The organism is Guptibacillus sedimenti, from assembly GCF_028610665.1.
In the GTDB taxonomy this organism is placed as follows: domain Bacteria; phylum Bacillota; class Bacilli; order Bacillales; family Guptibacillaceae; genus Guptibacillus; species Guptibacillus sedimenti.
The window spans coordinates 1-57,671 of record NZ_JAQQWV010000007.1; the positions used below are offsets into that span (position 1 = coordinate 1).

General features: G+C 39.4%; 50 protein-coding genes. 44 read left to right on the forward strand and 6 right to left on the reverse strand.

Translation table 11 applies throughout. The features are described from left to right. Positions 1 to 380: 380 nt before the first annotated feature. The 14 genes from PQ578_RS19470 (at position 381) to PQ578_RS19535 (ending at position 15,520) form a co-directional block, all read left to right on the forward strand. Positions 381 to 1,940, forward strand: coding sequence for a primase C-terminal domain-containing protein (locus tag PQ578_RS19470; RefSeq protein ID WP_273836189.1), 1,560 nt, complete (start codon positions 381 to 383; stop codon positions 1,938 to 1,940). A 729-nt stretch (positions 1,941 to 2,669) separates the two neighbouring features. Further along, positions 2,670 to 2,864, forward strand: a complete 195-nt coding sequence (locus tag PQ578_RS19475; RefSeq protein ID WP_273836192.1) for a hypothetical protein — start codon at positions 2,670 to 2,672, stop codon at positions 2,862 to 2,864. Positions 2,865 to 2,880: 16 nt separating this feature from the next. Further along, positions 2,881 to 3,663 carry a hypothetical protein gene (locus tag PQ578_RS19480; RefSeq protein WP_273836194.1) on the forward strand — a complete coding sequence of 261 codons (783 nt, stop codon included), beginning with the start codon at positions 2,881 to 2,883 and terminating at the stop codon, positions 3,661 to 3,663. After that, positions 3,638 to 5,599, forward strand: a complete 1,962-nt coding sequence (locus PQ578_RS19485; protein ID WP_273836196.1) for a type IV secretion system DNA-binding domain-containing protein — start codon at positions 3,638 to 3,640, stop codon at positions 5,597 to 5,599. The genes PQ578_RS19480 and PQ578_RS19485 overlap by 26 nt, the downstream gene beginning before the upstream one ends. Further along, the gene (locus PQ578_RS19490; protein ID WP_273836198.1) at positions 5,596 to 6,672 is read left to right on the forward strand and encodes a conjugal transfer protein; all 1,077 of its coding nucleotides are present in this window, start codon (positions 5,596 to 5,598) and stop codon (positions 6,670 to 6,672) included. Before PQ578_RS19485 ends, PQ578_RS19490 begins: the two co-directional genes overlap by 4 nt. Positions 6,673 to 6,676: 4 nt before the next feature. After that, positions 6,677 to 6,907 carry a TcpD family membrane protein gene (locus tag PQ578_RS19495; protein ID WP_224592262.1) on the forward strand — a complete coding sequence of 77 codons (231 nt, stop codon included), beginning with the start codon at positions 6,677 to 6,679 and terminating at the stop codon, positions 6,905 to 6,907. After that, the gene (locus PQ578_RS19500) at positions 6,904 to 7,293 is read left to right on the forward strand and encodes a TcpE family conjugal transfer membrane protein (protein WP_273836201.1); all 390 of its coding nucleotides are present in this window, start codon (positions 6,904 to 6,906) and stop codon (positions 7,291 to 7,293) included. Before PQ578_RS19495 ends, PQ578_RS19500 begins: the two co-directional genes overlap by 4 nt. Before the next feature lie 14 nt (positions 7,294 to 7,307). Beyond that, positions 7,308 to 9,758: an ATP-binding protein gene (locus tag PQ578_RS19505; RefSeq protein ID WP_273836324.1), complete on the forward strand. Its 2,451-nt coding sequence runs from the start codon at positions 7,308 to 7,310 to the stop codon at positions 9,756 to 9,758. Further along, positions 9,758 to 10,189, forward strand: coding sequence for a hypothetical protein (locus PQ578_RS19510; RefSeq protein ID WP_273836203.1), 432 nt, complete (start codon positions 9,758 to 9,760; stop codon positions 10,187 to 10,189). Before PQ578_RS19505 ends, PQ578_RS19510 begins: the two co-directional genes overlap by 1 nt. Before the next feature lie 10 nt (positions 10,190 to 10,199). Continuing rightward, positions 10,200 to 12,338, forward strand: coding sequence for a CD3337/EF1877 family mobilome membrane protein (locus PQ578_RS19515; RefSeq protein ID WP_273836206.1), 2,139 nt, complete (start codon positions 10,200 to 10,202; stop codon positions 12,336 to 12,338). Between the two features lie 55 nt (positions 12,339 to 12,393). Beyond that, positions 12,394 to 13,431, forward strand: a complete 1,038-nt coding sequence (locus tag PQ578_RS19520) for a bifunctional lytic transglycosylase/C40 family peptidase (protein WP_273836208.1) — start codon at positions 12,394 to 12,396, stop codon at positions 13,429 to 13,431. Positions 13,432 to 13,445: 14 nt separating this feature from the next. After that, the gene (locus PQ578_RS19525; protein WP_273836210.1) at positions 13,446 to 13,973 is read left to right on the forward strand and encodes a hypothetical protein; all 528 of its coding nucleotides are present in this window, start codon (positions 13,446 to 13,448) and stop codon (positions 13,971 to 13,973) included. A 503-nt stretch (positions 13,974 to 14,476) separates the two neighbouring features. Next, entirely contained in the window at positions 14,477 to 14,794 is a 318-nt protein-coding gene (locus PQ578_RS19530) for a hypothetical protein (RefSeq protein ID WP_273836212.1), read from the forward strand. A gap of 144 nt (positions 14,795 to 14,938) precedes the next feature. Beyond that, positions 14,939 to 15,520, forward strand: a complete 582-nt coding sequence (locus PQ578_RS19535; RefSeq protein ID WP_273836213.1) for a hypothetical protein — start codon at positions 14,939 to 14,941, stop codon at positions 15,518 to 15,520. Between the two features lie 245 nt (positions 15,521 to 15,765). Here the strand turns inward: PQ578_RS19535 and PQ578_RS19540 are convergent, their stop codons facing one another. Continuing rightward, positions 15,766 to 16,740, reverse strand: coding sequence for a protein rep (locus tag PQ578_RS19540; RefSeq protein WP_273836215.1), 975 nt, complete (start codon positions 16,738 to 16,740; stop codon positions 15,766 to 15,768). Positions 16,741 to 16,879: 139 nt separating this feature from the next. On the opposite strand from PQ578_RS19540, the gene PQ578_RS19545 reads away from it, so the two are divergent. Continuing rightward, the gene (locus PQ578_RS19545; RefSeq protein ID WP_273836216.1) at positions 16,880 to 17,296 is read left to right on the forward strand and encodes a hypothetical protein; all 417 of its coding nucleotides are present in this window, start codon (positions 16,880 to 16,882) and stop codon (positions 17,294 to 17,296) included. A 243-nt stretch (positions 17,297 to 17,539) separates the two neighbouring features. Next, positions 17,540 to 18,544: a serine hydrolase domain-containing protein gene (locus tag PQ578_RS19550; protein WP_273836218.1), complete on the forward strand. Its 1,005-nt coding sequence runs from the start codon at positions 17,540 to 17,542 to the stop codon at positions 18,542 to 18,544. An 89-nt stretch (positions 18,545 to 18,633) separates the two neighbouring features. Here PQ578_RS19550 and PQ578_RS19555 read toward each other — a convergent pair whose 3' ends face one another. Beyond that, the gene (locus PQ578_RS19555) at positions 18,634 to 19,251 is read right to left on the reverse strand and encodes a YesL family protein (RefSeq protein ID WP_273836219.1); all 618 of its coding nucleotides are present in this window, start codon (positions 19,249 to 19,251) and stop codon (positions 18,634 to 18,636) included. 339 nt (positions 19,252 to 19,590) lie between these two features. Between PQ578_RS19555 and PQ578_RS19560 the strand changes: the two genes are divergently transcribed. From PQ578_RS19560 to PQ578_RS19575, 4 genes are all read left to right on the forward strand, one after another. Further along, positions 19,591 to 20,838: a sugar ABC transporter substrate-binding protein gene (locus PQ578_RS19560; RefSeq protein ID WP_273836220.1), complete on the forward strand. Its 1,248-nt coding sequence runs from the start codon at positions 19,591 to 19,593 to the stop codon at positions 20,836 to 20,838. A gap of 104 nt (positions 20,839 to 20,942) precedes the next feature. After that, on the forward strand, positions 20,943 to 21,863 hold the full coding sequence (locus PQ578_RS19565) for a carbohydrate ABC transporter permease (RefSeq protein WP_273836221.1): 921 nt from the start codon (positions 20,943 to 20,945) through the stop codon (positions 21,861 to 21,863). Between the two features lie 88 nt (positions 21,864 to 21,951). Beyond that, positions 21,952 to 22,701 carry a carbohydrate ABC transporter permease gene (locus tag PQ578_RS19570; RefSeq protein ID WP_273836325.1) on the forward strand — a complete coding sequence of 250 codons (750 nt, stop codon included), beginning with the start codon at positions 21,952 to 21,954 and terminating at the stop codon, positions 22,699 to 22,701. 22 nt (positions 22,702 to 22,723) lie between these two features. Next, positions 22,724 to 23,623, forward strand: a complete 900-nt coding sequence (locus tag PQ578_RS19575; RefSeq protein ID WP_273836223.1) for a Gfo/Idh/MocA family protein — start codon at positions 22,724 to 22,726, stop codon at positions 23,621 to 23,623. Between the two features lie 7 nt (positions 23,624 to 23,630). Here the strand turns inward: PQ578_RS19575 and PQ578_RS19580 are convergent, their stop codons facing one another. Further along, complete coding sequence (locus PQ578_RS19580; protein ID WP_273836224.1) at positions 23,631 to 24,992, reverse strand: GGDEF domain-containing protein; 1,362 nt, start codon at positions 24,990 to 24,992, stop codon at positions 23,631 to 23,633. A gap of 239 nt (positions 24,993 to 25,231) precedes the next feature. Here PQ578_RS19580 and PQ578_RS19585 point away from each other — a divergent pair, with 239 nt between their 5' ends. The 18 genes from PQ578_RS19585 to PQ578_RS19670 all read left to right on the forward strand — a co-directional run bounded on the left by PQ578_RS19585 (position 25,232) and on the right by PQ578_RS19670 (position 46,629). Further along, entirely contained in the window at positions 25,232 to 26,248 is a 1,017-nt protein-coding gene (locus tag PQ578_RS19585; protein WP_273836225.1) for an NAD-dependent epimerase/dehydratase family protein, read from the forward strand. A gap of 1 nt (position 26,249) precedes the next feature. Continuing rightward, complete coding sequence (locus tag PQ578_RS19590) at positions 26,250 to 27,317, forward strand: dihydrodipicolinate synthase family protein (protein WP_273836227.1); 1,068 nt, start codon at positions 26,250 to 26,252, stop codon at positions 27,315 to 27,317. A gap of 7 nt (positions 27,318 to 27,324) precedes the next feature. Then, entirely contained in the window at positions 27,325 to 28,323 is a 999-nt protein-coding gene (locus PQ578_RS19595; protein ID WP_273836229.1) for a zinc-dependent alcohol dehydrogenase, read from the forward strand. 17 nt (positions 28,324 to 28,340) lie between these two features. After that, on the forward strand, positions 28,341 to 29,396 hold the full coding sequence (locus PQ578_RS19600; protein WP_273836231.1) for a Gfo/Idh/MocA family protein: 1,056 nt from the start codon (positions 28,341 to 28,343) through the stop codon (positions 29,394 to 29,396). 21 nt (positions 29,397 to 29,417) lie between these two features. Next, a complete protein-coding gene (locus PQ578_RS19605) occupies positions 29,418 to 30,470 on the forward strand; it encodes a Gfo/Idh/MocA family protein (protein ID WP_273836233.1) in 1,053 nt (350 codons plus the stop codon). After that, positions 30,470 to 32,014 (forward strand): FAD-dependent oxidoreductase, encoded by a 1,545-nt coding sequence (locus tag PQ578_RS19610; protein ID WP_273836234.1) that lies wholly within the window; start codon positions 30,470 to 30,472, stop codon positions 32,012 to 32,014. Before PQ578_RS19605 ends, PQ578_RS19610 begins: the two co-directional genes overlap by 1 nt. Before the next feature lie 50 nt (positions 32,015 to 32,064). After that, entirely contained in the window at positions 32,065 to 32,907 is an 843-nt protein-coding gene (locus PQ578_RS19615; protein WP_273836236.1) for a sugar phosphate isomerase/epimerase family protein, read from the forward strand. 12 nt (positions 32,908 to 32,919) lie between these two features. Beyond that, the gene (locus tag PQ578_RS19620; protein ID WP_273836240.1) at positions 32,920 to 33,633 is read left to right on the forward strand and encodes a hypothetical protein; all 714 of its coding nucleotides are present in this window, start codon (positions 32,920 to 32,922) and stop codon (positions 33,631 to 33,633) included. After that, positions 33,633 to 34,607 (forward strand): Gfo/Idh/MocA family protein, encoded by a 975-nt coding sequence (locus PQ578_RS19625; protein WP_273836242.1) that lies wholly within the window; start codon positions 33,633 to 33,635, stop codon positions 34,605 to 34,607. The genes PQ578_RS19620 and PQ578_RS19625 overlap by 1 nt, the downstream gene beginning before the upstream one ends. Before the next feature lie 52 nt (positions 34,608 to 34,659). Next, positions 34,660 to 35,532 carry an ROK family protein gene (locus tag PQ578_RS19630; RefSeq protein WP_273836244.1) on the forward strand — a complete coding sequence of 291 codons (873 nt, stop codon included), beginning with the start codon at positions 34,660 to 34,662 and terminating at the stop codon, positions 35,530 to 35,532. A 16-nt stretch (positions 35,533 to 35,548) separates the two neighbouring features. After that, positions 35,549 to 36,697: an N-acetylglucosamine-6-phosphate deacetylase gene (gene nagA / locus PQ578_RS19635; RefSeq protein ID WP_273836247.1), complete on the forward strand. Its 1,149-nt coding sequence runs from the start codon at positions 35,549 to 35,551 to the stop codon at positions 36,695 to 36,697. A 186-nt stretch (positions 36,698 to 36,883) separates the two neighbouring features. Beyond that, positions 36,884 to 39,124 carry an FIMAH domain-containing protein gene (locus PQ578_RS19640; RefSeq protein ID WP_273836249.1) on the forward strand — a complete coding sequence of 747 codons (2,241 nt, stop codon included), beginning with the start codon at positions 36,884 to 36,886 and terminating at the stop codon, positions 39,122 to 39,124. A 52-nt stretch (positions 39,125 to 39,176) separates the two neighbouring features. After that, a complete protein-coding gene (locus PQ578_RS19645; RefSeq protein WP_273836250.1) occupies positions 39,177 to 42,242 on the forward strand; it encodes an FIMAH domain-containing protein in 3,066 nt (1,021 codons plus the stop codon). A 100-nt stretch (positions 42,243 to 42,342) separates the two neighbouring features. After that, positions 42,343 to 43,068 (forward strand): glycerophosphodiester phosphodiesterase, encoded by a 726-nt coding sequence (locus PQ578_RS19650; RefSeq protein WP_273836252.1) that lies wholly within the window; start codon positions 42,343 to 42,345, stop codon positions 43,066 to 43,068. Between the two features lie 498 nt (positions 43,069 to 43,566). Then, positions 43,567 to 44,103 carry a JAB domain-containing protein gene (locus PQ578_RS19655; protein WP_273836253.1) on the forward strand — a complete coding sequence of 179 codons (537 nt, stop codon included), beginning with the start codon at positions 43,567 to 43,569 and terminating at the stop codon, positions 44,101 to 44,103. Between the two features lie 845 nt (positions 44,104 to 44,948). Then, on the forward strand, positions 44,949 to 45,776 hold the full coding sequence (locus PQ578_RS19660) for an ArdC family protein (protein ID WP_273836255.1): 828 nt from the start codon (positions 44,949 to 44,951) through the stop codon (positions 45,774 to 45,776). A 56-nt stretch (positions 45,777 to 45,832) separates the two neighbouring features. After that, positions 45,833 to 46,099: a hypothetical protein gene (locus PQ578_RS19665; RefSeq protein WP_273836256.1), complete on the forward strand. Its 267-nt coding sequence runs from the start codon at positions 45,833 to 45,835 to the stop codon at positions 46,097 to 46,099. Positions 46,100 to 46,158: 59 nt separating this feature from the next. Then, on the forward strand, positions 46,159 to 46,629 hold the full coding sequence (locus PQ578_RS19670) for a hypothetical protein (RefSeq protein ID WP_273836259.1): 471 nt from the start codon (positions 46,159 to 46,161) through the stop codon (positions 46,627 to 46,629). Between the two features lie 21 nt (positions 46,630 to 46,650). Here PQ578_RS19670 and PQ578_RS19675 read toward each other — a convergent pair whose 3' ends face one another. Then, positions 46,651 to 47,130, reverse strand: a complete 480-nt coding sequence (locus PQ578_RS19675) for a MarR family winged helix-turn-helix transcriptional regulator (protein WP_273836261.1) — start codon at positions 47,128 to 47,130, stop codon at positions 46,651 to 46,653. Between the two features lie 287 nt (positions 47,131 to 47,417). On the opposite strand from PQ578_RS19675, the gene PQ578_RS19680 reads away from it, so the two are divergent. From PQ578_RS19680 to PQ578_RS19690, 3 genes are all read left to right on the forward strand, one after another. Then, a complete protein-coding gene (locus PQ578_RS19680) occupies positions 47,418 to 47,696 on the forward strand; it encodes an AbrB/MazE/SpoVT family DNA-binding domain-containing protein (RefSeq protein ID WP_273836263.1) in 279 nt (92 codons plus the stop codon). A gap of 420 nt (positions 47,697 to 48,116) precedes the next feature. After that, positions 48,117 to 48,581, forward strand: coding sequence for a hypothetical protein (locus PQ578_RS19685; protein ID WP_273836265.1), 465 nt, complete (start codon positions 48,117 to 48,119; stop codon positions 48,579 to 48,581). 27 nt (positions 48,582 to 48,608) lie between these two features. Then, entirely contained in the window at positions 48,609 to 49,559 is a 951-nt protein-coding gene (locus PQ578_RS19690; protein WP_273836267.1) for a DNA/RNA non-specific endonuclease, read from the forward strand. Between the two features lie 191 nt (positions 49,560 to 49,750). On the opposite strand, the gene PQ578_RS19695 is transcribed toward PQ578_RS19690, so the two are convergent. Both PQ578_RS19695 and PQ578_RS19700 read right to left on the reverse strand, forming a co-directional pair. Next, entirely contained in the window at positions 49,751 to 52,294 is a 2,544-nt protein-coding gene (locus tag PQ578_RS19695; protein WP_273836269.1) for a HesA/MoeB/ThiF family protein, read from the reverse strand. Positions 52,295 to 53,421: 1,127 nt separating this feature from the next. Then, the gene (locus PQ578_RS19700) at positions 53,422 to 54,645 is read right to left on the reverse strand and encodes a helix-turn-helix domain-containing protein (protein WP_273836272.1); all 1,224 of its coding nucleotides are present in this window, start codon (positions 54,643 to 54,645) and stop codon (positions 53,422 to 53,424) included. Between the two features lie 119 nt (positions 54,646 to 54,764). On the opposite strand from PQ578_RS19700, the gene PQ578_RS19705 reads away from it, so the two are divergent. From PQ578_RS19705 to PQ578_RS19715, 3 genes are all read left to right on the forward strand, one after another. Then, a complete protein-coding gene (locus tag PQ578_RS19705; RefSeq protein WP_273836273.1) occupies positions 54,765 to 56,030 on the forward strand; it encodes an MFS transporter in 1,266 nt (421 codons plus the stop codon). 302 nt (positions 56,031 to 56,332) lie between these two features. Then, positions 56,333 to 56,899: a recombinase family protein gene (locus tag PQ578_RS19710; RefSeq protein ID WP_273836274.1), complete on the forward strand. Its 567-nt coding sequence runs from the start codon at positions 56,333 to 56,335 to the stop codon at positions 56,897 to 56,899. A 75-nt stretch (positions 56,900 to 56,974) separates the two neighbouring features. After that, positions 56,975 to 57,661, forward strand: a complete 687-nt coding sequence (locus PQ578_RS19715; protein WP_273836276.1) for a hypothetical protein — start codon at positions 56,975 to 56,977, stop codon at positions 57,659 to 57,661. The last annotated feature ends 10 nt before the right edge of the window (positions 57,662 to 57,671 follow it).

Sequence of the window (57,671 nt, forward strand, 5' to 3'; positions counted from 1 at the left end):
ATCTGACAACAAAAAAAGACCAAATAAAAAAGACCGTGCTACCAACACGATCTTTTGGGTATCCAAGCTCAGCCGACCTCTCCAAGTTACGCTAAGCTTGAGAACGAAGTTCACTCCACCTACCAAGTTTTGTGAGCTTTGTTATTAATATAGCCTTATATGGCTAAATAATAACATATATTTGTATAACTGTGCAACGTTATAACCGTACTTTTGTCTGTTAATCTATGTTTTTTTACTAGATTTGTACCTTTTCAGACAGGGGGAGGGAGAGGCACACTCAGTACAAATACGTTCTCAAGAATATAGTGCGTAACAGGATCGGTGTAAGCTTTGCTTGCAATCGGTCCTTTTTTGTTTGTCCCAGAAGGGAGAAACAAATGAATATTGCCTATCAAGACAGGGTGGAACAAGAGGTTAGACGAGACGTCCAGCCCGTAGAGATCATGCAATTCATAACACATAACAGCTTGCATCTATATAAGAAAAAGGGGTCAAGTGCGCCTTTACAAAAGAGAGTAGAGTATGAGAAGAGCGAAAACCAATCAACGTATAAAAAGGGGACCGTATTTGTCTCTTGTTCTAAGGCTGATCTAAGTCAAGGGAAGGGATTTCTCATTAATTCTTACGAAAGCTTACATGAGAAGCACTCGGAATTAACGCACTGGACGCCAAACACATATCGTGGTGGTACATACTATGATTTTGGTAAACGCGTTATAAAGGGACATACCCGAGATAACTTAAAACAAATTAACGTGATCGGCTTTGATATTGATACAAAAGATATCGATTTATACAGTCTTTTCCTTGGGTGTGAAGAGCTCGGCTTACCATGGCCAAACGTCTTGTTAGAAACGCCTAAAGGCTTTCAAGGATTTTTCGTACTTGAGACACCTTTTTATATTCATAAACAGAAAGATTTTAAGGCGCTACGGGTAGCTGAGCGACTGTCTGAGAATATGTTAAAAGCTTTAAAGAAGTATGTACCAGTAGATGTTAACTGTGCACCTTTTGGATTTTATCGCATTCCGAAACAAGGTAACGTCGTTTACTTTGGTGATCAGCCCGCCAATACTAGTAAGCTCTTAACCTGGTCCAAAAAGTTTGAAGAAGAAGAGAAGAGAGTCTCCTTTCAAGTGATTTATTCAAAGGGTTCTGCTACATCAAATCAAACTTCGGCGGCATGGTATCAAGCTCTTATTCAAGCCACTCAAATTGAAAGTGGTCACTATAGTTCGAGTCGCAACAACGCTGTATTGACGCTTGCGATTGCCAACTTTGCAAGTGGAAGACCACTTGAAGAGGCGTATGATGAGCTTGATCAGTTTAATAGTAACCTTGCACAACCTTTAGGTAAAACTGAATTCGAGCGCATTTTAAAAAGTGCTTATTCTGGTAAGTACAAAGGCGCCAAGCGTACCTATGTGGAAGGACTTCTGGAACTCTGGACGGATGGAAAGACATCTTTTCAGGGGAGAGAAGGGTGGTACAAGTTCAAAAAGCCTAGGGAAGAGCGCGTTCGTTCTCATTATGATGAGAGAGAACAAGATATTCTACAGTATGTGGAAAAGGTAGCATGTCCAGAAAAGCCATTTTTTGAGGGAGCGCTCAAAGCTCTTGCCGAACGTTTTGGGATGGCCGTTTCAACTTTGAAAGAAGTGCTAAAGCGCTCATCTAAGCTAATCAAGCGTACAGTTGGCCGTGGAAGAAATGCCGTGACGAAGATCACGAGTCGATCCATGCTCTTTAAAAGTTTATTACTAGCAAGAAGAGAGCGTGTCCAATTAGCTCAACTATCCTTTGCCCAGCTGCTACCATCTTCACATGAAGTAATCAGTGAGGAAGATCTACCATCTATTCAGACCGAGTTACTAACCCACGAGATTGATCTGATTTACCGATCAGGTGCTAGTGATCCTGTAAAAATGACAAGTTGACTTAATGAGCCAGTCTGCCAATACATATCTAGATTACCCTTTGTTAACTCTGGCAAGTTTGTTAAGGGAATGCTCTTTGACAATTAAATAAGGTTACTAGCTTTGGTTATTTGTTACTAAATTTTAGGGCAGTACGATAGTCGTGTGTTTTTCTTTGAGTGTAGTTAAATGGAACGAATTCCCATATGATTGATTGCCAAACAAGTGTGCTTATAGTAGACTGTGGTCAAGTTCATATGACGTAAATAATACGGAAATAGATGCGCAAAAGAGATGTTAATCAATGTTCTTTTCATTTGCGGTTTTAAAGTGCCTCAGCCCCTTTTGTTGCAAGGGCTGAATGCCTCCTGTTTATATTCGTAACCTGTAGAAGACCTCGCCTATACTACGTGAACATAGCCGAGGTCTTCTACTACTCTATAAAGGCGGAGGCATTCAGAGTGTTGGTGGGGGCTGAGGCGAGAGGTTTTAGAGATTGATTTAGATTTTAGGTTTAAGATGGATTAGGTCATGAGTAATAGGGAGGGGAGACTAGGAGGTAGATTATAAGATTTGTTGTTTGGGTTGATCATGAGGGTAAGTGTGAGTTCAAGAGATTAGTAGTTTAAGTCATTTGTGAGTGAGTGCAGGTGGGGAAAGAGAGTTTTAGGTTTGTTCAGTGGATGTAGAATTCTATTTCAAGTTCAAGTGATTTAGTGCTTCCAGGTGTGTGCTATACAGGAGGTGTTGGTGGAGGTTCCAAGGTGGCTAACTGCTTATGTGAGTCTTCTAGCTTTCTTGTATGGGGTAGTGTTCTGGTTAGGTGTTCAAGTGATTAAGGTCGTTTGGTTTTTGGTGATGGTTCTTTTTTTCTTTTTGGTTTATGGTATCGGCTTCTGTTTTGGTAAACTTTTAAGAAGGAGAGTGGTTCCGATATCAGAGTGAAAAGGATGATTGGTTTATGTTGAAGTATACTTCGCTAAAAGAAAAGGATCTAGCGTATCTTACGTTTATTCTGAGAAACGGTATGGTGACGGCGAGGCAGATTATGCTGGAGTTTTGTGAGCCAAATATTCATCGTGTTTATCGTCGGTTACGAAAATTAGAAGATAAGAAGTTTGTTAGACATGAACGGATTGCTCATAAAGTTGGTGTTTACCTGGGGACATTGGAGGCAAGGAAACTCACTAATGTGAGTGTGACGGTGCCAACAAAAGCATCCATTTATACGATGCAGCATGATTTGTTGATTACGGATTTGATTCTCTATTATCAGTTTCAAGCTCAAAAAAATGGGTTGGAATTTAAGTATCGGACAGAGCGAGAGATTCGTTATGCGATGATTGGAACCGGTGATAATCAAAGTAAGTTAAAAGCGTACAATGCGAAACGAGATCGTATCCCGGACGCGGTATTCTTTTTTAAGTCAGCTGAAGGGAACGTGACGACGACGTGGGTGGAGCTAGAGCTAAATAAAAAAGAGCGTAAGCGTTATGACGAAAAGTTTTCGTTATTTGAGGAGCTGCTTTCAAGTAAAAAAGCTAGTGACCAGCCTTACGCGTATGATCAGGTAATCTATTTCGCAGATGACGTTAAAATACATAATGCAGTAAACGAAGCAAAGGATCGACTAGTGAACGCCAATAAAATCTCTGTTAAAAAAATCCCCCATGTGATTCTCGAAGATCGCTGGGAAGAGGTGTTGCCAGGTGGATCCGATGGCAAAGAGAGAGGGTCAGGTTAAGCAAACGGAAACGGACCGAATGATTGGCGACGTTGTGATGTACGGGGTACTTGGAGTTTTGATTGTGAGTTTTCTTCTCCCAGTTTTGTTAGGGATGTTCCTTTTTGCGATTTTTTATTCTCTCAAGCGAGATTGGCTGTCCTATCTTGCGCTCTTAACGGGGGGACTTCTACTTTTCTGGCAGTTTCAAGCAGGGGATCTTCTCACTTATTTTGCTTTTCTATCAGAAATGAAGGTCCCGTATTTTTCAGAAGTGCTCGAGCGATTTATCAATAACGGAGAAGCGATTCCGATTACGTCTCACTCGTATATCACGTTAACCGGTCTATCCTTGTTATTTTCGTTTGGTTTCTTTATCTTTGCGAAGTTTTTTTGGAAAAAGCGTGTGACAACTAAGTCAGGGAAAGTGCAAAAGCAAAAGGCTGAGCAAGCCTATAAAGCATTTCGCAAGCGTCGGGTTCTATTTTTGAATCGGAAACAAAAACAGTATCGACGAAAACCCACAAAAGAAGTGTTTATTGGCTATACGGATTTTAAAGAGCGCGTATCACTGAAGTCGAAAGAGCTAAACTATCATATGCTTGCGACTGGGGGAACCGGTACGGGGAAAACGACCCTGATTGCGTCTTTGCTTGAATCGGCTCTTCAGCAGAATAAGCCCGTGATTTTTATGGATGGCAAAGGCGAACGGAAATCAATGCTTGAATTTATAGCCCTTTGTGAGGCGTATGGAAAAAGGGTTTATCTTTTTTCAGAAATGGATTCTCTCACGTACAATCCGATTAAAAACGGGACGCCGACAGAAACGCGAGATAAGCTCATGGCGCTCTTTCAATTTTCGAGTGAAGGAGATGGCGCCTACTATACGGATATTGCTTCGCGATATCTGCAGCTAATCGTGAAACTGATTGATGAAGCCGGCGTAACGAGAGATATCTCAACCATCGCCAGCTTGACGAATTCCAAAGCGATGAATCAATTTTTTAGGGATCACAGCACCCAAGAAGAAATTGAAGAAGAGATCGAAGTGGAAGTAGAGGAAGAAGTAGCCACACAAAACTCTCAGGACGACGATTTAAGCGATTTTTTCACATCCTCCGATCCAAAGGATCAAAATGTGGTGAAAACCGTCACAGAGAAGCGTACAAGGACTGTCACGAAGTTGCGTGAGGGTTTGAGTACGATTAAACGAATTTTAGACGAAGAATTCCCAGAAGAAATTGTCGTAGGTTGCCTCACGCGCTTAAAAATGCAGCTAGGTGAGCTACTGGAATCAGATCTCGGCCATTTGTTTGTGGAACGAGAAGATGGCATTGATCTTCAAACGATTACAGATCAGAATAACGTAGTGATTTTCAGTATTTCAGGGAGCCGGTATGCCGATTATATTAAGAAAATTGGCAAAATGATTATTTTAGACGTGAACAGTCTCGTTGCCTATCGCCAGGCGAAGGGGAGAAAGGCGATCTTTGGGGTTTATGATGAGTTTTCTGCCTATGGGGACCGTCGTATCGTGGACATCGTTAATAAATCACGGTCTGCCGGTTTTGAATGCATCATTTCAACACAAACGCTTTCCGATATTGATGCTGTTGATCCGATCATGACAGAACAAATTATTTCGAACTGTAACGTGATCGCAACGGGGCGTGTGAACTCGTCAAAGGATGCGGAGCGTATCGCGCAGGTTTTTGGCACTTTTTCCGATCGTGAAGTGACACAGCAAATTCAAAAGAAGTATCCTCATACTCGTTATGAAGCCGAGATGGGAACCGTTCGTGATGTGGAACGATTTAAAGCGAATCCAAGTGAGATCAAGAACCTTCAAATAGGAGAAATCTTTCTTAATCGTAAAATGGTTGAAGAAGCAGAGAGCGATACTTATTTCCGTCGTGTCTATGTTCGTAATGCGCTCGGACTAGGAGGGATTAAATGAGATTGTTCAGCAAGCTGAAGGAGGGACTTCATCGGAATCTTATGAGAGGAAGGAAAAAGGTGATGAAAGATGACCGTCGTCTTCCGTCATCACGGTTTAATGGACGCCTCGCGTTCTCAATAACGTTTTGGGTGGTAGTGGCAGGCGTTGTTTTCTTCGCTTTTCAATCCTGGGCACGAACTGGATTTTTAAACGAAAAGGTGAATGGATACCAGGAACAGGCTTCTGCCGAAATCGCCACGCTTAATGATGTAGGATTTTCGAATTCACCAGAAGGAGAGCACTATGCGAGTCGTTTCCTTCAAACCTATTTGAATGTTCCGAGTGAAGAGGAAGAGCGAGAGGCGCGAGAAGAATCACTGCAAACCTTTCTTGCGGAAGGATTGAAGGTAGGCGAACTAGAAAATCTGAGCTCGTTTCAGGGGAAACGCGTGTTGCGTGACGTGAGCTTATACGAGGTGCAGGACGTAAAGGAAGATGCCGCGAGCTACGTTTATCGGGTTGATTATGAGCTCTTTAGCGTCAGTGAAAAGAAAGAGGAGGTAGAAGTGAAAAAGAAAGACTCAGACGGGGAAGAGAAGACGATAAAAGAAGAAAAAGTCACGATGGAAGATGAGTCTCTAGGGGTTAAACAACAGATGATCGTAGTTCGGCTTGGAACGGACGGAAACTCGTTTAATGTGATTGAGCAACCTTACTATCAATCACTTCCCAGTGAAACACGCTTAACGGCAGTGGCCAATGAAACTGATCAGGCAGAGAAAAACGTTAGTATGGAGGATGAGCTGAAGCAATTTGCCACGCAGTTTTTTACGTCGTACACAACAAACTCTGTGGAAGAGATGTCTTATTACATGGAGGATCCTGAATCGCTTCAAGGCCTTTATCAGTATCAGGGAGTTGAAGACTTTACGGTGTACGACGGGGAAGACGGGCAATATGTGTTAAAAACGCTGGTATTTTTAGAGGAAGAAGGGACTGATTTACAAACAAAACATCCCTTTACCCTTGTGGTGAGCAAAGAGAACGATAAGTATTATGTTCAAAAACTCAAACACACGATAGGAGGATAAAGACATGCCGGATATTACGGGTTTGACTGATTATGCGTCCGCACAGGTGGCAGCTGCTTTGTTCATTTTAATGATCGTGATGATTGTACGTGCTTTTGTTTCCCAGCGATGGGGGATGTTTTTCTCAAGCTTTCTCTTTGCGGTGATTTGTTATGTGATTGTTGCAAATCCCGGTGAATTTGAGAGCCTAGCCAATGCGATTTGGAGTTCTGTTAAAAGTGGTGGTTTAAGTTGAGAGGAGAGTCCTATAGCTATCGGAAGTTCTTTCACTATCCGTTGAAAATTTGGAAAATTGGGAAAGGTGAGAAATCGATTGTTTTTTCGAAAGGAATTGAAATCCGACAAATCATACTTGCCTTCCTACTCTTTGGGGTACTCTTTCTCTTTCGAGATCAGATAAACGCGGTTTTACCAACGGCTTTGCAGCTTGCCTTCTATGCGATTTTACCCTGGATGGTGGCAGGTACTGTTTGTCGAAGTCGCTTGGATGGCAAGCGACTCGATCGCTTCTTTACGGGTTACCTTCGCTATCTTTATACCAAGCGCTATTCTTACAGCAGTCATAAGCCCGTGTATCAGCCTCAAATGAAAAAGGCTCAGTCTTACGAGCGATTTCAATAAGGTGGTGAAGTGTGATGTTGCAGTTCCCGATTCAATCGTATCAAGATAATGTAATCTATACACACGATTCGGAAGCCTGGTCTTACTATCGGTTACAGGAGAGCACCGTTGGCATCAATGAACAGGAAGCCGAAAACAATTTGGTGAATCGTTTAAAGCGACTCGCTACTCAGCTTACGGTCTTTGAAGAAGTGGATTATAAGATCGTACCCGTCCCCGTGAACGTCGATCAGCGCATGCGTCATCTTCAAAGCAAGTATCAAGGGCAGTATGCTGAAGCTGGGAGCTACTATGCGGAACGGGCGAGAGAGATCCTTCGAGAAGAGGCACAAAATATCGTGGAGTACCGATTTTTTATCGGGGTGAAGTTAAAGCGTCGAGAGATTGACGGGAAATTAATCACCTCTTTCTCTTCATCTTTTAAAAGTATGAATCGGTATCTTCAAAAGCTTGCTGGTTTTGAAGGCCAAGGCGTGGACGAATTAACTGCGAGTCTCTTTCGTGAATCAGAAGAAGATGCTTATACTACGCTGAATCACTTTTTACACGCTTATCGCCTGAAAGAAAAGGAACTTCGCTACCTTATTCGTACTCAGTTTGTTCGTGGCCAGTCGCAACCGGATGGAGAAGGAAGTGTTTACAGTTTAACGGAAGGAATGCTTGATCCGGGGAAGGCCGGTTACCTTCATATCAAGCAGCTCGACGAAGAGTCCTGGTGTGCGTTTCTTCCCGTATCTGAATTTCCAATTGAACTGTCCTACACCGACTGGGCTTATTTCTTTCAATCCTATTCGTTTCCTGTGGAAGTGCATATGCGCACTATCTATAAGCAGAAAAAACAGGATGAGAACCAAACAAATAAGATTAAAAAACGGTTTCGTGATCAGGATGCTCAGCTGATTGAAGCCAATGAAGATGACGATAGTTTGATCAATACTGGGCGCGAGCTTCTACACGACTTAGAAAATCAAATCAAAAATCAGGGAAAACCTCTGTTACGTACGCACATTCACTTCGTCGTGTATGGTTCAACACGTGAAGACGTTCGAAAGCGAGCCAGAAGGCTGAAAATGGATTTTAACGACCATCACATCGAACTCGTACAACCACTTGCCGACCAACTTCTATTATTCCACCAATCGCTACCAGCCTCTAAGATTGTTGCGCATGACTGGGAACAGGTGCTAACAGCCGAGTCATTTGCCGAGTCTCTCTTTTCTCTTACCCGAAAAATTGGCAACACCGTTGGTTTCTACTTAGGGAAAAACATTTCTCATGAAGGAGAGAGCCTTGAAAATTCGCAGTCTCTTGTTTTCTATCATCCTTTTTTAGCCCATCAGGGTTTACCAGGATCCAAGTACTCATCCCCTCATGTGACCATTTCAGGACCAACCGGGATGGGAAAGTCGTATCTTCTGAAGGATATCTTGATGAACGCAGTCTTTTTCGGGGCGAAAATCCTGATGACGGATCCGAAAGATGAAGTTGAGAAAAAGTTTAAACAGGCGCTTACCCCAGAAATGGCGCGTCAGGTTCCTTATTTTAGCGATATGATTGAGAGCTTTAATTATATTACGCTCTCCAGTGATATCAGCGACGCCGGCAAGCTGGATCCTCTGACTTTTCTTGAGGGAGAGGAGGCGACGGATGCAGCTGTCGGTGTTCTCGAATACTTATCTGAGCTTCAATCAAGTGAGCGAAACATTAAAACAGCGATATACAAAGGGGTTCGCCACGTGGTGCAACAGAATCGAAAACCCGGCCTATTAAATGTTGTTCGCTATTTACAAGAATCAGAGGATCAGGACGTGCGAAACGTCGGTGACCTGCTTTATGAAATTGGGCGAAATGGGATAGCGAAGCTCATGTTTTCAGAAGGTGACGTCGAAGGAATCAGCCTAGATGAACAGGTGAATATTCTACAGATCCAAAATCTCAATCTACCAGAAGAAGGAGAGAAAGCCGTCACGCGTGATGAACATGTGGCCGTTGCGCTGATGCAGCCTCTGGCCAAATTTGCGACGAAGTTTGCACGCGATGATTCGGTTGTGAAGATGACGATCTTTGAAGAAGCGTGGATGTTGATGAATACAGGAGCTGGTGATCGGCTCATCAATGAACTGGTTCGGACGGGACGATCCCTTCGTTCAGCCGTGTACATTATTACGCAATCGACGTATGAGTACAATAAGCCTCAAATTAAAGAAAATATCGGAACGAAATTTGCTTTTAAGGCGAAAACAACGGAAGAGGCAGGCAATATCATTGAATTTCTTGGGATGGAAGACAACAAAGCGAATCGAGATATGCTGAAGAATCTGACCGAAGGGCAGTGCATTATGGAAGACATGTATGGCCGAACGGCCAAGATCCAAACGGATGTCCTGTTTGATGAATGGATTCAGGCCTTTAACACGAAAGACAACGATCGCGATGCCGTTGAATCCGAGGAGGCGTTTATCTAATGAAAAAAGTATTCGCTTCGCTTTTCGTTTTAAGTTTTCTATTGATTGGGTGTGGCGAGAGTGAAGATCCAGAAGATATTGCAAAGATAACCTATGAGTGGGAAAAGGCTAAGTTTGATAGAGATTATGAACTACAGCAAGAATTTATTTATGAAGAGGGATCTTATGAAGCTTATAAGGGAGACGAAAAAATTAATTCGAATCTAGAATATAAAGATATCAGGTTTGAAATTTATCATGATGAAAAAGTAGAGAGCTACTATGTTTTTGCTGATTTTGATAATCCTAATGGTGAGAATACCGTAGAGGATAATGTTGTACTTCGCCAGAAAAATGATGAATGGAAGGTTGATACTAGTAAAAGTTTAGACGTGAATCGAGAGGAGATTCAGCAAAAATTTGACCAAACGTCCTGTATTCATTGCGAATAGGAGGGATGAAATGAGGTTCTTGATAAGAGGATTTGGGGTAGCTTTTGTATTATTGTTTCTTCTTTTGCCCACTGCTTCCTTCGCGGAAGATTCCTCTCCTATCGTTGAGAAGAAGGAGGAAACGGTTGGGCGTGTGACGCTTGAGAGTAAGGAATATCCTCTTGATCACTACCGTATGGAAGCTGATATCGGGGATGGGTTTAAAGAGATGGATGATGGAGCACTTCATGCGATCAATCAAGGGATGTGGGGATTCAATAAAACGATCGCGAGTTTTACCTTGTACTCAATCAATGAGCTCATGTCGTTTGACCTGATCAGCAGTATGGCAGGTGAAGCTGGCATTATGAGTGAACGCATCTACCAGCTAATGTCTGGTGCTTTCTTTTCACTTTTTATTATTTTCATCGGCGCTTCTGCAGCCTGGCGTTACTTCGTGAATCAACAGATCGGGCATGCGGTCAAGGCTATTCTAGGGGCTTTAATGATTACAGTGGCGACCTTCTGGTTTTTCTCAAACGCAACAGGGAACATTCAGTGGCTGAATGAACGAGGAAGCGAGCTAGAAGGTATAGCCAGCTCAGCGAACGTTTTATTGAGCACCGAGGAATTTGACGCTAATGAGGCTTATAACTCGAACGAAGGCGTCGCTGTTTTAGAAAATCAGCTTTTTAACCTGATGATCAAACGTCCTTATTTGCTTCTGAATTACGGATCCACAAAGGAATCCGAAGTAATAAGTGATAATCCCAATCGAGTGGATAATTTATTGGAAATTAAACCATTTACAGATGAAGGAGAAGAACAGAGGGGCCAGATTGTTCAAAAAGAAGTTTCGGATTATGAAAATAAACAAATGTCGCCTAAATTTAGTGGCGAACGGTTTGGATATCTTATCATAACGATTCTTTCGACCATTGCTCTAGCGATTCCGGTGTTGCTGCTGGGGGCTTTCAAATTTTTGCTTCAAGTTTGGTTTTTGGCGCTTGTTATTTTTACAGCGATTCCACTCGTTCTATCACTGATTCCGGCTTATAGTGAAAGTGCGTTAAATCACGGTAAGAAGCTCGTCGGAGTTTTAATGATGAAGGCTGGGTTGGTTCTATTGATTTCCGTTATTACAGGACTTGTAACGCTTCTCTATGAATCTGTCAAAGTGACGAATGGAGTGGAGGGATACGCGTTTGTAGTGTTTTTGATTTGTTTGACGATGTGGGGATTATTTAAGTACCGTTCTGAGATCTTTGAGGTTGCTTCTGCCGGTATGGTTCAGGGTCAGCAAGTGGTTGAGCGAGCGACGACGAAATCCATTGATAAGGTGGGCGAAGCGAGACAAAAAACCACGCGAACGGCCACACGCATGGTAGGGAAAACGTATAAAAGTTTTCGAAATCACAAGCGTTATTCTGAGATGGGCGAACGAATTTCCGATCTGAAAGCTTCTACTGGCGGAGGAGACGAAACGCGTTCGGATCAAAGGATCGCGGCAGGGATTAATGGGCCTGAAAAGCAAAAATTACCCAATCACAAAAACGTTTCTTCTTCTGGACAAGAAAGCACGCGTTCAGCTGCACGTAATGCTGGGTCCGTTGTTCACTTACGCGACTATAAAAAGGGAAAGGCGCCAGGTGCTAATAAGAATGAGAGTACTGGTTCAGTGAAAACCACATCTTCTCCTACAAAAAAACAAAGCGTGACTAGGAAAAATCAATTGGGTGATACCGTGCGTGAACCTAATCAACATGGGAAACAAGAGAGCTTAAAGGCGCCGGTTTCTGAGAAACGGAGGAGAGAAACCTCCCAAAAAGCACAGGAAGATCGAGTAGAGAAGAAGAGTTCTTACAGAAAGCTATCTAAAGACGATCGTGTCGTTTCATCTTCTGTGCGTGGTAATAAACATACAGAGAAACAAGAACTTTCTCCTGTGAAACGGAGTTCTCGAAGCATTCAACCTGTTTCTCATCAGCGAAAGCCTGAGTCTGAGAAATCATCCATGAGAAAAGAAACGGCAGCGTCTAAAGAGTCTTCTAAACCAATTACGAAATGGGAAGCACAGCAACAAATTGACCAGCGCCGTTTTAAATCTAGCAATTTAACGCGATCTCGTCGTCGGAAGCCAGGTGAGTATGTTTTGAAGAGACGCAGATAAGAGTCCGGTCTGCCAATAATCTTGCTCAATATATCACAATTGGAAAGGAGAAGCTATGGAAGGCGTTATCAGGAAAGGAGCGAAAGTTGCCGGTGCCATTGCTGTACTAAAGCATCCTTTTACCTGGATTCTTGGGGGGATTCTGCTTCTTCTGACCTTTCTTTTTGGGATAGGGTTGTTTCTCTCCATTAGTTTGGGAGGAGAGAATCAGTTTGAATCGGGTATGTCTGGTGAAGGGGCAGGAGGCACGGCTCAGGTCTCGGCTGAAGTTTTACGCTATGAGCCTCTTGTTGCGAAATATGCAGCTGAGTATGAGGTGGAAGATTATATTGGCCTTATACTCGCCTTAATTCAACAAGAGTCTGGAGGGAGGCACTTGGACGTGATGCAGTCATCGGAGTCCATCGGACTTCCTCCAGGTACGATTACGGATCCTGAATACTCCATTCAGTTAGGCGTGAAATACTTTGCAGAAGTGATGAAACAGTCAAAAGGAGATATTCATTTAGCCTTACAGTCGTACAATTTTGGGAGTGGTTTTATTGGTTACGCGCTTGAAAGAGGAGGCTACTCAAAGGAAGTGGCGATGGACTTTAGCCACATGATGGCTATCAAAATGGGTTGGGAAACGTATGGCGACGTGAACTATGTGGATCACGTGCTTCGCTATTATGATACTGAAAACGGAATGGTATTGGTTCAGGGCGATGGGACCCAAATCTTTGATGTGGAAGAGGTTCACAGCATCATGAAGCAATATCTTGGAAGACCCTATGTGTGGGGAGGAAGGACACCTGGTGCAGGAGGATTTGATTGTTCTGGCTTGCTAGAATACGCATTTGCGCAAATAGGCGTGGATCTATATGGTACTGCTCAGTCTCAGTATGATAAAACCGTACCTGTTTCGGAAGACAACATTAGGCCAGGAGATCTAGTCTTCTTTTCTACCTATAAGCCTGGTGCTTCTCACGTTGGCATGTATGTTGGGAACGATCAATTTATCAATGCGAACAGTGGCAATGGAACCTCTTATTCTTCAGTTGAGCAGTGGAAAGATCTTTATCCCTTTCTCGGGTTTAGGCGTGTTCAGTAAGGGTGGTGTGAAATATGAAGTCTAAAAAAGCGTACGTCTTTCTAATGAGTGGGTTTGTTATTGGAATGCTTGTTGTATTTTATATATTTAGTTTGCAGACTCAATTACGGGAAGTCCGGGCCAATCAACAAAACTATGAGAAGGAGATGGCTTCCTTATCATCGGTAGAAGAATCGGATGCTCTGGAAGAGAATCAGGAGTTTTTAAATCACTTTTTCACTTATGAAACTACTAGTGACCGATATAAAAATATTGAAACCTACATGACCGATCAGGGATTTCAGGCGACTCACCCATCCGGTTCGGAACTTCCGAAGTCAGTGGAGTCCGTTACCTCTACTATGTCAGGGCTTAAAGCTTATGAATTTAATTCCTCTAAAACAGAAGCAGCTTTTTTGAATGAGTTTCAGTTAAGCACGGATTTTAACGATGTAACCAATACCGAAACGGTCATTGTGAAAACCTCTTTAGTTTATGTAAAAGAGCTGGGATGGAAAGTAGACGATGTGGAGTTTGTGGGGCAACTAACGGGGGTTAATTGAAACCAACTGGTATCGTAAGGAAAATTGTAGATTTAAGAAGGCTCGTCATTCCAGTTGAACTTCAACGGTTATTAGAAGTAGAAGTCAATCAGGGCCTCGAGATTTTTGTGGAGGAAAATCTATTATTCTACAGAAATATAAACCTATGAAAGCTTGCGCCTTAACAGGTGAAATTAGTTTAGAAAATAGCGAAAACAATTTATTCTAAGGGCATCACAGATGGTTCTTAAAAGTCAAAATGAAGAGCAAATCCGAAGATTGATGCAATTATCGACTATTCCTTCCTATAGTTAAAATTTACTGCCCTTCCCACTTATAAAAGAGTTTAATAGAGCAACAAAAATCCTACTTTCTCATTTTAAATGCTGAGAAAGTAGGATTTTTAATATTTGACCTTCTTTAACAGTAAAGTATCTCCCTAATTTCAGAGGTGAACCTAACGTATCAAGTGAAGCCTAGCCCTAGCGGGCCGATAAAGGTTTTGAGTTAGGGGGAGAGAAAAAGTGAAAATTGAAGCATTTAGAAATTATGTAGCGATTAGTAGAGATTGGGGTGGAAAAGCTTATAGATGGAATTTAGCCATTACACCTGGAAATAAGGCTTGGAATCTTGTCGACCAAACCATTAATTCAGGGGACATGATTGAGGGGTATTTAATCTTGTCTATAAGTAAAATTCCGTCCCAAAGCCCTTTCAAAGGAATTTATGGGAATTTTGAACCTTCATATCCAAATTCAATTAATACTTACACTTGCGATATTTGTGGTGGAACAGTAGTTAACGACAGATGTACTGAATGTCACTTTGATTGGGATTCTTAAGTTGTCAATTACGACATAAAAAAGAGTCAACCTACATCCGTAGGATTCTTTTGGAAGGTTAGTGAAATAGTAAAGCGTTTCTCATCTATAGACATGAGAAACGCTTTTTGAAATTCGATGAAATAATAAGGAGTAGTGATTTAAATGAGTTCTGAACTTAATGGGTTAACTGGTTATATAGGTCGATATTATCCGAAAACAGGTAGGCCGAAAGATTTTTTTACCTTACATCAACTGGCAGGAAAGGTTATATACAACCAGTATGGATGGGGTGATTTCAAGGGACTACAGATGCATCAATTTATAGAAGTTGCCTTGAAAAATGTTTTTGGTCAACAACCATCACGGGAATCGATTATTTTCTACTGTGACCTAATCCGTCTCCATAAAACCAAGACTATATCTGCAGAAGAATTCCCTAATGGAAAAGAGGTTTTGAAACACTATGAAGACCTTCTTGATTCCAATTATGATTTTGAAGATATTTTGCAACACGCGTCATGGCTTCTAAAAAACATGATGGTCACCTCTCTTAATCGTTTTAGATTTAAAAACGTTATCCTCCTGGATCCAGATACATTGAATCAACCTAATAACAGGAATGCACTGGACTTTTTCAATTGTTTCTCCGAATGGGCAACCAGCAAAGGAGTAAATATATACATTCAAAAAAGAGATTTCCAATTGGATCTGAATACCTTTAAAGAAGCGAGGGGTATTCAATGATTATAACTAGTCATGCAATTGAAAGATTTAAAGAGAGAGTGACAGAAGCACCTTTTGAAACAATACGTTCTTTCATAGAATCTGATGTGCTTAACAGTGAGATTTCTTACACAATTAATAACACTCAAAAGCGAATCATCAACGGAATAACTTATATTTGTGAGTGCACTAATTCAAAGAAATTAACTGTCGTTACTCTATATTTGTGTTAAATCTATTAATCAGAGATATTTCTATATAATAAATTAAAGATGGATATAACTATTTAAACCGAAATTCCACCGATACAATTGTTCTAGTAAGTCGCTTCCGCAAGTAGGGCAATTACATTCCTTTGTCTCATCTATCACATCAGTGTTTTCTTCTCCTTTTACTTCTTTCCAAACTTCTTTTAATAAACCTCCAAATGCAAGTAATCTCCTATTCTTCAAGGCTCTGTCTAATGCTAAAACTACTTTGTCAGTAGTATCCATATCCCATGGAAATAAATAGGTTCCTGGTTTAGTTGGGTATTTAGCTGTTTCAACAATGGCGGAAATCATCGCTTCTTCACTCTCGATTAGCTCATTTACTTTTTTTCTATTCCTTTTATTAGGCTTAATTATTCGTACGTCTACGACAGGGGTATATTCCACACGAAGTGATTGTTTCCAAAGTGCACTCCATGCACTATTTGTAAGGTATTTTCCTTCACTAAAATATGTCGAATCAACAGCTAGCAAAGTATGAAAATGGGGGTGATATGTACCATTGTCTTTATTTCTTGAAACTTCCAATCCTCTGAACCAACCTTTAACTACCTGACGAAATGCTTTTCTTTGGGAAAAGCGCTGCCAGGATCGAAATAAATGATCTAAAGTAGTGGAAAGATCCTTTTCTTCTACGTTTTGTACGGTTAATGTTAAAAACAGCCATCTAACTGGTTGTCTTATATTTACTTCGTGAGCAATTTTGTGAATATATGCCGAGTACCGTAATGAGCGTCTCCAAGCACACATTGGGCATAATCTATCGCGACAAAAATTTGCCCAATTCAACTTTTTATAGTGCCCATTAGGACATTGATTAAATTGTAAAAAAGAGCCGCAATAGCTAACTCGTTCTGCTTTTTTAAAGTTACCTAACCTTTGAAATGATTGTGCTAATAAACTTGATTGGCTTTTTCTTTTGTTCCACCGTTCATCTATAGGGTTTCTGTATCTTAAGTCCGATTGTTGCAAAATCTTCTTCTCCCTTTAAGTCGACATATTTTACTTTTCTTTTATCGGATTCCAGCAATTGGTTATTAAGTAGAATCATATTTAGTTATAAATAATCACCTTTTGAATGTCGATATTTATTATGATAAAGGGGGATATCATGATAAAAGGTTGCTTCAACAAAATATTGACTTATATTTTCACATTTGTATGTTGTGCTTTGCTTTTAGGAGGCGCTTTAAAAGCATGTGATTTTATTGAGGCTCAAGAAGATGAAGAACATAGGGAGGAAAGAGAGAATAGAACCGTAATGGAAGGTTCAGACGGTTATTTAACAGATTCTTCACTTATTGCCATAGATGAAAATAGTTTTGAAGAAATGTTGAAATATTCGAATGCAAGTAATGATGATGCCTTGCGTAGAATGATCGTTAATGGTTTTCTTTTTATCGGAGATCAAGGAAGTCGAATTACAGTGGTGGATCATAAATTTGGAAAATCTTTGATTGAGGTTGTTGATACAGGCCAAAGAGGGTATGTTGAGAACGAGTTTATCGTCAAAAAACTTGAAGAGTAGGATGAAATCAATAAAATAGATTTTCTGATTAATAAAAGAAGATCCTTCATGACGATCCGATGTTTTTTCCTCTTATTCCCTCTTTCTGTCCATCTTCTATAAATTCCTCACGGGTTAATAATAATACTCCAGAAGTATCGTCTAGCGTGCAAAAAATCATTTTGGACATTTGAACGAACTGCTTTTTTATATTAAATTAAACCTAATTATTTGAAATTATTGGTATATTTGGGGGGGTCTAAAGTGGAAAGAAGGTATGAGAAATTAGTCTCTTGGGTTGAAAACATTAAAGAGTTAAATCAAAGCTCGGCAGCTTCTTTGTTAATATTGAAAGATGATAAGGTGGTTCTAGAGCATTATAGTGGAAAGCACTCCAATCATAATGCACGCCCTATCACTGAAGCTTCTAGATTTAACGTAGCATCCGTTAGAAAAAGTTATTTAGGCTTGTGTGTCGCTTACGCTATACATGATGGGGAAATAAGTGGTATTGATGATTATATTAGTCATTACTTTGATGATCTAAATCCTGAAATAATTGGCGAGACTACAATAAGACATTTGGTCACTCATACTCATGGATTAGAGGAAAAGGCAAATGGTGAGCTGATTAGAGAGTTCCAACCAGGTGAAAGCTGGGCCTACAAAGGAATAAATATTAAGCTTATGGCGCAGTTAATCAATAATTTATATGGTATGCCATTTACCGAACTGTTACGTGAAAAAGTATTCCTTCCAATGGGTTTTCATCAGACTTGGTGGGAAACAGAACATAGTGATGAACTGGTGCGAGTCATCATTAATCCAGAGGAAAATGGAGAAGACGCAACCGGGAGTACGGAAGACGGCATAGAATCTAACCTCTTTGTATCCACCCAAGAGCTTGCAAGCTGGGGAAATCTCTTTTTAAATAAAGGAAAGTTTAATGAAAAACAAATTGTTCCTCAACAAGTGATTGAACTAGCCACTGAAATACATACGCCTCCCGAAGTAAATAAAGAATTCCCTCGTCACGGGTTTTTCTGGTATGTTCATGATCTACCTAGAGAACTGAGCGAAATGGGTGATAGGGTACCAGCTGGATCTTATCAAATTATTGGAGTCACTGGTCCGACATTACTTGTAATCCCAGAATATAATGTCGTGATCGCGAAAATGTATAATAAGAAATTCAATTACGGGAACAAAAATTACCTCTATTATCTTAAAGAGTTTAGTAATATTGCTGCTGATACATTTAAAGAATAGTTAATCGTTACTTAGAGTAAAACCTTATTTTTAAAAGGAGCATAGCCTGCTATCAGGCTATGCTCCTTTTGTATATTCGTATATTAAGATTATGTTTTATGTTTTAATTGCTTTTTTTCAATGTTTTTGAATGCCCGATTACTTAGCCAAGTGGTGATAATGGCAAGAATACTTCCAGTGAATAATGGGATGATACCAGGGATCAATGTGATAATTACACCAATCAAAATGATAGAAATCACGATTAGTAGTGTCTCCATAGGAGAGGCAGCAGCTACTAGGAACGATTGTTTCAAGTATTGGAAGAATGTAAGTTTGAAATGGACATATACGCTGAAGAAGAATAACAAAGTAAATACATAGGCAATTGAAACCAAGATAAGGACTGGATAGAAGTACTTTAGATTTCCTTCATTTACGTTAAGTAACTGGAAATCATAAAATAAGAAAGAACCAATAAAAATAAAGATTAATCCAAAGGCGTTTCCTTTAATAAATTCTTTTCGGAATGTTTCCCAGAAGGTACGAAAGATTGGTGTTTCGTTGTTTTTAAACCATTCTCGTACTACCGTGAACATTGCGATTGTTGCAGGAAAGAAGCCAAAAAACCCTAACCCGACCAATGTAAAAAGGATCCACAATAAATTTATGTAAGCTGCTTTAAGCATCCAATAGACTGCTTTACTGAACTTCTCCCATCCACTCATGAAAGCCCCCTCCTTGAAAACAAACTATACTTGAGAAAGCTTTCGCTTGGCAACCCTCTCTGACATTGAGTTTATCCCCATCTTATTTAAAGACAATTAAGAGACTTGTCTATTGATAGGAAAAGAAATACCATTAGAAATAACTTATAGAAAATTTATATAATTTAGAATTTTCATTTGGGCAGCTAAGCATTTCATCTTTAAAACGATCTCTAGCAAACTATCATGAGCAATTCTCGAAACTTTCCAATGTTATCCGTTTTAATGGGGGACCAGCTGTTCATCAGTAATTCAGGTGGTAGCTTCAGGTCGATTTTAAAATTTTGAGGGGGTTTTTTAATGAGAAGATTTGGTTACTTCTTTGGCTTGATGTTATTGATGTTCGTCATGGTAGGTTGTAGTGCAGATGAAGAAACTGGTGCAGGAGAAGATGGAGAAATCTCAGGTGAAATTACCGTGTGGGCCCACCCATTTGCTAGTGAAGGTGATGAGGAAAGCAAGATGTGGGATGAGATCATTAGCTCCTATGAAGAAGAGTTTGGCGTTGAGGTTAATTTTGAACAGATTCCGTGGTCTAATCGGGACCAAAAGATACTGACAGCTCTCGCTGCAAATAACGGACCGGACGTATTCTATGCGATTCCAGACCAAATGCCACAATATGCTGATGAAGGAATGCTACTCGAATTAGATCCTTATTTAGAAGACATGGATATGGACGATTTTGTAGATACGGCTCTTGTCTCTACAACTTGGCAGGATAAAACATATGGCCTACCAATTTTACAAGAAGCATATACCCTTTATTACAATAAAGAAATTGTGGAAGCGATTGGAGAAGATCCAGAGAATTTGCCTACAACATGGGAAGAATTTGAAGAATGGTCCAACAAAGCAAAAGAGAAAGGTTATTATGCCATGACTTATCCTGGTGGCGGTTCGATGAATGGAACAATCTATCCATGGATTTGGCAGGCTGGTGGAGACATCATTACTAAAGATGACGAAGTATTGATTAACTCTCCAGAATCAGTAGAGGCATTTGAATTTATTAACGATATGTATGAAGAAGGTGAAATTCCTAAAGATTCCATTACAGCTATGGAACATAATGCTCTTTGGGATAATGGAGAAATTATGGCCACTCTTGGTTCTGGAATCACTTTAACGAACTTGTTGAGTAAAGATGTTGTTGATTTTGCTATCGGTGAGCCACTTAAAAATGAAGAAAAAGTAACTTATGGTACAACTGGAATGTTTGTTGTCCCTTCTAATAGTGACAACAAAGCAGCAGCAGCTGAATTTGTTAAAACGATTACTAATACAGAGAATCAACGTAAGTTCAATGAAGTTACCCAATATATTCCGACTAGAGAGTCTGCAAAAGATATTTTTGATGATCAAGAGTATTTAAGTCAGCTTTCAGAGTATACACAGTATGCATTACCTGGCGTTATCCATCCGGTTGGTCGTGATATCATGCCTTTAATCCAGGCAGAAGTCCAGACGATGATGGAAGGGAAGAAAACGCCTCAGGAAGCTGCTGATGCTGCTGCAGAAGCGATTAAGGCCAAGCTTAATAATTAATTTGTATTAAAAGAACAGAGAGGGTGGTTGTCTATCGGATGACCATTCCCTTTGTTCTAACTTACATATGAAATAGGGTGATTACACTGGAAGAAAAATTAACGATGAGAATATCAAAAAAGAGTAGCTTATCCTTCAAAGAGCGTCTGATGAGGGAGTGGAACCAGAATGCTATAGTTTACATTTTCTTGATCCCGGCGTTAATTCACTTTCTGATATTTCAAATTTTTCCTTTCGGTTTCAGTTTTGTTCTAACATTTTTGGACTGGAAAGTTATCGGTACTCCCGAATTTGTCGGTTTAAAGCACTGGTCAGCATTTTTAAGCGATAAGCTTGCTTGGAAAGCTATTTGGAATACGGTGTTGTTCTCTATCTACTACATTATCCCCACTATGGCAATGGGCTTGATATTAGCTTTGATTATAAATAGTGGTGTGAAATTCTCGAAGGTTTTCAAAGGGATTTTCTTTTTACCTGTTGTTACTTCCTTTGTCATTATCGCTGGCCTATGGGGATGGTTATTTAATGGGACAGAAGCAGGTATGGTCAACTATGTCTTAGGACTGTTTGGAATCGATACACAGCTCTTTTTAGCTGATTCTGGCCAGGCGCTCATGGTTCTTGCAGGATTAAGTATTTTTAAAGTCAGTGGCAGTACGATGATTTATTACTTTGCTGGTCTACAATCCATTCCAAAGCAATTATATGAAGCTGCCCGCATTGATGGTGCTTCAAAAATGAAAATTTTTTGGCTGATCACATTTCCATTATTAAAACCGATCCATTTTTATGTAGCCATTATTACGACGATCGGTTCCTTTCAAATTTTTGACTCGACGTTTTTACTTACAGGCGGAGGGCCAAATTATTCCACTACCACTATTGTTTATTACTTATATGAGCAAGGGTTTACTAGTTTAAATCTGAGCTATGCTGCAGTTCTTTCCTATGTCTTGTTTTTTATTATCTTAACGATCTCCCTGATACAAAGAAAATACTTGGGTAAAGATTCAGCAATCTATTAAAGAGTATGGTGTTTGAAAAGGAGGGGTGTTAGTGCTTAAAACGACTATCAAGTATGTAGCCTTGTTGTTGTTAACTTTTGTTTTCTTGATGCCATTTATCGTCATGGCTTTGGGATCATTCAAAGATGTTCAATATGCTCAGGTGGATCCGTTATTCTGGATACCAACTGAGCCGGTACTTAAAAACTATGTTCATATTTTCACAGATGGCATATTTTTAAGGTGGATCTTTAACTCAATTGTTATCACAATTGTGCCAGTTGGAAGCCAGATGTTGTTTTGCGCCGTATTGGGATATATTTTTGCGAAAAAGCAGTTTCCAGGACGTGAAGTTATTTTTTGGATATTCATGGCGGTCATCATGATACCACAGCAACTCTTGATCATCCCAAAATATATTATGTTTGCTGACTTTGGATGGATCAACACGTATTGGTCCTTGATCGTTCCGGAGCTATGGGGGATTATGGGTGTTTTCTTGGTAAGACAATTTTTACAGAACATCCCGGATGATTTAGAAGAAGCAGCACGTATGGATGGAGCAAGTGATATCCAAGTCTTTTTTAGAGTCATTTTACCGTTATCTATCCCGGTTGTAGCTACTGTTGGAACATTTTCCTTCATTTCCAATTGGAATGATTTATTCCAACCTCTTATTTACATGACGAAGGAAGAAATGTTCCCTGTCACGGTAGGTCTTGCTTCTTTACTTGGTAAAGAAGGGAACTTTGGAATTGAAATGGCTGGATCGACAATCTCTTTTATTCCGACATTTTTAATATTCCTGTTTTTCCAGCGCTATTTCACAGAAGGAATTCAAATGTCCGGCTTAAAATAGCATGTTAGGAAGGATGGGGGATATGACAAATTTATCTATTGGCATGATAGGGCTTGATACCTCTCATGCCATTGCTTTTACTAAGCTGTTGAATAATCCCCACGAAAAGCACCACGTTAAGGGAGGGAAAGTGGAGGTCGCGTTTCCTGGCGGTTCTTCACATTCTCTATTAAGTAAGGAGAGGGTAGATAAGTATAAAGAGGAGGTACAGGAGTATGGAGTTAAAATAGTTAACTCTATTGAAGCAGTGGCTGAAGAATCTGATGCCATTATGCTCTTATCAATGGATGGAAGCCTGCATTTAGAACAGTTACGAAAAATCATACCATTTCGAAAGCCGGTGTTTATTGATAAACCTTTTTCCTTAAATTCAATCGAAGCCTTACACATGAAAGACTTAGCCGGTTCTGATCAAGTTCCAATAATGAGTTCGTCAGCATTACGATTTGCGGATAATTTGCAAGAAGCGTTGGTACTTCAGGATAAAGGGGAAATTATTGGTGCTGATTGTTACGGTCCCTTAGAGTTCATAAGGGAACAACCAGGATATTTTTGGTACGGAATACATGCTGTGGAAATGCTTTATTCCATTTTGGGTACGGGGGCTCATGCTGTTGAGGTCCTAGCTACAGACCGTCATCATTTACTGACAGGTAAGTGGAAAGATGGACGGATAGGCACAGTGAGAGGCAACCTTAGTGGCAATTATGAGTTTGGGGCTGTTATTCATTTTGAGAAGGGAAGCGTTCATATAAACGCCTCCAATAATAAAAAGACTTATTACGCGAGTCTGCTTGAGCGCGTTATTGCATTTTTTCTGAATGGTAAACCACACGTATCGATTGAGGAGACTTTAGAAATTATTCGCTTTATTGAGTTATCTAATCAAAGCAAACCAACAGTGGTGGACGCTGCTGAATAGGGTAGTATTATTTCACTTTTTCTTCTTCTAAGATGAATGAGAGACGATAGATCCGACGAGGTCTTCCTTTATGTGTCACTTTTTCTTCTCCCACAATATCGACAAGTTCAGCATCCATCCATTTTAACAGTATCCTGTGAGCACTCCGGACGGTGATTTTAAGTGTAGAAGCCAGTTCCTGTGCTGTATAATCATATTTTTTATGACGGGAAACCCGAGCCATAAGCTTAGTCATGTAGGCTGCTGACATACCAGCTTTTTCTGCCTTATCTAAAAGTTGAGCATCGGTTACGGATAAATCATAGCGCTCATATTGTTTATGTATCGCTATGTCGACGGGGCCCAAGACACTTCTATCCTCACGCACGATATAACATACGTTGCCTCCAAGGCCTTTGGACTGGCGAAGTGCAAGGCGAGCGTGATTTCCAGCTTCTGCTGCAGTACTGCCGAACCCAACGCCGATACTTAAGGTGATTCCCATTTTGATTTTGGTATCCTGCAGCAAAGGTATGAATTTATAACCCCTTGTTTCACGCTCGAATATTCCACGAGTTGTGATAAAGGAATATTCTTCACCTCCAAGGTTAATCAAGTGGCCATCTAATTGTTTTATATAGTCCAACAGCATCTGTTGGATTTGTAGCTTTAACAGCTGTACATCATGCTCGGAAGGGTATTTCTCGGTAACTTGTTGAAAATGATCGAGGTCAATAAGACCGAAGACGATTTGGGATTCTTTGTTTTGACGAGTTCGGGTAGCGAGCAAAGCGCGTTCTAAAGAAACGATCATATCTTGGTGCGTCGGTGTCACCCATTCATGAGGAATGTTCATCTCAGTCAATTTATTAGAAACATCTTGAATACCTGTTAATACGATCGATTGATTTTTCTTATGATTTTGGACATGAAAATCGATGATGTCACTAATCATGGCAGGACTGTTATCAGACTGGAATATGTCGTATTCATACGATTGTTCGTTTAGTTCGAACAGGATTTGCTGGACATATTTTTCATCAATGGTATCTATGGATAATTGTTTACACTCAAAGTTATTTTTGATTAAAAATAATGCTCGGTAAAGACCAGTTCCCATCAACGGAATATAATGGACAGGAATCGAAAAATCCAACATCTGCTTAGCCAAATAATAGAGTTGAGATTCTGTGAACATCAAAACGTCTACATCATCCATCAATTCCTTTGCAATATCGGTCACTTTGGTCGAAGGCGTAACGGTACGATATACCGGTTTGAAATTAGGAAAAGATTTTAGCGTCTCCTTAATTTTACTGATTAAAGCATCAGGACCAATGACCCCGATGATGATATCCGAGGCTCCTTTATCAACGTTAGGAATATTCATTTCATCATCTCCCGTTAAAAGACGTATTTAAGACTTGTCTCTAAATGTTATCTGCGTCCATAATATACTCACTATTCTAAATTGTCAAAAATATTTAATTGATAAAGGTGTTCTCTCGGTAAATAAAGACACTTTTAAGACTTGTCTTTTAATAACCCAGTTTTTAGAATGATAGGTAATTATTATTCAGAAATTTCAAATATTTATGGTGGTAAATTTTAGAGAGTAGGAGTGAAGAAATGAAAACGATTGCTGAATTAGAGGATTTTATGACAAAACCTTCAATCGAGTTAAAGAAAGATCTAACAAGTCTAGACGGAGATATCATGATCTTAGGCGTTGGAGGAAAAATGGGGCCAACTCTTGCGAAAATGGTCAGAAGAGCTATTGATGAAACAGGTGTTAAAAAACGTGTAATCGGCGTTTCACGGTTTTCTACAGGAAATTTGCAAGAGGAATTGAACGACTTTGGAATTGAAACAATTGCTGCTGACTTGCTTGATGATCAGGCGCTTGATTCTCTCCCTCTAGTAAAAAACATTATTTTTATGGCCGGTAATAAATTCGGAACGGTAGGAAATGAACACTTTACGTGGGCGATGAACGCTTATTTGCCGGGCAGAGTGGCTGAGAAATTCAAAACTTCCCGTATTGTTTCCTTTTCTACTGGAAATGTTTATCCTCTGACAATGATCTCAAGTAACAACTGCTCTGAAGATACACTGGTAAACCCAATTGGAGAGTATGCTCAGTCTTGTCTTGGCAGAGAGCGTATCTTTACTTACTTTTCTCATAAAAATAGTACCCCTATGCTTATGTTTCGATTGAACTACGCGATTGATCTTCGTTACGGCATACTATTGGAAATTGCTAAACAAGTAAACGAAGAGAAGACGATTGATTTAACGATGGGGAATGTAAATGTGATCTGGCAGGGAGATGCAAATGAATACGCCGTACGTTCTTTACTTCACTGTGATTATCCACCAGAAATACTGAACGTGACGGGTCCAGAAACCTTATCCGTCCGTTGGTTGGCAGAAGAATTTGCAAAGCGTTTTAATAAAAAAGCGATCTTTGCTAATGAAGAAGAGCCGACGGCTCTCCTGAATAATGCTTCTAAAGCTCACCAATTGTTCGGCTATCCAAAAGTCTCTGTTCTGAAAATGATCAATATGATAGCAGCGTGGGTACAAGGTGAAGGTATGACATTGGACAAACCAACCCATTTCCAAGAACGTGAAGGAGCTTTTTAACATGATTAACTCAGCAATTAAAAAAAAATTGCACCAGGGAACCGTCATTCCAGCTCATCCTTTAGCCTTGACCAGTGAAAAAACACTGGATGAAGCTGGTCAGCGTGCTTTGACACGCTATTATATTGATGCCGGGACTGGGGGCGTTGCAGTTGGCGTGCATACTACCCAGTTTGAAATTCGAGATCCAGAAGTGAATTTGTTCGAAGAAGTGCTGTCCATTGCTATGGAAGAGATTAAAGCGTCTGGTAAAGAAAATTCGTTTATTAAAATAGCCGGTGTGTGTGGACCGGCCCAACAAGCGATGGAAGAAGCAACGCTTGCCAGAGACCTCGGCTATGATCTCGGATTGCTCAGTATGGGAGGGTTAGATGAATTATCGGAAGATGATCTGATTCGTAGGACGGAACAAGTAGCCGAAATACTTCCTGTCTTTGGTTTTTATTTACAGACATCAGTAGGTGGAAGGATTTTATCTTATGATTTTTGGAGGAGGTTTGCTGATATTCCTAATGTTGAAGCAATCAAAATTGCCCCTTTTGATCGCTATCTTACTCTAGATGTTGTAAGGGCAGTAGCCAACTCCAAGCGTAATGAAGAGATTGCTCTTTATACGGGAAACGATGACAATATTATCAATGATTTGCTAACCGTTTTTAAAATTAGAACTGCAGACGGTATCGTGGAAAAATCGTTTGCAGGAGGACTTCTCGGGCACTGGTCAGTTTGGACAAAACGCGTCGTTGAACTGTTTGAGGAAATTAAAACAGCGCAGGGGCAGACGACCGTATCAAGTGAACTGTTATCTCTAGCCCAAGAGGTTACCGATGCTAATGCAGCTTTCTTCGATGCGAACAACCAATTTAAAGGGTGTATCGCTGGAATAAATGAAGTACTTGCTCGTCAAGGAATACTAAAAGGAAACTGGTGCCTATATGAAAAGGAACAATTAAGTTCCGGTCAATCTGCTGAAATTGATAGGATTTACAAGCATTATCCTCATTTGCATGACGACGATTTTGTTCGAGCGAATTTGGATAAGTGGCTTAAAACGACAAAGAAAGTGTGACGATGAAATGAGAAAAGTTATCGCAGCCGACCAACGTGCTAACGTAGAAGAAGTGCCTGATCTTGAGATTAAAGCTAATCATGTGATGGTTAAGACGTTACATTCCATCATTTCCCCGGGTACAGAAGCTACTATTATCAAAAACAGTTTAAGTAAAAAAATTGGGTTAGGTTACAGTGCAATGGGAGTCGTTGAAGCATGTGGAAGTGGTATCGATGACGTGGAGAAAGGCGATCGTGTGGCCTGCTATGGCGCACCTTATGTTCAGCATGCAGACTATATGCTCGTGCCCAAAACATTGTATGCGAAGGTCCCTGATAATGTGGATTCTAAAGAAGCAGCTCTGGCAGGTATCGGAGCTATCGCCATCCATGCTCTTCGCATCGCAAAACTGGAATTTGGAGAAACCGTGGTGATAGCCGGCCTTGGACTATTGGGGCAAATGATCGCAAAAATTTCTGATGCTGCTGCTTATAATGTCATTGCCTATGATCTTCATGATGAACGAGTTGAGATGCTTCATGAAGGAACGAACATTCGTGGTTTTTCGGATAGAGATAGTTTAGAAAAGGAAATTCATAAAAGTACGTCTGGTTATGGAGCAGACGCCGTATTGCTTTGTGCAGGTGGCAAAAAGTCACCACTTACGCATGAATCCCTTCAATGGATACGTAACAAAGGGAAAGTAGTCATCGTTGGAGACATCGAACCTGACTTTCCCAGGAATCTTATGTTCAGTAAAGAAGCTCAAATCCTTATTTCCAGAGCAGGAGGACCGGGGCGCTATGACAAGGTTTATGAAGCGCAAGCCATAGATTACCCATACGGTTTTGTACGATGGACTGAAGGACGGAATGTTTCAGAATACCTTCGTCTGGTAAGTGACAGACGAATCGATGTTACACCTTTTTTATCCAGTGAGATCGATTTTGAAAATGCAGCAGACGCTTACGAAAGTTTACTTGGTAAACAAACGAGTGTTTTGACAAAAGTTATTAACTATTAATGTTAGGTGGGTAGGAAATGAAACAGGTTCATATCGGAATAATCGGACTAGGAACAATTGCGGAAACAAGCCACTTGGTACATCTCAAGGAATTAGAAGGTGTGACCATTACAGCAGTAGCAGATTTGAACAAAGAGAGAGCAAAGCAAATAGCAGAAACCTACCATATTCCCCTGCATTTTAGTGATACAAAAAAGATGTTGGACACCGCAGAATTAGACGCTGTAGTGATTTGTACACCAAATACGACACATATCCCCATTGCAAGAATGGCTGCGGAAAAGAACATCCATGTACTGATGGAAAAGCCGATTGGAACAGATCTGTCACAAGTAGAGGGTTACCTTGAATTAGCCAATCAGCATCATGTAATGACAATGGTAGGAATGACACATCGTTTTCGTAATGATGCCGCCATTTTGAAAGAGTATATTCAACGAGGCAAGTTAGGCAATATTTATTACGCTAAAGCTAAGTTGCTTCGCAGACGAGGAACCCCGAAGGGGTGGTTTACGGACAAAGGCTTGTCTGGTGGCGGTGCGATGATGGATATCGGAGTTCATGTATTGGATTTGGCGTGGTGGCTGATCGGAACACCGAATTTCCAGTCTATATCAGGCCATACTTTGAAAGCACTTGGGGCTTATAAAACCCGTTTTTCATCGAGTTGGGAATCGAGCAATAAGCAGCTGAATCCTTCCTTCATTTTTGACGTTGAAGATTTTGGATCAGCATGGATCCGTTTCAGTAATGGAGTCGTTCTCTCCCTGGAAGTAGCTTGGGCCATGAATGGGGAAGAGGATGGAAATATATCGATTGAAATATTAGGAGATGGAGGCGGTGGGAGTTTATCGCCTTTATCCATTTTCGAAGAAGAAAATGACGTTGTTGTTAAAAAGCATCCGTACGTCGAAAATATCAGCCCTTTTAGAAAAGAATTACAGCATTTCATAGACTGTATTCGGAGTGGCGACCATCCACTTCCGGACGGGGCCCAAGGATATGAAGTGTTAAAAATGCTGCATGGAGTTTATGAATCATCAGAAAAACAAAAAGAAATCTCATATTCCTAACTTAGAAGGGAGACAGTAATCATGTTAAAGGTCGGTGTTGTTGGCGTAGGCTCCATCTCTCAGTATCACATTGAACCCTACCAGTCCAACGCTAATGTAGATTTGGTAGCTTTTTGTGACGTGAATGAGGAACGTCTTAAGGAAAAAGGTGAGAAGTACAACGTGGACCAGCTGTATACCGATTATCGGGAACTGTTGCAAAACGGTGCTATTGATGCGGTTAGTATTTGTACATGGAACAATTCCCACGCCGAAATTGCCGTCGCAGCACTGGAAGCTGGCAAGCACGTACTAGTTGAAAAACCTCTTAGCATTACAGTCGAAGAGGCAGAAAGAGTTCAGGAAGCAGCAGAACGAACTGGTAAAGTCGTACAGGTTGGCTTTGTAAGACGACATGGAGATAATGCTAAATTACTGAAGACGTTCATTGACCAAGGAGAGCTTGGTGAAATTTATTATGCGAAAGCCTCCTGTTTACGCAGACTTGGCAATCCTGGCGGTTGGTTTAGCGATATGACTAAATCAGGCGGCGGACCATTAATTGATCTAGGTGTCCATATGATTGATATCAGCTGGTACCTGATGGGCCGTCCTCGTCCTATCTCGGTTAGTGGAAACACATATAACAAACTAGGGAACAGAAGTCATATAAACAATCTATCATTCTATCAAGCTGCCGATTATGATCCATCCCTGAATGATGTAGAAGATTTAACGAATGCGATGATTCGTTTTGAAAATGGGGCTTCCCTAATAGTAGATGTCAGTTTTACCTTGCAAGCCTTGAAAAACGAAGTCTCTGTTAAGCTGTTTGGTGATAAAGGGGGAGCTGAAATTGAACCTGAGCTTGCTATGGTTACAGAAAAGAATAGCACCATTTTAAATATAACCCCACAAATTGATAGTCTAATTTTTGATTTTGAAAAGGCTTTTCAAAATGAAATCAATCATTTTGTGGCTTGCTGTTTAGACGGTACAGAAAATATTGCCCCAGTCTCAGATGGGGTCGAAGTAATGAAAATGCTAAATGCTGTATACGAGTCTGCAAAGACAGGGAAGGAAGTTTATTTGTAATGAGTACCATAAGTGTAGATTTGGTAGTGATAGGCGGTGGATTAGGTGGTTGTGCTGCAACTCTTGCCGCATGTTCTCAAGGTCTTCGCGTTCTTTTAATAGAAGAAACAGAATGGTTAGGTGGGCAGGTGACTTCCCAAGGTGTTCCTCCAGATGAACATCAATGGATCGAAGAATTTGGTTCTACGAGACGATACCGAAATTATCGTGAAAATGTTCGTCAGTCCTATAAACGGATAATGCAGATAACTGACACGAAAGAACCTCTAAATCCGGGGAATGGACTGGTCAGCAACCTATGTCATGATCCACGGGTCAGCCTTCACGTATTAAATGAAATGCTCCTGCCCTTTACCATGACCAACCAACTGATTATTAAGCTTAGAACAAAGGTTGTTCAAGTGAAGCGCAATGGAAAAGCTGTTCAAGCAATCGTTTTGGATTCAGGAGAAACGATTAGGGCTCTTTATTTTATTGATGCTACCGAATCGGGCGAAATATTGCCCTTGGCCGACTTGGATTATGTAACAGGAGCCGAGTCAAAAGCAGAGACGGGAGAACCTCATGCGTTGGATTCAGCTGATCCAGACGATATTCAGGCATTCATTTATGTTTTAGCGATGGAATATCGTGAAGGAGAAAATCATCAGATTGACAGACCGGAAATGTACGACTTTTGGCGAGAATTTCATCCTGACATTTGGCCAGATAAATTACTAAGTTTTTATGCGCCGCATCCTATTACCAAAGAGAAACGTCAATACACTTTATTTCGTGAAGAACAGGGGTTTCCTTTATGGGAATACCGGCGAATGTTCCATTCTACCCTGTATGATACACCACGTGCTACCGGTGATATTACGTTAATGAACTGGCCACAAAACGATTATTTTTTAGGGAACATTTACGATGTCTCTCCACAGGAAAGAGAGAAACATTTATATCAGGCAAAGCAGCTAAGTCTTTCCTTATTATATTGGCTTCAAACAGAAGCACCGCGGTCTGATGGAGGTAAGGGGTATCCTGGATTGAAACTCCGGTATGACGTATTTGATACCAAGGATGGATTAGCTAAAAGTGCTTATATCCGAGAGTCTCGGCGTATTAAAGCAGAATATTGCATCACGGAAAAGGATGTTTCTCCTGATTTTAATGAAGGAAAAACAGGCAAATTTTACAGGGATCGTGTCGGCATCGGCTCTTACAGTATAGACTTGCATCCTAGTATGACAGGGCGCAATTATCTTGATATCAAAGCCCTCCCATTTCATATACCATTAGGAGCACTAATCCCTAAAGATATCGACAATCTGTTAGCAGGTTGCAAAAATATCGGCACTACTCATATTACCAACGGTTGTTACCGTTTGCACCCGACAGAATGGAATATAGGAGAGGCTTGTGGGGAACTGGTAGCTTTTTGTTTAGGAAAGGAAACTAGTCCCAAAGAGGTACGGGAAAATGATAAATTACTAATTCAATTTCAAAATGATCTGAGGGCGTCTGGTTTTGAGCTGGAATGGCCGGAAGAATTTTATCACTAAGTTTCAGTCAGCATTCATGTTGAGTCATATCAAAGTCGAGGAGGATATGGATGAAAATTAGCGTGAGTATGTATAGCTTAGCGTCAGCCATCCAAAAGGAAAATTGGGGCATTATGGATTTTATAGCTTATGCCAATGACATCCACTTGGATGGTGTTGAACTACTAGACATTTATTGGAAGGATAAACGAAATAATCAAAATGAAATCATACAAGTAAAAGAAGCTTTGGAGAGGCACGGTTTACAAGTCTCTGCCTATGATGTAACCAATAATTTCGTTAAGGAGACTAGTGCTGAGAGAACGGAAGAAGCTAATAAAGTGAAAGACGGCATACGTGTTGCAAAGGAATTAGGATGTAATATTGTCCGTGTGTTTTGCGGTGATTTACGCGGTGATTTGACTTACGAAGAGGGACAGGATTGGATTGTTGAAGGGTTAAAAGAGTGTGCAAGCCTTGCTGAACAAGAAAAGGTTTACTTGGCTATTGAAAATCATGGATTACTTGCCGGCCAAAGTAATCAAGTGGAAGAAATCATTCGAAAAGTGAACAGTCCGTTTGTGAAGTCAACTTTCGATACAGGAAACTTTCTTTTGGTGCATGAAAGTCCAAAAGAAGCATTTGATCGACTGAAACAGGCGATTATTCATGTTCATTTTAAAGATTTCCGTGAGAAGAAATCAGATGAAGTCACTAAGGGCTTTAAATCAATAAAAGGAGTAGAGCTGATTGGAACGGTACCAGGTGACGGTGAGGTGGATCTTTCTTATATAGTAAACGGGTTGAAAGAAGTTGCTTATGACGGATGGCTGTCAATTGAATATGAAGGCAAGGATGATGCAAAAGTTGCTAATGAAGAAGCTGTGAACCGTTTGAAGCAGTTATTGAAGTAGGGAGGTGTTTATTTGGTGAATATTGTCTACGGTAATCAGGAGAAAATCGACTTTGAATCAACGCTTACTAAGGTGAAAAAAGTGGATACGCTTAATAGGGAAATCATAGACGGGGTTCGTGATCAAGTGGTGATTGTCTTGGAATCCACAAAGACGGTTGATCTTCTGTCCGCCAGTCACACGGAGTTTGTCCCCTATAGGAATCTTCCTGAAAACTTTCAGGATCGAGATCGATCCTTTACGTATTTTGAACTAGAGATTTACCCATTTTTCGAAAAAGTGAAGGAAGTCATTGCTGAGAAGAAAAAAGGTGTCCTTCGTTTCAGAAGAAACGTCACCACAGGAAATTCGGAAGCAGTTATTATCGAAGACTTGTTTGTCATGTCTCAACTGCTTGGTGATCCAGAAAACGTTAAAGTGACAAAATCCAAACGAAACGTTGACCCCCAGCATGTCATCCTCACTATCAACTTCGGTCAGGGTACAATGGCTCATATGGAATATACATTGAATGACCGAGAGCGATTGGAGTTCGAATGGAGTGGGATCAAGAGCATTATTGAATTTAACAGTGAAGAAATGTGCCCAATCACCTCCAAGCATCTTACCCCGAAACCCCTTACTTATTCTGTCGATTCCATTTTGAAAGCTTCTCACAAAGTTGATGCTGATCTAATCTCTCAGTTGAAAAAATGGAAGGAAATCGTAAAGGGAGGCGATAAGTGATGAAAATCGGGATAATGAGTTTTGCCCATATGCATGCCTATAGCTATGCGGATGGGCTGATGAAAATGCCGGGAGTTGAACTGGCTGGCATTTTTGATGAAGATTTAGAGCGTGGAGAGAAAGCTGCCAAGAAGTATCAAACCGAGTATTTTTCTGACCAACCTACTTTTTTAAAAGAAGAAATGGATGCTGTTATTATCTGCAGCGAGAATTTTCGTCATAAAGAGATGGTGTTGGATGCAGCCCGAGCTAAGAAACACATCTTATGTGAAAAGCCGATTGCAACGAACATACATGACGCGAGAGAAATGATACAAGCATGTGAAGAGAATGAGGTTATCTTACAAATTGCTTTTCCTGTTCGATTTAGTTCGCCGATCCAACAGTTGAAGCAATTGATCGACAAGGGCGAGTTGGGGGAGATTGTTGCCTTCCGTACAACAAACCGTGGGCAGAACCCTGGTGGCTGGTTTATTGACCGGGATCAATCCGGGGGTGGTGCTGTATTAGACCATACCGTACATATGGTTGATATAATGCGCTGGTTTACGGGCAGAGAAATAACCTCTGTTCATGCCATAGTGGATTCTTATTTTCATGACATTGACATCGATGACGCCGGTATCATGACTCTCGAATTTGATGGTGGCATCGTAGCATCTCATGATGCCAGCTGGTCAAGGTTTGCAGAGTATCCGGTTTGGGGTGACGTCACCATTGAAGTCATTGGGACGAAGCAGACCGTCAGGGTTGATGCTTTTAAAGAACACTTGAGGTTATTTACAAGTGGAGAGCAATCATTGAACCATGTATTCTATGGAAATGATATGGACCTCGGTTTGGTTCGCGATTTCGTAGAATGCGTGAAGGAACAACGTGAGCCATCAATCACTGGGTATGATGGCTTGAAAGCATTAGAAGCTGCTTTAGCAGCATACCAGTCAAGTGAGGAAAAAAGAACAATAAACCTATAGGGGATGGGCACCTAAAGGAGGTGCCCCTATTTCTTCAAGTTAGAGGTGAAGCATGTACACAGTAGGAGTAGATATTGGAGGAACAAAAATAAAAATAGGGTTGTTTTCAAGAGAGCTGCTGATAAAAGAAGAAACGATCCCAACACCTCAAGCCTCAGTAGCAGAACGTCTGATCACCGCAATAAAAGGAGTAGTTCAAGACGAATCTATCCATGCCATTGGCGTAGCCTCGGCTGGTATTGTCCATTTCCAAAAGGGGATGATTATCCGTGCTGCCAACGTGCGTGGCTTAGAGGAAGTTCCACTGAAGTCCTTGTTAGAAAAAGCATTTCACGTGCCGGTCGTTATCGGCAATGATGCAAATTGTGCGGCGTGGGCAGAAGGTGAAATAGGAGCAGCACAATCCGTGGACAGCTATATATGCGTCACGCTTGGAACAGGAATCGGAGGCGGAATCGTTCATAACCATAAACTGATTCATGGAAAGAACGGTTATGGTGGAGAAATTGGCCACATGGTTATTATGCCTAATGGTGTAGCTTGTGGCTGTGGAAGGAACGGATGTTGGGAAGCTTATGCTTCCGGTATGGCTTTAGAGAAAATGATTTCAGGTCATCCCTTGTTGACGGAAAAACAGTACCGGCCAAAAGATTTATTTGAACATTACACGGACCAACCTTCGTGTAAAGAAATTGTTGATCAGTTTATCGACTATTTGTGTCTTGGTATCGCTAATCTTCAATATATTTTTGACCCAGATCGAATTGTAATTGGTGGAGGGATGATCGATTCAGGAGAGCATTGGTGGACCATTTTTTTAGAGAACCTTAGCCGTCAATCTTCTATTCCCATTGATGTCCAACGTGCCAAGCTAAAAAATAATGCTAGTATGATCGGTGCGAGTTATTTAGCCTTACAAGAATAGAAACGAGGGGAAGGCCGTGTACTACTTAAAAGGCGACATCATTACTAATGGAAACATTATTCCTAATCAGCTAATTGAAATAACGGAAGGTATGATTACGAGAATAGGAGGAGTTAGACAGGGAAACGCTCCTATTAAAGAAGTTAAGAACGGATATATCTGCCCGGGTTTCATTGATATCCATATCCATGGAGTCGACGGTATGGATTTTATGGACGAAGGGGAGGATGTTTTCAAAAATATAGCCAACCATTTGCCAAAGTATGGCGTTACTTCCTATTTGGCCACTTCCCGAACAGCCTCTTTATCTGACATTAACGACTTCCTTCACTCTGCTAAACAGCATGCTTCTTCAAGACTTCAAGGCTCCAGAATGATTGGCGTTCATCTAGAAGGGCCTTGGATCAGTCCCCAATACAACGGAGCCCAAAGCAAGATTCTCATAAGTCAATTGACCTGGGAAGAAGTTAAAACCATTATTGAACCCTATCAGACTATCATTTCAAAAATAACCCTTGCCCCAGAAGAACTAGAAGACCAATCCATTATCCGGCATCTCGTCACATTAGGTATTCAAGTTTCTGCAGGTCATACCAATGCTAACATGGACCAAATCGAAACGGCGATCGAACATGGATTAAGCCAGCTGACGCATACCTTCAATGCGATGAGCCCTGTGCATCATCGTAACCCAGGAACAGCAGCTGCTGCTTTCTATTTTGACACCCTGATATGTGAGCTGATTACAGACGGGGTTCATGTCGATTCCCGGATGATTGACCTGTTGTATAAGCTGAAGAGCAAAGAAAACATCTCCCTCATTTCCGATTGCACCGGTTACAACCTACTGACTAATGGCGAGTTTTCTTTACGCGGCAAGGAACTGGTGCGAAAAGAAAATGAAGTTAGGCTTAAAAACGGCCGGTTGGCCGGCAGTGCTATTACGTTGAATGAAGGGGTCAAACATGCAACTGATCATTGTGGTATTTCCTTGGAGGACGCTGTTTATATGGCAACCCAAGTCCCTATGAAAGCGTGCGGAAGCAATAGGAAACTCGGACAAATAAAGGCTGGATATTTTGCGGATTTTGTCATCCTAGATCAAGGGTTGGAAGTGATAGAAACCATCATTGATGGAAAAGTCCTTTACTCTAGGTCTTTATAACTGTCATGTATATCTCATAGGCTGTCTTTTAATGGAGTACTTTGTCTTTTAAGAGAGTATTAATCTGAGAGTGGAGGATGGCGGCAAACAAACAGCGAAGCGTAGAACAAGTTGCCAAATCTAAGGAAAGGAGCTTTGCACTAAATCTTTTAAAAGAGATAAAAAAACAGAAAGGAAGATGACTAAATGAAAGGGATGTTCAACGTCTTTGTTATTCTCGGTATCGCTTTTTTATTGGTGTTGAGTTCTTTTTTTACCCAGTTCGAAAGCGCTTCCGCGAATGTGGGGAAAAATTTCAGTGATCCGGAAAACCTAGGCACCCCAGTAGAAAGCGTAGCAATTTATGATTCCACTTATGGAAAAGAAAATGGTCGGGATATGATGTATACGACAGCTTCAGGTGAACCAGCTATTTTCCAGGTCGTTGACCTTGCCAGTCAGGAAGTTCTACGAACATATGAATTAGAAGGATCGGGAAGTTCGTGGACCCATATTACCGTTCCTAACGGCAATGTTTATATTGGAGGAAATGGCACACTGTATGAGTACTCTCCGGATACACAAGAAGTGAAGAACCTTGGAGGTATCGGTGAAAGCGTCGTTTATGGATTATCTTACGATGAAGAGGGTCGCGTCTATTTTGGTTCTTATCCTAATGCGAAAGCAGGTCGGTATGACCCAAGTACAGGAGAAATGACGGACTATGGAAGCGTAGCACCTGGTCAAAACTATACTCGCTCCACAGCCTATCATGACGGCTATTTATATCTTGGAGTTGGTGTAGACAATCATGTCGTGAAGCTTGATGTCGATACGGGTGACTATGAAAAAATTGATATTCCAGAAAATATAACCCCTGGAAGCAGCATTTGGCAAATGGATGCTGCTGGAAAATATATTGTAGCTGGTGTGGGGGGCGGCAGTAATGCTCTCTTATTCTATGACACTGAACTAGAGGAATGGAGCGATACTTACTATTTAAATAATAAAGGACTAAGACTTGTCAAAGGGCAAGCTGATAGCGACAAAGTGTACTTCCTGCAAGGGAGCCGTTTGAAGGAAATTGATTTAGAAACGTTGGAGGCTACCGATACGGGTGTCACATTTGGTACATTCCTTCGCAATACAGGCTGGGTAGAAGTGCCAAATGATCCTGATTTTCCAGGATTGTCTTTAGTGACTGTTCAATTTGGCGGCGGCGTCACTTATATGAATTTGGAAACGAAAAAAGTGAAAACCATCCAATATCCCATTGTAGGAAATCCTATTCCTCTTCAAACCTTAGAAAAAGGCCCTGACGATTCTCTTTATATGAGTGGGTATCCTGGTGGAAAAGCAGCTGTTTACCATACAGATACAGGAGAGTCCAAATCGTTTTCCTTAGGACAAGCTGAAGGAATGGCTGCTATTGGAGATTATATGTATTTCGGAGTTTATCCAGGTGCCTCTATATTTGAACTTGATACAACAGAAGAGACCATTAGCCCCAAAAAAATATATGAAGTACCGGATCAAGATCGTCCATTTGTTATGACCCCTGTAGATGAAAAACTTTATATCGGAACCATTCCCGATTATGGGCATTTAGGCGGCTCTTTGACTATTCTAGATCCAAAGTCAGTGGAAGATGCACGAGTATATGACAACGTGGTAGAGAACCAATCGATTACCGGACTTGCTGAAAAAGATGGCAAGTTATATGGTTCAACGACGATTTACGGTGGCCTAGGTATCGATCCGACAGAAACTGAAGCTAAAATTTTTGTTTGGGATATTGAGAAAGGTGAAAAAATAGAAGAATTTGTACCTACTCTTCCTAAGGCTACGACACAACCGAGAATGATTAGTGGTATGAGTGTCGGTCCAGATGGACTGTTATGGTCGGCTGCGGACGGAACCATTTTTGCTATGGATCCCAATACATTAGAAATCGTTAAAAGTGAAAATATCTACCCAGATGTGGAAAACAGAGGACGGTGGCGCCCCGTCCATATTCGTTGGTCAGAAGATGGAATCATGTATACAACGCTGGCTGGAAAAGTGACAGCAGTAGATCCAAAGACAATGGAATATGAAACCCTCAACACGTCCTCTACTGAGCTCATGACGCTTGGAGACGATGGAAACCTTTATTATGCGGCAGGTACGAACTTGATGAAAATTACGGTAGCTGACAAAGTGACACTAGAAACAGTATTAGATGTGATTAATGGCCATGAAGAGGAAGGAAACATGAAGCATTCTTTAAGTAAAGTTTTAAGCAATAAAGTTAAACAAGCCCTTCATCATTCTGAAAAAGATCGACTGGACCAAGCGAAAAAACATGTGCAGGATGCCCTTAAACATTTAGAAAAAGCGAAAGAAAAGGATATTACCGAGGAAGCTAATTTAGAAATGAAAGATCTACTTCAGTCTGTAGAATATTGATTATTTCGAAGGGATAGTCCGTCTTAGTGGAAAAATTACGGGAGGAATAATGATGAATAAAAGTTGTTTAAGTGTAACGGGTGCTTGCCTTGTTTTGCTATTAGGGATGTTTTCACTTTCTTTTTTAACGACTTTTAACTCTAAAGCCTTGGCTGCAGAAGGTGAGGAATGGCAAGCGTTGCCTGTGGAAAATGGAGGGTTTGAAGAGAAACCAGCGTCTTCTTCGGACCTCCCTTCCTGGGATTATTGGACTGGTGGATATAAAACGGGGATGAGTATTTCTGATGAAGAGGTATACGAAGGACAGCGCAGTTTAAAAGTAGAAAATGATGGAGTTGTGGGCCTCTTTAGCCAAGCGATCTCTGTGAAAGAGGGAAAAACCTATCAATTTTCCGGTAAAATTTACATTGAAAATTTGATATCAGGAAACCCTGGTGTTTGGTTGCGTTGGTTAGATAGTAATGGGAAAATCATCGAAAATAATGCTAAGTACTTCGAGGATCTTCCCCTTCAAGAATGGCAGGACCTATCAATTACAGGTACTGCTCCTACAGGAGCCACGGGTGTAAAAATCTTTATCTATCAAACTTCGACTTCCAAGATGCTAGGCTACTATGATGAGCTACAGTTGTTTGAAAAGACCGATGGAAAACAGCTGGAGATGCCTTATGAGTTTGGTGATGCGATCAACCTTGGTCCAGCTGCGCTGGCGGCTAAAACCCAGGGGGCTGCAATCGGTGAAGGAGAACTGTACTACGCCACAAACGGCTCACCGGCCACTTTTTTTGCAGCAGATGAAAAAACGGGTGAAATGATTTTCTCTCAAGAACTTCCTGGTAACGATGTGATATGGGGGATGACCGTTGGTTCGGATGGAAATGTGTATTTTTCCGGCACCTATAACGGGATATTATATCGCTACGTTACTGATGAAAAGCGTTTGGAGGAAGTAGGTAAAAACCCTTCCGATAATTGGGTGTGGGAGTTAGAAGCAACCGATGACGGAAAAATATATGGTGCCACATACCCCAATGCGAAAGCTTTCGAATATGATATTGAAAGTGACACTTTCACGGACCTTGGTTCCTTCCATGATGAACAGAAATATGCCCGTGGGCTCGGGGTCACAGAAGATCACCTCTATGTAGGGATTGGCACCACCACCTATCTCTACCAAATGGATCGGAAAACGGGTGAAAAGCAAGAAATTGAACTACCAATCACTGGGGGGAGTTCATCTGTATCAAACGTATGGGAATACGGGGATCGTTTGTTCATCGCCTACGGAACATCGTTATTAATTCTTGACGTGAATACTCATGAAACGTTAAAGCAGATCACTTGGCGTGATAAACATGCGTTTGACGGGTTAATTTCATCGCCTTCTCCGTATGATGAGAATCTGATTTATTTCTTGAGTAAAAATGCGAGAGAATTATGGACATACAACCTTGAAACGAATGAAATCGAAAAAGTAGAGACCGATATCGAACAATTTCCAGCTTCACCTGCGAAAGCGATAGAATGGATTAAAAATGAAGATGGTACCGATGTTCTCGCCATTCTCCATCATCAGATTGAATATTCGGTGTATAATCCAAAAACCAATGAAGTGAAAGTAGGCTATCCTGAGGTGGAAATGCAAGGCCTCTCCATTCAAAGTTTGGAAATTGGCCCGGAGGATGATGTTTATCTTAGTGGATATCAGGGGTCAATTGGAGTTTATGATACCTCAGCTGAAGACTACATTTTACATGAGCGTGATCCGCATCAAATTGAAGGAATGGGTTTCTTGAATGGAAATGTCTATATGGGAGCTTATGGTGGAGCACGTATTTACAAATACGATCCAAGTAACCCATATGAGTATACCGATGGTAAATCAGGAAACAATCCCGAGATGGTGTATGACATTCAAGATGGACAAAGCAGGCCATTTACGTTTGCTTCCGGTGACAACAAGCTATTCGTAGGGACGATTTCTGATTATGGTCAGCTGGGAGGTTCGTTGACTATTTATGATGAGGACCTTGATGAATGGAAAAGCATCCGTAACATCGTTGAAAACCAAAGCATTATTGGCTTGGCTTATCAAGATGGTGTTGTTTATGGAGGTTCGACCATCGCAGGAGGACTGGGTATTGATCCTACAGAAGAAAAGGCAAAAATGTTTGAGTATAATGTAACCTCCGAAGAGTACCAAGTTTTTGATCTTGAAGTAGACGGTTTGGAAAAGCCTGAAATGATCGGTGAACTATCTGTCGGTCCTGATGGAAACCTGTGGGGAGTTGCATGGGGATTTGATGAAACAGGATTAGAGAATTCGGTCATTTTTGCGATGGACATGCAGTCAAAAGAGATTATTAAAAGCAAAGAACTATATTCTGGCGTACATCGTGGAAGTCAATGGCGTCCGTTTTATATCCGTTGGGATAACCAGGGACTGCTTTACACTACAGCCGGTAGAAAGTTAACCGTTATTGACCCAGAGACTCTCGCTAGTAAACAGCTTATTTCAGGAACGGTCAATTTGATGGACCTAGATAATGAAGGCAATATTTACTATGCTTCTGGTGCAGATTTATATAAAATGCCGGTTCCTCTCGAGGAAGCCACTATCTCTTTAGAGGACACTACGTTGACTCAAGGAGAGGAAGAAAGTCTAAATCTTGATGTGACGTTAGCGAACGGGAATGCTGCTGATATAAATGGTGCTGAAATCGAATGGGCGAATACTTCACCTGAAGTGGCTGAAATCGTTGACGGCAAGCTAATCGCTAAAAATGCGGGCACCACTAAAATCAAAGCAACTGTTTCTTATAATGGGGAAACCCTTGAATCCAATGAAATTACAGTGGTAGTAGAAGTGACAACCCACTCTTTAAAAGCTCAATTGACGGACCTTAAAGAAAGTGACTCAATTGACCATTCGACGTATAAAAAGCTAGTCAATCGTCTAAATCAATCTGATCACCACTATAAAAAAGGTCATACCGATCAAGCTATTAAGCATTTGCAAGACTTCCTCAAGCATTTAGAAAAAAGTCAAGTAGAAGCTGGAATAAAAGAAACTCTGGAAAGGAATGTGAATGCTTTAAAAGATTCTTGGCAGTCATAGAAAAATAATGGGGATGAGGTGCTTGGATGCAACATTGAAATACACCACTTAAGCGCCTCATCTTTTACATATCGATAAAAAATGTAGGAGAGGATACTTGATGGTGAAGGTGTTTGCCCATCGTGGAAGTTCTGGTACTCATCCGGAGAATACTATGTCGGCTTTTAAGGAAGCAAAAAAAGTAGGAGCAGAAGGCATTGAACTAGATGTGCATCTTACACGTGACGGGAGATTAGCTGTAATTCATGATGCCACCATTAATCGAACAACGAATGGAGTAGGGAGAGTTAGCGAATATACAATGGAAGAGCTAAACAAGATGGATGCTGGATCGTGGTTTTCTAAGAATTTTCAGAATGAACGTATCCCAGAATTGAGAGAAGTTCTACTTTGGGCTAAAAAAGAAGAGATGCTTGTAAACATTGAACTAAAATATTCAAGATATACTATATCTCCCGTGTTCGAAGAAACAGTTTTATCCGAATTAGAGAACCTTGGGATGGGGCCAGACATTATTCTTTCCTCATTTAATCATTATGCCCTGCAGAAGATACATCAGATTAATCCTGATATTGATTGCGCCATATTGTTTCAAGAAAAAATTTTTGAACCTTGGAAATATGCAATGACTCTAGGAGCTACCAGTCTGCATCCCCATTTTAATAGTATGGACAACCAATTAATTCGTGAAGCTAAAAATAAAAATTTCCCTGTCAGAGTATATACTGTTAATGAGTCTAATGATGTAAAGAGGATATTAAAAACGGGATGCTCAGCAATTATTACTGATTTTCCTAATAGCGTAATTGAGTTGAGGGATAGTTAAAAATCTGTGTTTGCCGGCAGCACTGACAGACTGATCAGAAAGCACAAATCGCTTTCTGTCATTCTGTAGGTGTCGCTTCGATCCTAAAGGGCCCGATAACAACGGTCTGTAAGCTGTCGCTAACAGTCCGTAAGTTCCTGGTCCCTTTGCGCGAAGCGCCGGACCGAACGAGCCGAAAGAGAATAGTGCCATGGAAGGCAGCCTACGGGCTGCCTCTTTTTTGTGTTTTTTTCTTTTGCCCTGCGGAGCGTACAAAAGCGCCATCCGACTAAGGCTCAACCCGGGTGAGTCTCGATCTCTTCCCGGTTTGAACCTAAGACGGATCACCAGCCAGTCAAGGGGCCCAAAACTTTTTGACATGGTGCCGTCAAAAACTGTTGGTCTTTATCCCTTGACCGTCTGGTGAGGCGATTTGTTCGTCCTACGTGCCAAAAGGCAAAAAAATACCCTTTCGGGAATCAGCGCCCGCCTGGCAAAACAAAAAAGGAGGACAAGCTTATGAACGCTTTTGTTTCAATGAAGGACATGGAATTCAAACGGGAGTTACAGGAAGAAAAAAACATACCGTCAGAAGAGAAGAGCATTGGTCTTAACGCTATTTTTGAAGTGATTCGCATTAAACAAGTGGTTCAAGAAGTGCCGACACCTTTTGCGATTGGGGCGATACGTTCCCCTGATGATGCGGCGAACATTGCCGGGACGCTGATAGGGGATGAAGATAGGGAAGTCTTTTTGGTCCTTTGTTTAAACACGAAAAATCAGGTGACGGCAGCGCATCGCTGTCACGTTGGCAGTATCAATGCGAGTATTGTACACGCGAGAGAAGTGTTTAAAACAGCGATTTTAAATAACGCAGCCTCAATTGTATTGAGTCATCAGCATCCAAGTGGTGACCCGACGCCAAGCATGGAAGATTTGAACGTCACAAAACGTCTTGTGCAGGCCGGTCAGTTGCTTGGGATTGACGTATTGGACCACGTGATTGTGACGCATAACGGGGACCATTACAGCCTAAAAGAAAAGGGGCATTTGTAGAAAACGCCAGGCGGCGAAAAATCGTCGCCTCGGTTCCGCATGGATAAAAGCTACGCTTTTGTTGATAGAAGCAGGCATCGAGCCTGCTTGTCGGCTGCTTAAGCAGCCGTTGTTTGCTTATTCGAAGAAGGGGATCCCTTCTCTTTTTTGTGTGGTGGGGTTTTAATAGATGGTTCTTTTTTCTGTTTTAAAATTTGAAGGGGTTTACTGAGAGGGGGATTTCTTATCTGTTCTACTTCATCTGGTTCGTCCTTCATTGAATTCTTATTCGTGTCTATAAAGACTATCGGTCTTCTTGCGTAATTATCATTTCGTTAAGAATTTGGGGGTCACCACAAGGGTCTGCTCACAGGCTGATAAGCTAGCCCCAAACGCTAGCAAACAGCCTACGGCATCTCGCTCTCCTCTAAAATCTCCGATAACCACGGGCTGATCCGAAAGCCTACGTCGCTTTCGGTCAGTCCGTAGGTTCCTGGTGATTTCTTTACGAGTAGCCGATGACGGCAACCTTTAGTGCCATGAAAGCAGCCTTGAGGCTGCTCTTTTATTGGTCATTTTTCCTTTTGCCTTCCGAATCGTAAAGCTCGCAAGCTGACTAAGGTTCGAAAAGGAAAGGACACCCGAACCTTCCCTTTCCTTACCAAGTCAGGGCTCAGGCGTTCAAGGGGCGCAAAAACTTTTTTCCTAGGAACGCTACGCAACTGAAAAAACTTCCTGCTTTTATCCCTTGATCGCCTGAAGATGCTCGCTTTTCGTTCTCCATGTCAAAAGGGAAAAAATTCTCCCTTTTGAGGGACAGGATCGGTTCTTCAGTCAAAAGGAAAAACAAAAGGAGGAAGGGCGAAATGAAGAAAAACGTTTATGAAATCGTAACGGATAAGATCATTCAGCAGTTAGAGAAGGGCGTGATCCCATGGCGGCAGCCCTGGATGAACGGAGGAGCAGTGAATTGGAAAACGCAAAAAGCTTACCGCGGTATTAACGCATTCTTATTAGAACCGGGTGAGTATGCGACGTTCAAACAAATTCAAGAAGCTGGTGGAAAGGTGAAAAAGGGAGCAAGCTCACACATAGTGGTCTTTTGGAAGTGGATTGAAAAAGAGGATCCCGAAAGTGGGGAAACCGAGATAGTTCCTTTCCTTCGTTACTATCGCGTTTTTCATATTAATACGCAGGTAGAGGGATTAGAAAGTAAACGGGATGCCGTTACGTTTAATCATGATCCGATTGCAGAAGCTGACGCCATTTATAAAGGGTATCTGAACGCACCAGATTTTACATTTACATCTGGACAGGCCGTTTATTCTCCAACCTTTGATCGCATCAACGTTCCGCCTTTACGTGATTTTGAAATGGCTGAAGAATTTTATTCCACGCTTTTTCATGAGATGGTGCATAGCACTGGCCATAAGAAACGCCTCGCTCGCCCAGGCGTTACCACGCAACGTGTCGCATTTGGTGACGAGGTTTATTCGAAAGAGGAATTAGTCGCTGAGATGGGGGCGGCCATGTTGTGTGGGGTTTCAGGCATTGATAACAGCACGATCAAGAATAGTGCGAGCTACATTCAATCGTGGTTACGCTCTTTAAAAGAAGATCATCGCTTGGTAGTACAAGCTGCAGCACAAGCACAAAAAGCGTCGGATTATATTTTGGGAACACCATTGGCCTGAATTTCGGAACAGGATCGCCCCCTTCCGGGGGCGAAAATTCAAAGGAGGCGTCAAAAATGAAAAGCTTAAAAGAAATGGAAAATGAAATTGTTTCAAACATGCGAAAGTTAATTAAGGAGCAGCATCAAGAAAACTATCAAGAAGTGTCGTTTACAGGCTTTCATGAGCAAACCTTTACGTTTATCACAAAAGATGAGGATACGGGAGAGAAAGCCGTTTTCTATCTGCATCCTTATAATTTCGCTATATCTGTACGGTGTGAATACACAAAAGAAATTGAGCTTTTGATAGGTTTTATGAGTGAGAGAGGAGAGCTCATTTGAGAGGGGGTATCCCCTCTTTTCTTCCTTTGAGTGAAAGCAAATTTGGAAAGGGTGAGAACATGAAAACCTGTGGCTACTGTGGGACAGATATTCAAGGGGACTATTGCTCTTTTTGCGAATTTACGCTGGATGACAAACACGTTTTAGAAGGGCATAAGCGCGTAGATCATGTGATTGAAAGGACGCCAGATGAAGCAGCAATCTTTCTTTCAACTGCTGAACTGTTAACTTTTGAAACGGTTGATTTACTTTTTTTGTTAAAGTACGCTCGTTCTTATCGCTCTGAAGTCTATCATTTACGTGTAATCAGTTATAAGGCCGAGGACAGGAAAACCGATCAAGCTTTAGAGGAAATTCAGCATCAAAGCTATGAGGAATATGAAAAGGCTACGCGAAAGGTGTGGGTCATTGAAAATATCTTAAAAGATCGGATGGGGTATTATCCGGTTAAAGTAACGGAAGAGTTCTTGCAAGGGTATCTCCATCGTATTAAACAATCCCAGAAGAAACGAATGGTACTAAAAAAATAAAAAAACATAAAAACGCCTCTCTTATTTTGAAAGAGGTGACGTTTTGGGATCGTTTTTTTCAACCCACTGAACGAATGCATCACCGTAAAAATGACGATTGAGGTCTTGGACACAATCGAGCATTTGGTTTCTTTTTGATTCGTCCATTTCATGAAAGTATTCTAAGAATTGGTATTCAAAGGTCGTAGAGGTTTTAATGGTTTCATAACCAAGTGTGGTCATACTAACATAGGTGACTCTACGGTCTTCCTGGCGCTTGATTTGACTTATAAGTCCTTTTTCTTCCATTCTTTTAAGTACCTGCATGACAGTGGAAACTTTCAATAAACATAAATCTGATAAGCGACTAACCGTTACTTCTTTTTCTGAATAAACGATCCATAAAAGGTGCTGTTCAGCTTTCGTGATCCCCATGTTTTGGGCGGATCTTTCCCAATCGTTTTCTAATACTTTATACATTGCTCGAAAATTATTTAATAGATAATGTAACTTGTCTTCCAATCTATCTTCATCCTTTCAATATATTGGAATAATCCTATATATCTTAACATAGGACACCAATTAAATTGGGAGGTATCGTAGCTCAATGTGCTACTTTTGAAGCTAGAAAGGGCTAATTCCATACATAAAAACTTTCTTACTTAAAGATGAGAAAAAAATTTATGTTATAAAACCAACAATTTCAATATTTTACCTTTTTGTATAGTAAAATATTAGACATAAAAAGTTTTGGGTAATATTCTACTTCGAGTAAAAATATGGGGTAGATAAAACGAGGAGGAAGAAAGATGAAAGCAACAGGGATTGTCCGTAAAGTGGATGAATTAGGGAGAGTGGTCATTCCAATTGAGCTTCGAAGAACGTTTGGTATTGCTGAAAAGGATCCTCTTGAAATTTACTTGGACGATCATCAAATTGTCATCGAAAAGTATAAGGCAAGCGAAAATGCTTGTATTATAACGGGAGATATATCACCTGAAAACTTCTTGCTTGGCAATGGGAGCATTGTATTGAGCCCTGAAGGAGCCCAAATCCTTGCGGAAGAGCTAAAGCGAAAGTTTAAATAAATAACGGAAACCTTTTTATAATATATGAAAGGTCAAAAAAAGAGCTTGATAGCGAAGTGCTAATCTTAGCTCTTTTTTGTATGAACCTCAGCTGAGTGCGATTTGAAAGTATTTAGCTACCAAGTTGGATGTTCCAGTGGGATTTGCAATATTTATAATATATGGAAATTCATTATGTTAAAATAGAAGAATTAAAGCACATATATGATAGGGGAGGTAAGGGGTGGAAAATGCACTGATAATTAACAATATTGTTTGTAGTTGTAACTTAAAAAGAAACAAGATTTAAAGGTGGAAATCATGAATTTTGAACTCAAAGCGAAATAGAGCTCTTAGTAGAAGAGATAATAAGTTTTTTCGGAGTAAATATCTAACGGAAAACGCCTTTTGTCTCACATTTTAGAATAAGGAGGAGTTATTTTGTTGAAAGAAAAATTGTTGAAGTTTATGATTCAAAAAGCATGGCCGATTTTTAAAAAGCTATTCATAATGTTCGCAAAAGAAATTGTTGAATTTATATTTACTTTTATAAAAAATGAATTTCTTAAGTATCAAGATGCAAAACATCAGGAAAAAACAGATGTATATAACAAAAATGTAAAAAAAGCTGAGCAAACAAAGGACGAATCTGAGCGTGAACGCCTTATCGAAGAAAATGAAAAATTAAGAAGGGATATGGATAATTTAAAGACATATATGAATGATATTGAAAAAATACTTAGTGATGTCCAAGTTAAAGCTACAAAAACCGTAGAGGACAAGATAAAAAAATCTAACATCGATGAACTAGTAGAAGGAGATAAAAAGGAAGAAAAGATAAATATTAAAGAAAAAGAAAATTATTTACGATTGAATCGAACTTCAGATAATGATAAAGTATCGTGATTGTTTGAGGTATAGGAGATCCTTAAAATGAAAAAAAAATTGAACTATTTACTCTTACTTTTAACAATCATTTATATGGTTGGTTGTACTAACTCAGAAGATGCATCCAGTACAGCTTTAGAAATAGATCCACAAGAAGCAAACGCAGTTGAAACAAATGAAAATAGTAAAGAAGAAACTCTTGATGATACAGTTGATAATGAACCGGTTGATGACCCAGCAGTAGAGGAAACAACAACCCAATCAAATAATGAACTGTTCGAAGGATACAAACTTATTAAAGTTGATGGTGGTGATTTGTCTGGATATCGAGAACCTAACGCAGTTGTTGACATTGGTTACGGTGACCGTGAATATTGGGCATTTACTAATGAACATGGGCAACTAGAACGTGTCATTGCTGATGAAATCGTTCTACAAGATGACAGTAAAGAACCTGTATTATCGTCTGGCAGATACTATTCTGATGAGGCAAAGGTTCCAGGCGTTGAGAGCGATGTTTTAGATGAGGGACATATCATTGCTGATTCTCTCGGAGGGGTATCGAATGCTTATAATATTACCCCACAAGATAGTACACTCAACCGACATGGTGATCAAGCTTATTTGGAAGACGCGATTCGTAGCGCAGGAGGTGCTACGAATTTTGAAGCAATAATTACATATCCAAATGTGGAAACGCAGATACCTTCAAGTTATCAGTACACCTATACTTTAAATGGAAATGAGATCGTTGATACATTTGACAATGTGAACCCTGATGAAGTCAATGAGTCACTCGGTTTAACTGAGAGCGATACTGACGATTCAACTAGATCAGACACGGAGCGTGATATTTCTAGTATTGATGCAAATGGTAATGGACAAGTGACGATTAAGGAAGCAGAGTCAGCAGGTTTCAGTATGCCAATAATGAGTGATCATTGGTTATATCCTTATATGCGTGATAACGATAACGACGGTATGGTAGGTGAGTAGGCTCATAGAGTTCATCTCTTGTTGGACGTTTCAAACCAATTGCATAATCTTAGAGATGCTTAACAAGCAACTTATGACTCTACTTTGTACAAATAAAAACACACCCAAGTAGCACCTGAGTGTGAGAAGTTTAGCCTATAGTTAGTTATATCTTCAGTCTCATATAAGCAAGCGAAGAAAATATAGAGAAGTTACTGGTTAGTGATTTCTTTTGTAGAATAAAAATAATTCTCCACAAAGTTTACATGAGAAAACATAGAGTCAATTATTAATTCAACTAAGGACTCATCGTAAGACTTGTTGAGCAAACTTTTGCATAAAGAGTTTAAATTTTTCTCGCCATTTGCTAACATTTGTTCAATGTGTGTGTCGAGTAGTTCAAGATTATCTTTATATTTCTCATAAATAGAGATAGCGAGAGCCGTAGACATACATTCAGAGATACCATCTTTATATTCTAAGACAAAAGTACTGTTAATAAGAATATTGAGATAAGAGTTTTCCTCGTTTTCTAATTTAAGATTTGGAGTTAGGCTATCCTTTGTTCTTTTTCGAATATCTATTAATGTATCGAAATCAAGCTGGGAATGATTCCGAACGTGGTTAATGATATTGTTTTCTAATACGAATACACTAAAAGGCGAAACTAATAATTTGTTTATACGTTGTATATAATGGTAAGCATAAGTGTTTTTAATTGTATCTTCAACTTGCCCATCTTTTAAAAGTGTTGTATAAAAAATTACTTCATGAAGTATAGCAAGTGTCTCGTTTAATATCACTTGACTTTTATTAAAAAAGTCATCTTTATAAAACTCGTTATAATATGAATGACCAATTTCATGAATAAGGTTTTGCGCCGGCACCATTGAATCGAAGTAATCAATAATTATTCTACTTTCTTTGACTTGTGGAAAGTAGAATGTTTTGTAAATCTCTGAATCAGGTAAATGAGTTATATAATTATTATTAACCATTTTATTTATATGGCTAATAAACCTTCTTCCAAATTTGTTGTTTGAATAATTTCTGATATAAAGCTCTTTCTGTAGGTCTATCACCTCTTCAAATGATAAACTTAAATTTTTATTACCTCCAAGATCATATAAATAGTTATACGGATTACTATTATCATCAAACATAATATCAAAAATTTTCAATTGGAATTCTTCATACTTTTCCACTAGCTTTTTTTGGAAGATATCAACTTCATCAGAATTAAATCCATTTATCTCTGCCATTACTTCGTTTTCATAGTCGGAGTTTATATATTTCTTTTTATTGTGAAATAAGCATTCGATTAAATAATCAGAGTTTTTACTTATTTCATTGTATATAGAAGACTGAATATATTTCTTTTTGTTATAATCTAATTCTTTGTTTATCGTTATAAGTGCTTTGTATATTCTTTGACCATCTACCTCTAGTTTATCTACAACCTTATGAAACTCCTCTTCTGTAAATTCATTTGAGCTCTCATTTTTGTCGATAACATTATCGTCTAAGTAGTTAAATATTTCGAAAAATTTATGTAGATAATCTTGATTAATTTCAAATCCACACAATTCTAATATACTAAAAAACTGGTGAAGAGATAAGATTTCTGATTCTAATTGCTCACTGTATTCGCCATCTTGAGCATACACCTTTTCCTCTAAACTTTTAAGAGTATGTTCTAAACTTAGAAAATCTTGTATGATGGACAAACTATCAATAAATTTTTCTTTAGATAACCTAGAACCTATGGATTCAACTTGTGTTTCTGACAAGGTTGAGAACCTATATTCCAGCGAAGTTTTTTGTGGGTTATCGAAGAGACCTAACTTATGCAGAATAAGATTAGAAACCAATAATGAAGCAGCATTACTATGTATAATGTTCCCATGATTAATGCCTAAAAAATATTCAGGTGGATGATATCCATAGTTCTCAATCAACTCATCTTTTCCATTCACCATGTCTAACAATGTCGCTATGGTTGAATCTGATGAATAACCCGTTAGAATGTAACTAACTTGTTTTTCTCGAAAAATTTCAAATAGATTTATGTGTAAATTCAGATTACCTGTATCAAAACAAGAGATAGCAAAATTCACATCATGTTCGTTCAATAACAATGGTAATTGAGAAAGATACTCATTATTGACAGAATTTTCAATTGTCACTATATCTACACTTGAATTACCCCTTTGAATTTTATCCTTTAACGCAGAAACTTTTAGGGATCCAACATCATCATAATCAAATGGGTGTTGAGCTGTGATGTTTTTAAGCTCTACTACATCATCGTCAACCAAAATTAATTTTCCTACACCTAATTTAGAAAGGGTTTGAGCTAATGTAGCTCCGATAGTACCTACACCAATGATTAAAATTGTTTGCTCTTCTAGAGTATTAATGAAATTATCATTCGGTTTACCATACATGGAATAATACCTTTTGTTTCTAGATTGAAAAGACTGGTCTAAATCAGCATTTACCGAACTCAAAAAATTCTCTTGTTCAATAAATTCAAAAATTTCACTAGTTTCCTGGGAGTTTATTGAGAATTTTTCCTGCCACAAATGAATTTTTTCATCTTCTAAAGAAGAAACTCCTTCTGAAATAATCTTTAATAATTCCCAGAACGCAGTGAAGTTATCTGTGTTAATTTCTTTCTTATCCCCATTGAAATAGCTTACATTCTCTCTTTGAGGATCCCCTTTGATATGTAAGCTTTTATTTAAATAAATCATACAAAAATCCTCCAGTTAGTTATAGTAATGTTAATTTGAAGAGACAGTGTAATTTTACACTGTCTCTTCATAATTTGTATTATTTAACAGAATAATACGCAAATATGTTCTTTTGCTTTTTGAGTAGCTTTTTTAACTTTTACTGTTAGATTCACTGGTCTCACACTCCTTTTAAAGGGTAAATAATCAATCTATCATCTAATGCCACTTTTAAATGTTACTAGCACCATATTACACAGTAATGAGTATTTCCATTTTGAGTAGCTTTTTTAACTTTCACTGAGAGTTTCATAATTGTTTATCGCTCCTCTCTGTTAAATAACAAGAACTAACAGAATGCTACGCACCAATGCCTATCTTGATTTTGAGTAGCTTTTTTAACTTTTACTGAGAGCTTCAAATCACATACCTCCATAATAGATAAATTGGACTAACAGAATAGTACACAGTAATGAGTATTTTCATTTTGAGTAGCTTTTTTGACTTTCACTGAGAGTTTCAAATCCAATACCTCCTTAATAAATACTGTGGATTAACAAAAGATTAGGCAATAATGCTTACCTGGAGTTTGATTGTTTCTTTACTTTACTGAGAGCTTTAAGTCATTATCAGGCACATAATCACCGGCCTTTTATTTTGAGTAGCTTTTTCAACTTTCACTGAGAGTTTCAAATCCAATACCTCCTTACTAGATAAATTGAACTAACAGAATAATAGACAGTAATGAGTATTTCCATTTTGAGTAGCTTTTTTAACTTTCACTGAGAGTTTCATATGTATTCACCTCTCCTCTTTGTTGAATACCAAGAACTAACAGAATGCTACGCACCAATGTCTATCTTGATTTTGAGCAGCTTTTTTGACTTTTACTGAAAGTTTCATACTATCACCCCATTTATTTCTAATTTAGCAAAAATATGTATTTCGCTAAAACCATTTTACTACTATAACAACCAAACATTCAACCTAATTTAGTAAATAATTAGAATTTTTATTTTATTGCGTAATTTCTAACACATACTTCCCAAGAAAATAGTCCTACAAATAAAGCACACCAGTTTTTTTAACTGGTATGCTTTATGAAGGTATAAAGGGATTGTGCGTCTATTAGAGATTTTAAATATTATCTAAACGGGTTTAAAGTCACCTTTGTTATCTTTTGAAATTGCGTTTACGATATTTTCCGTTTCTACTATAAAAGAATCGAATGGATTATTAGGTAAATTATAGAAATTAATTTTCATCTTAGGGATGATTTCTTTTGCTTCATCGAATCTATTTAAGCTAACTAAACACCTTATTTTATAGGCATCAACAATGTAGTACGTTGCTAGATCGAATGGATGATATATATTGGGAGGAATTGTAACTTTGTTCAAATAGTCTAAAGAAAGATTAAACGCCTCTAAGCCAAACAACGCCTTACCAGTTTCTAAGTTATATATGCTTTCGTCTGGCTTATTAAATTCCTCACAGTAATGTAAAGCTTTTTTATAGTCTTTAGAGTATTCATTATGATAAAAAGCTCTTACTATAAGAGTATACGAATGTTGTAAACGATCATCTGTTGCTTCTGCAAACTTTTCAGACTTATCCAAGTAAGTATGAAATGAAACTTCATCCTTGTTCCAAAGAGACTGAAGTGCTACTAATCGATATAAGTCGGCTGTTTTGTAATAAACTTGGTTCTTTTTCGAATAGTCTATTACTTCCATTAATTTTTTTCTTATAAAGACTTGGTCGCTATCTGGTTGTGCAAATAAAAGCATGATTTCTAAGTAGTTCACTTCTAATTGCGTCAATTCTTCTATATGAATTTTCTTTTCTTCAAACACCTTTTGAATAGACTTAATTATTTGAAGAGATTCTTCATATTCAAATCGTTTAAAATGTTCCATACTTACAAATAACATAGCTTTTCCCCAATAATTATACAGCCTTAAATTATAAAAAATTTTTATTGCTCTGTTAATATAATAACTAGCACGATCATCATTCAACGTGGAAGCAGAGGACGCTGCAATAAAGTACAACCTTGCTACTTCATAGCTTGAAGAGTGTTCTTTCTCTAATAATGGTGCTAAATTAGTTAATATTTTTGTATGTTGATTTCGGCTTTTTAACTCTTCCATCTCTAATACGATTGGCTTCCAATCCTTCTCTCCAAGCAATTCTTGTAGATTTATCTCTAGTTTATTCAATATGTGATCTAAAGTTTCAAAAGAAGGGTTGGCCTTCCCATTTTCTATTAAACTCAACATCCCTTTAGATAAGTGATCTCCAGCCACTTGTTGAAGAGTTAACCTCTTCTTTTTTCGGATTTCTCTAATACGTTCTCCTAATTCTTCCATGACAATACCACACCTAACTTTTAGTTTAATTATATTAAACCTTTATTTGATTTAAAATGAAAAAAGTGGTAAATTTGTTTAATAAGATTAAACAAATTTACAATAAAAGGGGAGTTTGGATGAATGTTCTTACTAAAAAACAAATCAATGTAAACATTATTATTTTTACGATTAGCAAAACAATAGCTGCTCTCGGAGGAAATGTATATGCATTTGGAATGGGCTTGTACATTTTGAGTCTTACAGGATCCGCCAGTAATTTTGCTATTGGTTTAATTTGCTCTGTTGTACCTAGAATTTTATTTGGTTCAATTGCTGGAGTCTGGGCAGATCGCTTCTCAAAGAAAAAGATAATTATCTCTGCTCAAATAATACAGGCAATAACTTTGTCAACTTTTTTTATTATCGGTCTTTCCTCAGAAATATCACTTCTTTTAATTTATGGAACTACGATAATCCTGTCAATATGTAGTACTTTTTCAAGCATTACATTTACATCTTCGATACCTAGCCTAGTTTCTGAAGAAAAAATTCAAAAAGCGACTTCTTTAAATCAATCAGCTGTATCATTTGCGATGATTGGAGCTCCTATCCTCGGTGGCTTTTTATACAGTTTTTTAACAATAAATACATTTATATTAGCAAATGCGATAACTTACCTATTATCTGCAACGCTTGATGGAGCCTTAAAATTCTCTAAAAAGATTTCAGATGATGAATCATTAATGGAAGAAAATAATTTTTGGTCAGATATTAAATCTGGATTTAGCTACATAAAAAGCAATTCTTTCCTTTTCAAAATATTAATACCTGTTGGCTTATTGGTTAATTTCTTTGGAGTATCCTTACAAGTAGGGTTACCATATATAGTAGTAGAACGATTAGAGCTAACATCTTATCAATTTGGTATTATTGAAGGTTCAATGGCAATCGGAATGCTTGTAATGTCAATAATATTATCAACAAAGAAAGAAAATAAAAACCCTCTTAATAATATGAAGGTAGGCTTACTAGCACTATCTATTTTATTTGGATTATTAACAGTTCCACTCATCTGGGATATTTCTTCAATCATCGTATTCATTTACTATGTTAGCTTACAATTATCATTTGGTTTAATAGTGGTGTTTTTAAACACTCCACTATACGTGCTTATGCAAAAGATAATTAGTGGAGAATACAGAGGAAGGGTATTTGGCATTGTAGAGACATTAGCTAATGTGATTACTCCTGTGGGTATGATTATTTATGGCTTTTTGTTTGATTATTTAAATCCTTCTTGGATCTTAGTAACATCGGCTTTGGCTATATTATTAATTGCATTGCTAAAATTGAAATCTTCAAGTACAAATAGGGTTTCAACGAAAATTAGTGAAGTCTCATAATTTATTGTGATTAAAAATAAATGCAGATTGAAAATAGTGAAATTCAGAACTTAAGATGATTAAGATTCAAAAAGCATTCTTCCTCACTAGAAGAATGCTTTTATCTTTTATAGGGAAAAACTAGATCGCTATGTTATAATAAACGTTCGTTTTTGATAACGAATCTGAAACTCACCTCCAACGAATTAAAACTCCTCTAAAACTAGTATCAAAAACCATCTCACAATCAAAGTTTCAATATATACTACAAACAACCTTTTTGATAATATAGAAGTATCAATAATCGAAAAGGGGAGACCATTATGTTATTTGGATACGCTCGAGTCAGTACGAAGGATCAAAATCTACATATGCAATTCGATGCTTTAAAGAAATACGGGGTAGAAGAGAAGAACATCTACTCGGAGAAAATCACGGGAACGAAAAAGGACCGTCCCGCATTTACTGAAATGCTGAAGTATCTAAGAGAAGGGGACACTGTTGTTGTTTACAAACTCGATCGAATCGGTCGGAGCACGAAACACTTGGTTGACCTGATCAACAACTTTCAGGAGAAGGAAATCAACTTTGTTTCTATTAATGAGAATATCGATACAACAACTGCGATGGGGAAACTCGTTTTTACCATCTTTAGTGGACTGGCACAGTTTGAAAGAGATATTATTTCAGAACGAACAAAGTCAGGGTTGGATGCAGCGAGAGCAAGAGGTCGAAAGGGAGGAAGACCCAAAAAAGACCAATCAAAGTTGGATATGGCCTTTCGAATGTATGACAGTAAGGAATATAGTATTCAGGAGATATTGGATGCAACTGGAATTAGTAGAGCTACTTTTTATCGATATTTAAAAATTCCAAATAAACAAAAGTAAAATAATAGAAATATTTTAAAAATATTGGTAATATAGTTTTGTAGGAAAAAACTCATAGGGAGAAGGTTGTATTAAATGACTGAATTTTCTAGAGCAATTAGTAGGCAAGATACTGTTGTCACTGTAAGCGACACATCAAGAATTAAGGGGGGCAAGGTAGGAGATTTCGTAAATATGGATACCGTTATAAGTCTATCCAATCCAGAACCTAAAGAAATTACTTTGGTACTACCTACAATAACGAACAATCCTCAACATGCGTATCTTCGTACTCTTGAGGAGTTAGAAAACCGCCAAGAATTTCAGTCACCTGTTGATCCCGAACGTTTGGCTTCACTTCCTCAAGAAGAGCGAGTTCTTTTGGAGAAACGCGTAGAAGCTATAAGAAAAGAATGGAATCTTGCAAAAGAAGAGGCAGAAAAATTCCCTGTAAGTACAATTAAGCTTGACTCCGGAACGCAAGAATTAAAGTTTTTTATGCAACAAGAAATAACTCCCACAAAAAACGATGAAGGTGAAATCTTTGAATTATCGTTCGTTGCACCTCAGAGCAACTTTAATGTGACTCAAGGAAGATTTAATATGTCAGTCATAATTATTCTTCCAAAAGGTGCAACACTATATGGACAACCGGAGGCAGTTAATCCAAACGGTGCTCAACCGGTCCTTGAGTATAATGATAAAACAGCAAATATTGATAGGCAAATTCTTCAATATTCCATGCAATATGATCCTATTTTTACAATAAGATACAAATACTAAAAGTGTCTTT

Bases quoted from the DNA above. Each gene is read 5' to 3' on its own strand.
- PQ578_RS19535 (WP_273836213.1), top strand. From the start codon at position 14,939: ATGAGTTCTGAACTTAATGGGTTAACTGGTTATATAGGTCGATATTAT.
- PQ578_RS19610 (WP_273836234.1), top strand. From the start codon at position 30,470: ATGAGTACCATAAGTGTAGATTTGGTAGTGATAGGCGGTGGATTAGGT.
- PQ578_RS19565 (WP_273836221.1), top strand. From the start codon at position 20,943: ATGAGAATATCAAAAAAGAGTAGCTTATCCTTCAAAGAGCGTCTGATG.
- PQ578_RS19670 (WP_273836259.1), top strand. From the start codon at position 46,159: ATGAAAACCTGTGGCTACTGTGGGACAGATATTCAAGGGGACTATTGC.
- PQ578_RS19605 (WP_273836233.1), top strand. From the start codon at position 29,418: ATGTTAAAGGTCGGTGTTGTTGGCGTAGGCTCCATCTCTCAGTATCAC.
- PQ578_RS19485 (WP_273836196.1), top strand. From the start codon at position 3,638: ATGGCAAAGAGAGAGGGTCAGGTTAAGCAAACGGAAACGGACCGAATG.
- PQ578_RS19630 (WP_273836244.1), top strand. From the start codon at position 34,660: ATGTACACAGTAGGAGTAGATATTGGAGGAACAAAAATAAAAATAGGG.
- PQ578_RS19660 (WP_273836255.1), top strand. From the start codon at position 44,949: ATGAAGAAAAACGTTTATGAAATCGTAACGGATAAGATCATTCAGCAG.
- PQ578_RS19580 (WP_273836224.1), bottom strand. From the start codon at position 24,992: ATGAATATTCCTAACGTTGATAAAGGAGCCTCGGATATCATCATCGGG.
- PQ578_RS19510 (WP_273836203.1), top strand. From the start codon at position 9,758: ATGAAAAAAGTATTCGCTTCGCTTTTCGTTTTAAGTTTTCTATTGATT.
- PQ578_RS19520 (WP_273836208.1), top strand. From the start codon at position 12,394: ATGGAAGGCGTTATCAGGAAAGGAGCGAAAGTTGCCGGTGCCATTGCT.
- PQ578_RS19470 (WP_273836189.1), top strand. From the start codon at position 381: ATGAATATTGCCTATCAAGACAGGGTGGAACAAGAGGTTAGACGAGAC.
- PQ578_RS19665 (WP_273836256.1), top strand. From the start codon at position 45,833: ATGAAAAGCTTAAAAGAAATGGAAAATGAAATTGTTTCAAACATGCGA.
- PQ578_RS19555 (WP_273836219.1), bottom strand. From the start codon at position 19,251: ATGAGTGGATGGGAGAAGTTCAGTAAAGCAGTCTATTGGATGCTTAAA.
- PQ578_RS19600 (WP_273836231.1), top strand. From the start codon at position 28,341: ATGAAACAGGTTCATATCGGAATAATCGGACTAGGAACAATTGCGGAA.
- PQ578_RS19570 (WP_273836325.1), top strand. From the start codon at position 21,952: ATGCCATTTATCGTCATGGCTTTGGGATCATTCAAAGATGTTCAATAT.
- PQ578_RS19575 (WP_273836223.1), top strand. From the start codon at position 22,724: ATGACAAATTTATCTATTGGCATGATAGGGCTTGATACCTCTCATGCC.
- PQ578_RS19645 (WP_273836250.1), top strand. From the start codon at position 39,177: ATGAATAAAAGTTGTTTAAGTGTAACGGGTGCTTGCCTTGTTTTGCTA.
- PQ578_RS19695 (WP_273836269.1), bottom strand. From the start codon at position 52,294: ATGATTTATTTAAATAAAAGCTTACATATCAAAGGGGATCCTCAAAGA.
- PQ578_RS19700 (WP_273836272.1), bottom strand. From the start codon at position 54,645: ATGGAAGAATTAGGAGAACGTATTAGAGAAATCCGAAAAAAGAAGAGG.
- PQ578_RS19710 (WP_273836274.1), top strand. From the start codon at position 56,333: ATGTTATTTGGATACGCTCGAGTCAGTACGAAGGATCAAAATCTACAT.
- PQ578_RS19640 (WP_273836249.1), top strand. From the start codon at position 36,884: ATGAAAGGGATGTTCAACGTCTTTGTTATTCTCGGTATCGCTTTTTTA.
- PQ578_RS19595 (WP_273836229.1), top strand. From the start codon at position 27,325: ATGAGAAAAGTTATCGCAGCCGACCAACGTGCTAACGTAGAAGAAGTG.
- PQ578_RS19480 (WP_273836194.1), top strand. From the start codon at position 2,881: ATGTTGAAGTATACTTCGCTAAAAGAAAAGGATCTAGCGTATCTTACG.
- PQ578_RS19655 (WP_273836253.1), top strand. From the start codon at position 43,567: ATGAACGCTTTTGTTTCAATGAAGGACATGGAATTCAAACGGGAGTTA.
- PQ578_RS19515 (WP_273836206.1), top strand. From the start codon at position 10,200: ATGAGGTTCTTGATAAGAGGATTTGGGGTAGCTTTTGTATTATTGTTT.
- PQ578_RS19495 (WP_224592262.1), top strand. From the start codon at position 6,677: ATGCCGGATATTACGGGTTTGACTGATTATGCGTCCGCACAGGTGGCA.
- PQ578_RS19525 (WP_273836210.1), top strand. From the start codon at position 13,446: ATGAAGTCTAAAAAAGCGTACGTCTTTCTAATGAGTGGGTTTGTTATT.
- PQ578_RS19715 (WP_273836276.1), top strand. From the start codon at position 56,975: ATGACTGAATTTTCTAGAGCAATTAGTAGGCAAGATACTGTTGTCACT.
- PQ578_RS19705 (WP_273836273.1), top strand. From the start codon at position 54,765: ATGAATGTTCTTACTAAAAAACAAATCAATGTAAACATTATTATTTTT.
- PQ578_RS19680 (WP_273836263.1), top strand. From the start codon at position 47,418: ATGAAAGCAACAGGGATTGTCCGTAAAGTGGATGAATTAGGGAGAGTG.
- PQ578_RS19560 (WP_273836220.1), top strand. From the start codon at position 19,591: ATGAGAAGATTTGGTTACTTCTTTGGCTTGATGTTATTGATGTTCGTC.
- PQ578_RS19545 (WP_273836216.1), top strand. From the start codon at position 16,880: ATGATAAAAGGTTGCTTCAACAAAATATTGACTTATATTTTCACATTT.
- PQ578_RS19615 (WP_273836236.1), top strand. From the start codon at position 32,065: ATGAAAATTAGCGTGAGTATGTATAGCTTAGCGTCAGCCATCCAAAAG.
- PQ578_RS19585 (WP_273836225.1), top strand. From the start codon at position 25,232: ATGAAAACGATTGCTGAATTAGAGGATTTTATGACAAAACCTTCAATC.
- PQ578_RS19590 (WP_273836227.1), top strand. From the start codon at position 26,250: ATGATTAACTCAGCAATTAAAAAAAAATTGCACCAGGGAACCGTCATT.
- PQ578_RS19625 (WP_273836242.1), top strand. From the start codon at position 33,633: ATGAAAATCGGGATAATGAGTTTTGCCCATATGCATGCCTATAGCTAT.
- PQ578_RS19690 (WP_273836267.1), top strand. From the start codon at position 48,609: ATGAAAAAAAAATTGAACTATTTACTCTTACTTTTAACAATCATTTAT.
- PQ578_RS19490 (WP_273836198.1), top strand. From the start codon at position 5,596: ATGAGATTGTTCAGCAAGCTGAAGGAGGGACTTCATCGGAATCTTATG.
- PQ578_RS19505 (WP_273836324.1), top strand. From the start codon at position 7,308: ATGTTGCAGTTCCCGATTCAATCGTATCAAGATAATGTAATCTATACA.
- PQ578_RS19650 (WP_273836252.1), top strand. From the start codon at position 42,343: ATGGTGAAGGTGTTTGCCCATCGTGGAAGTTCTGGTACTCATCCGGAG.